Below are 44542 nucleotides of genomic sequence, written 5' to 3'. Positions count from 1 at the left end.
GCTCAGCAATCGTTGGTTACATCTTTGATTTCTCGCGGAGTAACTTGTGATGCTGATAATCTTGTTGACTATCAGTCTGACTCCACAAGCACCCACACGAATTGCTTGATTCAGTTGTTAAAGAGCGATTGGTTAAGATTTTTCGTCTCAACCGAGGCGCGCATTCTACAGCAGCCTCATTTACTGTCAAGTGATTATTTTCAGAAGTTTTCGAAGATTTCTTCAACAACTTCAACCACTTGCGCTTCCGATCTCTCGTCAGCGGGAGGCGAATTCTACAGCGTTACACGCTGCTGTCAACACCTCTTTTTCAACTTCCTTTCGGCCTCGATGAACTGAAGCAACCTGCTGCCGAAACCTACATAACTCATTGAATCTCAAGGAGTTTTCCGTTTCGACTGCGCCGGAAGTGGGGCGAATTATAGACATCCTGAATCTGCCGTCAACCGTTAATTTCACTTTTCTATCAAAGCAGGCGAAAAAGCTCCCTCTATATAGACACAACTCCCATGCCTGATTCGAACTCAACCAGAAAGCCCTCCAAGAGAAAGCGCATATAAATTACGACTAGGCCTTGCCACGCCTGCTGATTGAGCGCTTCAAGACCATCGAGTATTAAAGGAGGGGAGTTTCAACAATAGATGGTGTCCCAGGGCAGGTTCGAACTGCCAACCTTCCCCTTAGGAGGGGGATGCTCTATCCAATTGAGCTACTGAGACACACGCTTTGTCGCAGCAGACGCTGCATGACGGACGGCGTGCATGTTAACCACCGAACCCCGATTTGTCATGTCGTCCGTTGGGCTTTTTAAGTGTAGGCAAGCGCCCCGCAATGCTGCGGGAAGAATTACCGTGCATTTTGCATGCTCACTGAAAAGCCACTATTGCAGATTGCAACCTGCAAAACTCGAAAAACCCGCTCAAATGCTTGTTTTTAAAGGACTTAACAGAGGTTAAACTGTTGGCACGACGGCTGCTTTGTCTGTTCTATCGAAGAACATTCGGAGCTACACCCATGAACACCACCCTTTTGCTTGCAAATGCAATTGCTCTTGCGGTTTTGGTGAGCTTCCAGTTTGTGCCCGAGTATGCAACACAGAAGCCGTTGGCCCAGCGCATGCCGCATTACTTGCAGGTACAAAAAGCACCCCAACTGGCGGTGCTGAACGATCAGGACACCTCTACCCCACAGGCCGTCAGTAACTCTGAGCAGGTGCGACCAGCACTGACCTCCGAACATCTGGTTTTTTGAAACATCTTCAGGAGTAAAACATGTCCAAGTCAGCTGCGGGATTTCTGATCCTCGCTCTATTGAGTGGCGTTGTGCATTTATCGCTGTTCGAGGGCGCTGAAATCACCCTACCCCTGATTGGCTGCGCCATTTTTGCCACACTATTTGTGCTGGCGCTGGCTGCGGGAAGAAAGATCAAATTTGATCCGGTTTTACGCTGAGCCTGATCAGACGCAAAAGATCACTGACGGCCTCCGCCAGCTCCCCGGAATTATCAATGACTACCGGCTCATCACTTGACCGCCTATCCTTGAACAACACATTGCGATCCAGTCTTGCGTCAATTTGCTCAAGCGTTTCTCGACCACGCTTGAGCAGACGCTCTCGCAACACCTCATCCCGAACTGTCAGCAAGACTGGCAGCAGCGCTGGATAGCGCTGCATTGCTTGACGCAGATTGGCCCGCGAACCATTGACCAATACATGCCGTCCAGCATTCAGCCATTGATCCATTTCCACTGGAATCCCGTAAGCGAGACCATTGGCACGCCAGGCCAATGAAAATTCGCCAGCGCGCTCACGCCGCTCAAACTCATCCGGTGTCACCCCAACAGCATCCTCCCCCACCGATTCGGCAGATCGCGTGATCACCCGACGCATCACCTCACAGTTCAATGCACGTAAGGGGGCTCGCGCAGCCTCGATCAAACTGTCCTTGCCTGACCCGGACGGCCCCATCAAGTAAATTAGCTTGCCATCCATCCTGAAAACGCCCTCCAGCAGGTGTATGCCACTAGTAAATCGGCAATTTGCCACTATCCTGTACAGGTAAGGAACAAGGATGCAGAACCCGCATAGCATGCACGTTCTGATGCCCTCGGACATCAATTGATGTGCAGCAGGAAGCGGACAAGGATGCGGACAGAGGTGAAGATTTCTAACCAGTCCGCATTTCTGATAATTGGTGCTGGCATTACGCCTTTACCCAGCTCAATATTTGTCACAGAATTGACGCCAATGATCTGGCAATTTTGAGGCATGATGCGGGCCTCTTAACAATTCAGGTTGAACCATTTGGCGCGGATGCTTGTCCTACCACACATCCTGCGGCCAATCCCGAGAACCGCTCCCCTGAACTAACCGGTTAAATATATGCGCCCATTGAAACAGGCAATTTATTCCAGCCGTACGGCTGACAAGTTCGTCGTACGTCTGCCAGACGGAATGCGTGAACGCATTGCCGAGGTGGCTCGCAATCATCATCGCAGCATGAACTCCGAGATCATTGCGCGCCTTGAGCAGAGTCTTATTCAGGAAGGTGCACTGGGCGAAGAGCTGAGCATGCGCTTGGACAGCCCGGAGCTGTCGTTGCACGAGCGCGAGCTGTTGCAACGTTTCCGCCAGCTGTCTCACCGTCAGCAGAACGCCTTGGTGTCCTTGATTGCCCATGACGCCGAAATGGCAGCAGACGCGTCCTGAGCCATAACGAACATCTCAAGCCAGCATAATTGCTGGCTTTTTTTTGCGCGGATTTTGAGTTTTCCCAGGCAAAAAAAAGCCCGCCAGATAGGCGGGCTGTTTCGCTGTAGCTGATCAGAGCAGGAATATTGTCGCCAGCCCGAGGAAGATGAAGAAACCACCGCTGTCGGTCATCGCAGTAATCATCACGCTAGCCCCCATTGCAGGGTCTCGCCCCATCTTCGCCAAGGTCATAGGGATCAATACCCCCATCAATGCGGCCAGCAACAGGTTGAGTGTCATTGCCGCGGTCATCACCACACCCAACGACCAACTTCCGTAAAGAAGATAAGCAACGACACCAATCACACCGCCCCAGACAAGGCCATTGATCAAGCCTACGGCCAATTCCTTGCGCATCAGGCGCGAAGTATTGCCGGTGCTTACCTGATCGAGCGCCATGGCGCGAACGATCATGGTGATCGTCTGGTTACCGGAATTGCCGCCAATGCCCGCCACGATCGGCATCAGTGCAGCGAGCGCCACCAGTTTCTCGATCGAGCCCTCGAACAGACCGATCACCCGCGATGCAACAAACGCAGTGATCAAGTTGATCGCCAGCCATGCCCAACGGTTACGAAGCGACTTCCAGACCGACGCGAAGATGTCTTCCTCCTCACGCAGACCCGCCATGTTGAGGACTTCGTTCTCGCTTTCTTCACGAATCAGGTCGACCATTTCGTCGATGGTCAGACGACCGATCAGCTTGCCGTTCTTGTCGACCACAGGAGCCGAGATCAAGTCGTAACGCTCGAACGCCTGCGCAGCGTCGTAGGCATCTTCGTCCGGGTGAAAACTCACCGGGTCGCTGGCCATCACCTCGGCTACTTGTTTGTCCGGATCATTAACCAAAAGGCGCTTGATCGGCAGCACACCTTTGAGCACACCGTCGTAATCGACCACGAACAGTTTATCGGTATGGCCCGGAAGCTCTTTAAGGCGACGCAGATAGCGCAGAACGACTTCGAGACTGACATCCTCACGGATAGTCACCATCTCGAAGTCCATCAGCGCACCAACCTGCTCCTCGTCGTAGGACAAGGCCGAACGCACGCGCTCACGCTGCTGGTTATCCAGGCTCTCCATCAGCTCATGGACGACGTCTCGCGGCAGCTCGGAAGCCAGGTCAGCAAGTTCGTCTGCATCCATGTCCTTGGCGGCGGCCAGGAGCTCGTGATCGTCCATGTCGGCGATCAGCGTTTCACGAACGGAGTCGGATACTTCGAGAAGAATGTCGCCGTCGCGATCAGCCTTGACCAATTGCCAAAGCGTCAGACGGTCGTCCAGCGGCAAGGCTTCAAGGATATAGGCGACGTCGGCAGAGTGCAGATCATCGAGCTTGCGTTGCAGCTCGACGAGATTTTGCCGGTGAACCAGATTTTCGACGCGATCGTGATGCGCGCCTTCCTGGCGATGAGTCAGGTCTTCAACGACCCGTTGACGCTGCAGCAGCTCGACGACCTGAGCCAAGCGATCCTGCAGGCTTTCTTGCGTTTTCTTTACTTCGATTTCAGACATAGGCGAACTCCACTCCCAGCAGCGGGGCACGCCGGAAGAATCAATCAGTCAATTCATGATTGGTGAAACGGGGTACTGAGTAACTACTGGGTAAGTCCATGGAATTTTTCCATAAGCCCCGGCGGGGCTGACGGGCGCAATGATACACCGCCTGACGGTTTAAAACGTTAAAAAATCGCGGGCGAAACAAGCGCTTGCGAAACAAACCTGAGCACTGTCCTGATCCTTGCTATGCGACGACTCATTCTGAAAAGAAAACACACCGACACTGAAAAATGTAGCGACTACCCTTGAGCATAGATCGTCATGGAGGACGTCGAATGCCCTTGAAAACATCTCACCTTGTACTCGCCAGCCTGCTCTGCGTGCCGCCTGGCGGAGCCGCCCTCACACTGCATCGTTGCGAAGCCGATGATGGCAGCATCACCTTCACCTCGATGAGTTGTGCGCACGGCGAGCGGCGCTCAGCACAGGAAGTTCACCCCTATTCCCCCGGATCAGTCGTGGCGGTGATGCCGGAACACAACCATGAGGAAATATCCGGGATGACAACAAAAACTCGAGCACTGGGGATTGTTGGTCACGCTGAAGACAGATGCGGAAACCTGATCGACGCCAGGCAACGTCGCGAAGCGATCATCAATCGCCGTGTCATTGCCGGCATGAGCCAACAAGATGTCGAGAGCGCGCTAGGTAAACCGGACAAGGTAAATATCCGAACATCGACGACGAGCTATCGATACGACCTCAAGCGAGGAGGTTCGGCTCAAATTGATTTTGACGAGCGAGGATGCGTGAAAGCAAAAGCCAAATCCCGGACAGCAAAAAGCCCGCGTTAAACGCGGGCTTTTTGGTATATGGTGCACTCGACAGGATTCGAACCTGTGACCGCTCGGTTCGTAGCCGAGTACTCTATCCAGCTGAGCTACGAGTGCATTTGTGTTTTTAGACCAGACCACAACTGGCTGAAACCAAGTTATTCACATTGCTGCAACTAACTCTTAAATGGTGCACTCGACAGGATTCGAACCTGTGACCGCTCGGTTCGTAGCCGAGTACTCTATCCAGCTGAGCTACGAGTGCATTTGTGTTTGTTAGACCAGATCACACCTGGTTGAAGCCGAGTCATTTACATTGCTGTAACTGACTCTTAAATGGTGCACTCGACAGGATTCGAACCTGTGACCGCTCGGTTCGTAGCCGAGTACTCTATCCAGCTGAGCTACGAGTGCATTTGTTGCGCCGCATTATAGCCCGTCTAATCTCTATTCCAACCACTTTTTCTATTAATTTCAACAACTTACAGAAAAAGCCAGATTACAACGTACTAAGCAAATAATGGCGGAGAACGGGGGATTCGAACCCCCGACACCCTTTTGAGGTGTACTCCCTTAGCAGGGGAGCGCCTTCGGCCACTCGGCCAGCTCTCCGCAACACGGGGCGTATCTTAACCAACCTTTTCCCCGTTTGCAAACATAAAAATCGATAAAAATTAATGGCTTGGTTCTTCGTCCTTCTCTTTCTTTATACGCAGGTAAATTTCCTCACGGTGCACGGCAACCTCTTTCGGGGCGTTGACGCCGATACGCACTTGGTTTCCTTTAACGCCGAGCACGGTCACGGTGATTTCGCCATCACCGATAATCAGGCTTTCTGCGCACCGACGAGTCAGAATCAGCATACCTTTCTCCTCACGCAATTCAGTTCAGGGACAACAGTCTGCAAAAAAAAGGCACCCGACCTACAACCGGAGCGATCGTAGCCCTACATGCCTGAGTATTGACCAGCGCGAGCAAAAGAACAGTTCAGGGCTCGCGCCATTCAAAAAATAAAGGGCGCGGTCAGACCGCGCCCTTCAAGAAACGGAATTACTCGCCCTGACGGGCCGGAGCATCCAGTTCGAAAGCCGTGTGCAGGGCGCGCACGGCCAGTTCCAGGTACTTCTCTTCAATCACCACGGAAACCTTGATTTCCGAGGTCGAGATCATCTGGATGTTGATGCTTTCTTTCGCCAGGGATTCGAACATGCGGCTGGCCACACCTGCGTGAGAACGCATGCCGACGCCGACGATCGATACCTTGGCAATCTTGGTGTCGCCAACCACTTCACGGGCACCGATCTCGCGAGCGGTGTTTTCCAGCACGGTCTGTGCGGCCTGGTAGTCATTGCGGTGCACGGTGAAGGTGAAGTCGGTGGTGTTATCGTGCGCGACGTTCTGCACGATCATGTCGACTTCGATGTTCGCGGCACTGATCGGGCCGAGAATCTTGAACGCCACGCCCGGGGTGTCTGGCACGCCACGGATGGTCAGCTTGGCTTCATCGCGGTTGAAAGCGATGCCGGAAATGATCGGCTGTTCCATGGTTTCCTCTTCATCAATAGTAATGAGGGTGCCCGGACCCTCCTTGAAGCTGTGCAGTACGCGCAGCGGAACGTTGTACTTGCCGGCGAATTCCACCGCACGGATCTGCAACACCTTGGAACCGAGGCTGGCCATTTCCAGCATCTCTTCAAAGGTAATCTTGTCCAGACGCTGAGCGACCGGCACAACGCGCGGGTCGGTGGTGTAAACACCATCAACGTCGGTGTAGATCTGGCACTCGTCAGCCTTCAACGCGGCAGCCAGTGCCACACCGGTGGTGTCGGAACCGCCACGACCGAGAGTGGTGATGTTGCCGTGCTCGTCGACGCCCTGGAAACCGGCGACAACGACAACGCGACCGGCTTTCAGATCACCACGAATCTTCTGGTCATCAATCTGCAAGATACGCGCTTTATTGTGCGCACTGTCCGTCAGGATCCGCACCTGATTGCCGGTGTACGACACCGCCGGCACGCCGCGCTTGATCAGCGCCATGGCCAACAGGGCAATCGTCACCTGCTCACCAGTGGAAACGATCACATCCAGTTCACGCGGAACCGGTTGAGTGTCGCCACTGATTTGTTTGGCCAGATCGATCAGACGGTTGGTTTCGCCGCTCATTGCAGACAGCACAACCACCAGGTCATCGCCGGCATCGCGGAATTTCTTAACCTTGTCGGCGACCTGCTCGATTCTCTCGACAGTACCGACCGAGGTGCCTCCAAATTTCTGTACGATCAAAGCCATTTCAAAGCCGCCTCTGCCCATGAAGGGCGCCCAATAATCACTCGAACAGCCGCCGGGCCCGCCACTAGACTGCGGGCCGGGCGGACTGCCTTATAAACCCTGCTCGACGAATGGAACGGTCAGCGCCAGTGCGCCATCCAGTGCGCCGGCGTCGATACCGCCGCCCTGCGCCATGTCCGGACGACCACCGCCCTTCCCGCCCACTGCCGCAGCAGCCTGCTTCATCAAATCACCGGCTTTGAGTTGGCCAGTCAGGTCCTTGGTTACGCCTGCAACCAGTACGACCTTTTCCTCATGGACACTGCCGAGCAGGATCACTGCGCGGCCGAGTTTGTTTTTCAGCTGATCAACCAGCGCCAGCAGCGCCTTGCCGTCCTGACCATCCAGACGTGCGGCCAGAACCTTCACACCCTTGACGTCCACTGCCGAGTTCGACAGATCGTCGCCCGCGGCGCTGGCAGCCTTGGCCTGCAACTGCTCCAGCTGCTTCTCCAGTTGGCGGTTGCGCTCCAGCACGGCCGACAGCTTGTCGATCAGGTTGTCGCGGCTGCCCTTGACCAGGCTGGCCGCTTCCTTGAGTTGTTCTTCTGCCGCGTTCAAGTAGGCCAGTGCCGCAGCACCAGTGACTGCCTCGATACGACGCACACCCGAAGCCACACCGCCCTCGCTGATGATTTTCAGCAGGCCGATGTCGCCGGTACGGTTGGCGTGGATACCGCCACACAGCTCGACGGAGAAATCGCCGCCCATGCTCAGCACGCGCACGTTGTCGCCATACTTCTCGCCGAACAGCGCCATGGCGCCTTTGTTCTTCGCGGTTTCGATGTCGGTTTCTTCGGTTTCAACCGCGGAGTTCTTACGGATCTCCGCGTTGACGATATCTTCCAGCGCTTTGATCTGTTCCGGCTTGATCGCTTCAAAGTGACTGAAGTCGAAACGCAGACGCTGGCTATCCACCAACGAACCTTTCTGCTGAACGTGCTCGCCCAAGACCTGACGCAATGCAGCGTGCAGCAAGTGCGTGGCCGAGTGGTTCAGCGAAGTGGCGTGACGCACTTCGGCGTCGACGTGAGTTTCCACCGGAGCGCCAATGGTCAGGCTGCCCGAATCCAGCACGCCGTGGTGCAGGAAGGCGCCGCCGGTCTTGGTGGTGTCACGTACGTCGAAACGCGCGTTACCTGCCTGCAGGAAACCGCAGTCGCCGATCTGGCCGCCGGATTCAGCGTAGAACGGCGTCTGATTCAGAACGATCACCGCCTCTTCGCCTTCATTCAAGACGTCGACCGACTGGCCATCTTTATAGATAGCGACAATTTTTGCCGAACCGCTGGTGTCTTTGTAGCCGGTAAACTCGGTGGCGACATCAACCTTGACCAGGGTGTTGTAATCCAGACCGAACGAGCTGGCCGAACGCGCACGAACACGCTGGGCTTCCATCTCACGCTCGAAACCGGCTTCGTCGACCGTCAGGCTGCGCTCACGGGCGATGTCGGCGGTCAGGTCCATCGGGAAACCGTAGGTGTCGTAGAGTTTGAACACCACGTCGCCCGGCACCACGGTGCCTTTGAGTTCCAGCAAATCCTGCTCGAGGATCTTCAGGCCGTGCTCCAGCGTTTTGGAGAACTGCTCTTCTTCAGCCTTGAGCACACGTTCGATGTTGCTCTGCTGCTTCTTCAGTTCCGGAAACGCTTCGCCCATCTCGGCGACCAGCGCCGCGACGATCTTGTAGAAGAAGCTGCCGGTGGCGCCCAGTTTGTTACCGTGACGGCAGGCGCGACGGATGATCCGGCGCAGCACATAACCGCGACCTTCGTTGGACGGCAGCACGCCGTCAGCAATCAGGAAGCCGCACGAACGGATATGGTCGGAAACAACCTTGAGCGACGACTGATCGCCATTTTCGCAACCGATGGCTTCAGCCGAGGCCTTCAGCAGGTTCTTGAACAGGTCAATGTCGTAGTTGGAATTGACGTGCTGCATCACCGCACTGATCCGCTCCAGGCCCATGCCGGTGTCGACCGACGGCGCTGGCAACGGATGCAACACGCCATCGGCGGTGCGGTTGAACTGCATGAACACGTTGTTCCAGATCTCGATGTAACGGTCGCCGTCTTCTTCCGGCGAGCCCGGTGGGCCGCCCCAGATGTGGTCGCCGTGATCGTAGAAAATCTCGGTGCATGGGCCGCACGGGCCGGTATCGCCCATGGTCCAGAAGTTGTCGGAGGCGTAAGGCGCGCCTTTGTTGTCGCCGATGCGGATCATGCGCTCGACCGGCACACCGATTTCTTTGGTCCAGATGTCATACGCTTCGTCGTCGGAGGCATAGACAGTGACCCAGAGTTTTTCCTTCGGCAGTTTCAGAACGCCGGTCAGGAAGGTCCAGGCGAAGGTAATCGCGTCGTGCTTGAAATAGTCGCCGAAGCTGAAATTACCGAGCATTTCGAAAAATGTGTGGTGACGAGCGGTATAACCGACGTTTTCCAGGTCGCTGTTCTTGCCACCGGCACGCACGCATTTCTGGCTGCTGGTCGCGCGGGTGTACGCACGTTTTTCCTGGCCCAGGAAGCAGTCCTTGAACTGGTTCATCCCCGCGTTAGTGAACAGCAGGGTTGGGTCGTTGCCCGGAATCAAAGAGCTGGAGGCTACACGGGTGTGGCCTTGCTCTTCGAAGAAGCGAAGGAAGGCTTCACGGATTTCTGCGCTTTTCATTAGGTTCTTCCACGGAGGCTGCGGCCAAAGGCCTGTTCGAAACGTCAACAGACGAAGCGACGGCAAAGGGCCGCATTATATCGGCCCTGCGCGCGGGGTACAGCGTGTTTATACGATAGAAACGGTCAATTGGACGGCTAACGCTGTCACTTGCGCGAAAACTCGACGAATGTCGCGATCACTTGCTCGATTTGCGAGCGATTGACGTCCATGTGCGTGACCATGCGCAGACGCGCGGCAGCGCTCAACTTGACCCCGCGCTCGGCGGCAAAGGCCTTGATCGCTTCAGCTTTTTCACCCATCTGCACATAAACCATGTTGGTTTGCACCGGTTCGACGATGAAACCTGCTTCACGCAAGCCCTCGGCCAGTAACTGTGCGTTGGCATGGTCGTCTGCCAGACGATCAACATTGTGGTCCAGCGCATACAGCCCCGCCGCTGCCAGCAGCCCGGCCTGACGCATGCCGCCGCCAACCATTTTGCGCAAGCGACGAGCCTTGCCGATCAACTGCTCAGAGCCACACAGCACTGAGCCCACCGGCGCGCCAAGGCCTTTGGACAGGCACACCGACACCGAATCAAAGTACTGAGTGATTTCCCGGGCATCGACGCCCAGCTTGACTGCCGCGTTGTAAAGACGCGCGCCGTCGAGGTGCAGTTGCAAGCCTTTGTCCTGAGTGAAGCGGCGGGCGCGGGCCAGATACTCCAGCGGCAGCACTTTGCCCTGCATGGTGTTTTCCAGCGCCAGCAAACGAGTCCGGGCGAAATGGAAGTCGTCAGGCTTGATCGCCGCCGCGACCTGATCCAGATCCAGCGAACCGTCGGCCTGCACTTCCAGCGGCTGCGGCTGGATCGAGCCCAGCACCGCCGCGCCACCGCCCTCATATTTGTAGGTGTGCGCCTGCTGGCCAACGATGTATTCGTCGCCGCGCTCACAGTGCGCCATCAACCCCAACAGATTGCTCATGGTGCCCGTCGGTACGAACAACGCGGCAGCAAAACCCAATCGCTTGCCCAGTTCGGCCTCGAGGCGATTGACCGTCGGATCTTCGCCGTAAACGTCATCACCGGTGTCCGCTGCGGTCATCGCATCGAGCATGGCGGGAGTCGGTTGGGTGACGGTGTCGCTGCGAAGATCGATAACGCTCATGAACCTGGCCTCTAATCAGCAGGGGAAATCCCTTTACGAAGTTGAATTACTGCGGTCATCGCTCGGATTAATCAACCCTTGCGCAAGGAAAAGTCGTTTCGAACCGCCAGAAAATTCGATGGCAATCATCAGAAAGGCGCAATGCACACAGCCACAATCTGTGTTAAAAACGCTGCGCCGCCCGAGAAAGGGCGGCAAAAACGTTCTCAGGGCGGGGTGCAATTCCCCACCGGCGGTAATTGCGCGCAATGCGCATAGCCCGCGAGCGCTTGACGACGAACACAGCTTGGGTTGTGCGCGATGGCAAGGTCAGCAGACCCGGTGTGATTCCGGGGCCGACGGTCATAGTCCGGATGAAGAGAGAACGGGATTAACGCCAAAGGGCCGTCCGCGCGATGTTGTGCGTGTGCGCACCCTTGAATCCCTTTCGATTCATAACGCCCTGTTTTTCACACAAACAGGAGTCAGAACATGCAACCCACCGCTATCGACAGCAAAAGCAAACACCCTAACGGCGAGCGCGTCGCGTTCATTCAGGCCTGCTGGCACAAGGAAATCGTCGACCAGAGCCGTAAAGGCTTCGTCGCCGAAATGCTTGCCTTGGGTTATCAGGAATCGGACATCGACATCTTCGAAGTCGGCGGCGCTTTTGAAATGCCTCTGCACGCCAAGTTGCTGGCCAAGACCGGTCGTTATGCCGGCATCGTCGCCGCAGCCCTGGTCGTGGACGGCGGCATCTACCGTCACGAGTTCGTCGCTCAGTCGGTGGTCAGCGGCCTGATGCAAGTGCAGCTGGAAACTGAAGTGCCGGTGTTCTCGGTATCCCTGACGCCGCATCACTTCCATGCGGGCGACGAACACCAGAAATTCTTCTTCGAACACTTTGTGCACAAGGGTCAGGAAGCAGCACGCACTTGCGCCGATACGCTGCGCAAGGTTCGCGCACTGCGCCGCACCGAGCCGCATGCTGTAGCGGTCTAAACACGATGAGTGAGATCTCTGGTCTCACTCATTCCCCTGTGGGAGCGAGCTTGCTCGCGAAAGCGGATTGACAGCCAACTTAAATGTTGAATGCCCGATTGCATTCGCGAGCAAGCTCGCTCCCACAGTGGTTCTGTGTAGACCTTGCGATTGAGGTCAGGCGAGGTTTTCGTCGGTGGCCGGCACGATCAGGATGCCCGCGCGCAAGCCGTTCTTGACCTTAGGATTGGGAAAGATGATGCGTGCTCCCTCTTCCTCAATGACCCAACGGGTATTGGCCAAATCCTCGGCCAGCACGTAACCCACTTCCAACTCTGAAAAGTTTTCGATGTCCTGCGGCAGGTTCAGACGGAATGCATCGCTGTGCTTGATGATTTCCCGGGCGACGCTGAACAGCTGCAAACCGTCCAGCCCCTGCTCCGCCATCTGCGGCTCGTTGCCTTCAATGATCTGTTGCAGACGGGTTTCCAGCAGCGAGACATTGACCCCGTCGTTCTGCCCGAACGGCCGCGCCTTGCCCAGTTCCAGCGTAAAAGCCTCGGCACCGAGCTTGTCGTAGGTGTACGAGCTGAAGACGATCGACGGTTTGTTCTGCAACAGCACCGCTTCCATTCCGGCAGCGCGCAGACGTGCCAGCTCCAGACGCGAATGCTGACGACCTTCCTTCCACGGATACAGCGCGAACTGCTCGATCTTCGAACCGCGAATCGCCGTGTGCAGGTCATAGTGCAGACGCTGGCGATCCGGCAGGCTGAAGAAACTCGCCGCCAGACGCTCCAGCTCACAGGCACGCAGCGCTTCGCTGCCACTGCTTTGTTCATGACGGCCGTTGAACAGCCGATTGACGTCCTGCTCGACGAAACGCTCGCCCTTGCGAATCGCTTCCGGGTTGCCGAACAGGAACAGAATGCGTGCGCGCGGCTTCAGATCGCCGCGGGCGATGTCGTGCAGCAGCCGGTCAAGCAACTCGATCGGCGCTGTTTCGTTGCCGTGAATACCTGCCGACAGCAGCAGGTCCAGGCCATTGTCGCGTGCTTCGGGTGGCCGCACTTCCAGCGCACCTTCGCTCAACCAGCGCATACGCACGCCTTCGACAGTCAGTTGAGTCTTCTCCGCCGGTTCACGGCCGGCGAGGGTCAGTTCAAGCAGTTTGCCGAGGGCGAGCATAGAGCGGTTTCCTTAGTGATCGTGGTTGCAATCCGGGCCGTGCACGTGGTCTTCGTCGTCGCCGACGTCAGCCGGTTCCATTTCCAGTTGCAGACTTACCAGATTAGTCGCCAATGGGCGCAGCAGCAGGTTGGCGTACTCGGCGTCACCTTCTTCAACGTCCACGCCGATCAGCAGTTGGCCACGGCCGTCCTGCTGGATCCACAGCTCTTTGCCTTGCCACATGACCGCGACGCGGGTGCACGAGGTTTGCAGTTGCGTGCCGTCGGTGTCTTCAAGGATCAGCTGCAGGGAATCGCTCATGTTTTTACTCTCTTGGTGAGACAAGCCGCGCGCCGCGTTCAGGCGACGCGCCGGCCATCAATTGATCTGGAATGGATAAACCGCGCCCAGTTTAAGGATTTGCGTCAGTTCATCCAGTGCCGTCCGGCATTCAAGCAGCAATTGCGGATCCGCCAGATCGGTTTCGCTCAGGCGGTCGCGGTAGTGCTTTTCAACCCATGCGGTCAACGAACCGTACAACGGTGGCGTCATGATAACCCCTGGGTTGACCGCCGCCAGTTCGGTTTCGTTAAGCGCGACGCGCAGTCGCAGGCACGCCGGGCCACCACCGTTCTGCATGCTTTGCTTGAGATCGAAGACTTTCACTTCGCGGATCAGGCCGCCGGAGCTGGTCAGACTTTGCAGATACGCCCAGACGCGCTCGTTGGCCTGGCACTCTTGCGGCACGATCAGCAACATCGAGCCATCAGGACGCGAGAGCAACTGGCTGTTGAACAGGTAGGAACGCACCGCATCATCCACGGTGACTGCCGAACGCGGCACACACACGGACTGGAAGTTGCCCCCGACTTTGGCGAGCTTGCTTTGCAGTTCGGCGAGCATCTGATCGGTCTCGAGGAACGCGTCCTCGTGATAGAACAGCACTTCACCGTTACCGACGGCGATCACGTCGTTGTGGAACACGCCCTGATCGATCACGTTCGGGTTCTGCTGCGCGTAAACCACGCCTTCGTCACGCAGACCGTGCAGACGCGCAACGGCTTGCGAGGCTTCGAGGGTCTGGCGCGCCGGATATTTCTGCGGCGCCGGGTAGCGATTGTCGAAGGCACTGCGACCGAATACGAAAAACTCGACGCCCGCTTCGCCATATTCGCGGCAGAAACGTGTGTGGTTGGCCGCACCTTCGTCGCCGAACTGCGCCACTGCCGGCAAAGCGGCGTGATGGGCGAAGTGCTGCTGATTGGCGAACATCGCGCCGAGCACGCGGCTGGTGGTCGGGTGCTCGATGCTGCGGTGGTATTTGCAGTTGAGGTTGGCTGCAGTGAAATGCACGCGACCGTCTGCGGTGTCGGCACTCGGGCTGACAGTCGCGGCGTTAGCCACCCACATGCTCGACGCGGAACAACTGGCGACCAGCAGCGGCATCGCCTCTTTGGCGGCGCGCTCGATCACTTGCGCGTCGGTGCCGCTGAAGCCCAGACGGCGCAGAGCGGCCACGTCCGGACGTTCCTGCGGTGCGAGCACGCCTTGCTGAAAGCCCATTTCCATCAGCGCTTTCATCTTCGCCAGACCTTGCAGCGCCGCTTCCTTCGGGTTCGAGGATTGCTGGCTGTTGCTCTGGGAGGCAACGTTGCCGTAGGACAGACCACCGTAGTTATGGGTCGGCCCCACTAGACCGTCAAAATTGACTTCATAGGATTTCATCAGCGAGGCTCCACGAGAATCTGTTGTTATAGGCTTCAGTAACTATTCTTTTAGACCGAGGCGCGGCCTTCGCGAGCAAGCTCGCTCCCACAGGATTTATGTTGAACACAAAATGTGTGAACACCACTGAATCTGTGGGAGCGAGCCTGCTCGCGAATGGGCATCACGCCATTTTCACGCCAGGCGTCAGGGCAGCAGGCAACACCAGGCTTGGGGTTTCCAGCGAGGCCACCGGGTACGCGCAGTAATCCGCCGCGTAATAGGCGCTGGCGCGGTGGTTGCCCGAAGCGCCGACACCACCAAACGGCGCGCTGCTCGCAGCGCCAGTCAGCTGCTTGTTCCAGTTGACGATACCGGCGCGGCTTTCCAGCCAGAACTGCTGATAACGCGCTTCAGAATCCGACAACAGACCTGCGGCCAGGCCGTAAGCAGTGTCGTTGGCTTCAGCGATCGCCGCTTCGAAATCGGTGTAGCGGATTACTTGCAGCAACGGGCCGAACAGTTCTTCGTCCGGGCGATCGGCAACTGCGGTGACATCGAGGATGCCCGGGGTCAGCAGCGCGGCCTGGGCCTGCGGCTGAGTCATTTCCAGCAGTGACACGGCGCCGTTGGCCAACAGATGTTCTTGAGCATCCATCAGCGCTTTCGCCGCGCCGAGGGAAATCACCGAGCCCATGAATGGCGCTGGTTGCTGATCGAATGCACCGACCTCAATGCTCGCACTGACTTCCACCAGACGCTTGAGCAGACTGTCGCCCCACGCGCCTTGCGGCACCAGCAGACGGCGTGCACAGGTGCAACGCTGACCGGCAGAGATGAACGCCGACTGAATGATCGTGTAAACCGCCGCATCCAGATCCGCGACCTGATCCACCACCAGCGGGTTATTGCCACCCATTTCCAGCGCCAGAATCTTGTCCGGACGCCCGGCAAACTGCTGGTGCAGATGGTTGCCTGTGCGGCTCGAACCGGTGAAGAACAGGCCGTCGATGCCTGGGTTCGCCGCCAGCGCGATGCCGGTTTCGCGCGCACCTTGCAACAGGTTCAACACACCCGCCGGCAGACCGGCTTCGATCCAGCACTTGACCGTCAGCTCGGCGACTTTCGGGGTCAATTCGCTAGGCTTGAACAGCACGCTGTTACCGGCCAACAACGCCGGCACGATATGGCCGTTCGGCAAATGGCCGGGGAAGTTGTAAGGGCCAAACACCGCAACCACGCCGTGCGGCTTGTGGCGCAGTACGGCGGTGGCGTCGCCCAACGGGCCGCTCTTCTCGCCGGTACGTTCGCGGTAGCTCTGCACCGAGATCGCGATCTTGTTGACCATGCTGGTGACTTCGGTCGCGGCTTCCCACAACGGCTTACCGGTCTCTTCACCAATGGTGCGAGCCAGTTCGTCAGCGTGGTTTTTCAACGACGCGGCAAAAGCCTCAAGCACAGTGATGCGCTCTTCCAGCGTACGACGTGCCCAGCCTGGAAACGCCTGACGCGCAGCTTGCACAGCCGACTCAACCTGCGCAGCCGTGGCACCCTCCCCCGACCACAGCACTTGCTGGGTCACCGGGTTCAGCGATTGAAAGGCTTCGCCCTGGCCGGCCAGCCACTCACCTGCGATGTATAGCGAATTCATTATTTCGACTCCCGTGCAGCGGACAACGCCACGGCGCGCACTTGATCGCCAGCGTTGAGTTGAAGACGTTTGGCGGTCTGCGGATCGACCACCAGGGTGCCGGCAGCCAGACGCGCCGGCGCAGCAGTGATGCGGCAATCTTCGCGCTTGCGGTTATGGATGATGAACGGCGTGGCGTCTTCGCCCGGCGTGCCAACGGCGAGCACCAGCGCTTCACTGTCACGCACTGCGCGGATCTTGCCGGTTTCGCATTCGATGGCCGGACCTGCGTCGAAGATGTCGACGTAACCCTGGTAGCTGAAACCTTCGCTCTTGAGCATCGCCAAGGCTGGCTCGGTGTCCGGGTGCACCTGACCGATGACGTTACGTGCGCCTTCGGAGAGGAAGCAGGTGTACAGCGGGAATTTCGGCATCAGCTCAGCAATGAACGCCTTGTTGCCGACACCGGTCAGGTAATCGGCCTGGCTGAATTCCATCTTGAAGAAGTGACGACCGAGACTTTCCCAGAACGGTGAACGGCCGGCGTCATCGGACACACCGCGCATTTCGGCGATGATCTTGTTGCCGAACAGCTCAGGGAATTCCGCGATGAACAGCATCCGCGCCTTCGACAACATGCGACCGTTCAGACCGTTGCGGTAATCGGCGTGCAGGAACAGCGAGCACAGCTCGGAATTACCGGTCAGGTCGTTGGCGAGGAACAGCGTCGGAATCTCGCGGTAGATGTTCAGCTCTTGCGAAGCGCTGACGGTCAGGCCGACACGGAAGTTGTACCAAGGCTCACGCATACCGACCGCGCCAGCAATGGCGGAAATCCCCACCACGCGACCGTCGTCGTCTTCGAGCACGAACAGGTAGTCCGCGTCGCCACGGCCAGCTTCGCCGCGAAAGGTCTTCTCGGCCCAGCCGACCCGGTGGGCCAGACGTTCTTCGTTGGCCGGCAACGTGGTCAGGCCGGTGCCGGTGCTGCGGGCCAGGTCGATCAGAGCGGATAAATCGCTGCTGCGTACGGGACGAACAATCATGCTATCTCCTCAAACGGGCCGCCTTCGCCACCCGTGAAACTCGCTAAGGCGTTAAACCGCCACCAGGCGCACGCTGGCACCTTCACCGACGCCCAGGGCTTCGGCCGCTTCCAGATCCAGAGTCACCGGTTTGCCCGGTGCGTAATCCAGCTCCAGCAACACCGCGCGGTAATCCTGCAACTGCGCGTTAGCCACTAGATACTGGCGCCCGGCACCTTTCACCGGCTCGCCGATCTTCACCGGCACCACGCGGCTCTGAGCGATCGAACGGATCCCCGACACACGTGCATGCAGGGTCGGGCCACCGTCGAAAATGTCGATGTAGTGATCGGTCTCGAAGCCTTCGCGCATCAGGATGTCGAAGGTGATCTGCGCACGCGGGTGCACCTGGCCCATCGCCTCTTGGGCGGAATCCGGCAGCAGCGGTACGTAGATCGGGTAATGCGGCATCAGCTCGGCAAGGAACGTACGGCTTTTCAGCCCGCACAGGCGTTCGGCTTCGGCGTAATTGAGGTCGAAGAAGTTGCGACCAATGGCATCCCAGAATGGCGAGTCGCCGTTCTCGTCGCTGTAACCGACGATCTCGGTCACCACCGAATCAGCGAAACGCTCCGGATGGCTGGCAACGAACAGCAGACGGCCACGGGAGTTGAGTTCCGACCACGGCGAACCGACCAGCTCGCGCTGCACGTAGAAACTGGTCAGCAAGCTGTTGCCAGTCAGGTCGTGGCACTGCGAAAGCACGTGGATCTTGTTGTGGATCTTCAGCTCACGGGAGGCATGCACGAACGTCTCGTTGCGGAAGCTGTAGAACGGCTCCGAGTAACCGGCCGAAGCAACAATCGCCGAGCAGCCGACCAGCTTGCCGGTGGCGGTGTCTTCGAGGACGAAGAAATAGCTTTCCTCACCGTTGAAGCTCACTTCGGCAGCAAACGAGGCTTCGCTCGCGGCGATCTTGTCGCTCAGACGTTCCACGTCATCCGGCAAGGAAGTGACACCAATCGGGCTGTCCGCAGCCAGACGCTGTACCTCGCCCAGATCAGCCATTTGCGCGGGGCGCATCACCAGCATGGTGTCACTCCTTTCTCTTATAAATTCACAGAAAAAAACACCGGACACTGTGGGAGCGAGCTTGCTCGCGAAAGCGGTGTACCAGTCAGCATAGATGGCGACTGAAACTCCCTCTTCGCGAGCAAGCTCGCTCCCACAATGAATCTCACCGGCATCAAAAATTGGGTTCGACGCCTGAAAAACTCCAGGCGCCGAAGGGTCTATCAGGCTTGCGTCAGTGCAGCAGCAGCGCGTTCGAAGCGGTCCAGACCAGCATCGATATCGGCGTCTTCCACCACCAGGCTCGGGGCGAAACGGATCACGTCCGGGCCGGCTTGCAGAATCATCAGGCCTTCTTTTTCAGCGGCGTTGAAGATGTCTTTGGCCTTGCCTTTCCAGGCATCGCTCAGCACGCAACCGATCAGCAGACCGAGACCACGCACCTGAGTGAACAGGCCGTATTTCTCGCCGATCTGCTCAAGGCGCGCCTTGAACTTGTCGTGCTTGGCGTTCACGCCGTTCAGCACTTCAGGGGTGTTGATCACGTCGATTACCGCTTCAGCGACCGCACACGCCAGCGGGTTGCCGCCGTAGGTGGTGCCGTGAGTGCCGACGACCAGATGTTTGGCCAGCGCTTCGGTGGTCAGCATCGCCGCGATCGGGAAACCGCCGCCCAAGCTCTTGGCGCTGGTCAGGATGTCCGGGGTCACGCCGTAATGCTGGTAAGCGAACAGCTTGCCGCTGCGGCCCATGCCGGTCTGCACTTCGTCGAACACCAGCAGCGCGTTGTTCGCGTCGCACAGTTCGCGGGCACCTTGCAGGTAAGCCAGTTCGGCCGGCAGTACGCCGCCCTCGCCCTGGATCGGTTCCAGCACGACCGCGCAGGTCTTGTCGGAAACGGCGGCTTTCAGCGCGGCCAGGTCGTTGTAAGGCACGTGGGTGATGCCGGTGATTTTCGGGCCGAAACCGTCGGAGTACTTCGACTGGCCACCGACGTTGACGGTGAACAGGGTACGACCGTGGAAGCTGTTCAGCGCCGCAATGATTTCGTACTTCTCAGTGCCGAAACGGTCGAACGCAACGCGACGGGCCAGCTTGAACGCGGCCTCGTTGGCTTCAGCGCCCGAGTTGCAGAAGAACACGCGCTCGGCGAACGTGGCATCGATCAGCTTGTGCGCCAGGCGCAGGGCTGGTTCGTTGGTGAACACGTTGGACACGTGCCACAGCTTGTTCGCCTGTTCGGTCAGTGCACCGACCAGCGCCGGGTGCGCATGGCCCAATACGTTAACGGCAATCCCGCCGGCGAAGTCGATCAGCTCGCGGCCGGCCTGATCCCAGACGCGGGAACCGGCGCCACGCACCGGAATGAAAGCGGCAGGCGCGTAGTTGGGAACCATTACCTGGTCGAAATCGGCGCGTTGTACCGCAGCGTGCTCAACGGACATCGGAGTCTCCTGAAGAGGAACACTCGCCTGAAACTGGCGAGCTTGGTGAGGATTGTAAGGACAGTTTTCAGCCCGGCCTTGTCGCCAAGCGACAACTTCTTATAGCGCAAACCCCGGATTTTCCCGGGTTTACGGCAATGCGACATATAGCGTCGCAAAGGCGCAGTTTAACTGGCACCGTCGATTTGCGGCAGGCTGCAGAGAATACCAACTCAACCCTGCGACAAAGATATAAATATGTACCGCACAAGGGTGGCCGGTTCCTGATTTGCTGCGCGTTCTTTTCAACGCCAAGGAATGGCCCATGCACCTGACTCAGCGACACCCTCCGACAGCCTCGACCGCCACGAACAACGCGCTGCATCCAGACGATCATTACCTGCCGCTGAAAAATGCCTTGCCCGATTGGCTCGGCGCCGCGACACCGACTCGCCGCCTGGCACTCACGAACAGCCTGCCGCGCCTGTCCCTCACTCTCCAGTCGGCACCTGCCGAGCAACATCAGCAGATGAATAGCCTCAACGCCACGCAATGGGCCGCGCAAAGCAAGGTCGATCAAAGCCTGGAACACTTGCAGGACGCCAGCACCTTTGCCGAGCCCTTGCTCCAGCAAGAACTGAAAAACCGTTTCGGTCTGGACCTGGATGTGCGCAACACCTTCGTGCGCCTGTACATCCCCGCAACCACTCCGTGGTTTCCGATCCGCACCGGTACGCGCGCCTGGACCGTGTCGTTACTGGAGGCCGCGCTGCACAACTTCGAGGAATCGGAAACCCATAACGACGCCTTCGAAGCTGACTCGACCTTCGTCACTCGTCCCACCGTCAGCGGCCAGTTCAGTCCCCTGCCGGCGATCAAGGCGAAAATGAGCATCGCCGCTTTCACCCGGTTGTGCCGAAGGCTGGACATCGGCGCGCGATACAAGGCCCATCTCGAAGACAACCTCGGCTATACCGATCCAATGGTGGCCACCGTACTGCGCAACAAAATCGATGACAGCCAGAAAGCCGCGATGAAAGCCGCCCTGCAGTGGGCGCGGATGAACCGCGATGTGTCGGAAAGCTATTTTCGCTTGATCGATGCCGTGCTCGACGGCATGAAGGGCCTGTACATCAGCGGGGCAGCGGTGTTGTGCCATGACATGGGGATGCTGTGCGCACCGCTGACCGGTATCGTCGTGTTTGCCCCCGACCTGTACGCCTCGCGAGACCCGGCACGGGTGGTGGCTTATGTCCCCGATGATCCCGAGCACCCCTTCAAGGAATACGCCTCGACCTACGACCTGGTCGCCGAACTGACCCGCCAGTTGCGCTCGAAAGACTACCAGCAGTTTTTCAGCCGATTCGTGAACCACGAACATCGAGGTGTTTTCTTCAGTACCCTCAATAGCCGCTTGAGCCAGATCATGTGGCACCCGCCCGAGTCCGGCAGCTCGCTGCCCGCATGGCGCGACACCGCTGTCGAGCGCCCGGATCTGCAAACCACGCTGACCGCGTTCCATGACAATCTCTGGCAACACATCCATCACGCGAAACTGAACAAGATCTTCAATGACGCCCGGGTGATCGCCGTACCCACCGCGGTGGTCGACCAGAAAGCGCGCTGGGCCTTCTGGGACTCGGTGAGCAACATCATCTCCACCATCGTGCAGACCGCCGCGCTGATCGTTGCACCGTTCGTGCCGGTGCTGGGTGAAGCCATGATGGCGTACATGGCCTATCAAATGCTCGATGAAGCGTTCGAAGGCGTCATCGAGTGGGCGCAGGGGCGAACGACTGAAGCCTTGGAACACTTGATGGGCACCGTGGAATCGATGATCCAGTTGGGCCTGTTCGCCGTGGGCGGCAAGATTGGCGCGGCCGAGTTCCGCAAGATTTTGCCCAAGGAAGTCGTGGCGTTCATCGACCGCTTCAAACCGGTAAAACTGGCCAGTGGCAAGACCCGCTATTGGGAGCCGGATCTCGAACGCTACAAGCATCCGCAGGTTCCAACGGCAGATTCGCAACCCGATGCGCTGGGTTTGCACACGCATCAGGGCAAGCGCCTGCTGCCCTTGGAGGATGCCCACTTTGCAGTAAAAGAAAGCCAGGTGCCGGGGCAGTACCGCATCGAACACCCGAGCCGCCCCGACGCTTACCAACCGGTGGTGCGCCACAATGGCGAAGGCGCCTGGCACACTGAACTCGAGCAACCGCTGGAATGGGATGGCGAAACGGTTCTGCGCCGTATCGGTTCTTCCGTCGAGAGCCTGTCGCCGAACGAGCGCGAAACCGTCTTGCGGATCAGCGGAACCAGCGAAGACGCGTTGCGCAAAATGCATGTCAATCTGGAAAAAGTCCCGCCTTTGCTTGCCGACAGTATCCAGCGCTTCAAGATTGATCAGCAGTTGCAACGCTTCATCGATCAGCTCGACAGCAATGTCGCCGAAGAGTTTTTGCGCGCTGATCCGGTCACACAGCTGCAGGTGCTCAGTGAATACGGGCGTTGGCCAGGCGATAAGTGCCTGCGTCTGCTCGATCGACAAGGGCAGCAGCTGTGGCAATCGTCTGCGGACGCAAGCCTGCCCGTGACCGAACTGCGCCAGGACAGACTGCTCGGTGACGACGTGCTCAAAACCCTGCTCTATAGCCTCGACGAGACGCAGATCAAAGCCTTGTTGAACGAACCCTTTGCGGGACCGACGCAGTCCGTCGAGGTACGCAGCCAGAACCTGCGCAAGCAAGTGGCCGATCTCGCCAAACGCAACAGAAGCGCGCTGTTCGAGGCGCGTTATCAGGCCCTTCAGCACCTCGATGATCCGCTGGCGGCACGACTCAAGGCCCACCCTCCCGAACTGCCGGCCAGCATCACCCGCGAACTGCTCGATACCGCGACCGGCAGCGAACTGTTGCAGATCAGCGAAGGACAATTGCCCGCGCGCCAGCAGGCACTCATGCAGATGGCCAGTCAGGAGGTGCGCGTTACCCGCGCCTATGAAGGCCTGGAGCTGGACTCGGTGAGCAATTCCGACTCCGACTCTCTGGCGCTGCACAGCCTCAAATTGTTGCCGGGCTGGAGCGGCGATGTACGCATCGAGATCCGGGACAGGCGCTACGAGGGCCCGCTACTGGACACCATCGGCCGTGAAGATGCAGCCGCACACAAGGTTCTGGTTCGCCGCGACGATGGCCAATATCAACCTTACGACGATCGTGGGCAGCAGCTGCATTCGTTCAGCGATTTTTATTCCAGCCTGTTGTACGCATTACCCGACAGCGAGCGCCAGAACCTCGACATCCGGATTGGCCAGGGCCAGGCGCTGAAGGCGACCATTCGCGAACGTACGCTTGAGCGCAACGAGTTGCGTCAGGTGATCGGCGATACGCCGACCCAACCGTCGGCCGTCGACACGCTGCGGCTGCTGGGGACCGATGGTTATCCCCCTGCTCCACCACGTCCGCCGCGCCCCAGTACCCAACCGCGCACACTCGAAGAAGACATCCGGGTGCTCTATCCGCGAATGTCGAACCGTGAGGTGGGTTATCTCGTCGAAAGCATGCTGCGCAGTCCCGCTGGCCCGCGCGCAGAGATACTTCGCTTGCAAAATGACTACCTGCAATTGCAGAACGAACTGCATGTCTGGGCCAACAATCCGCCCGCCATTCACCCCGAAACCGGTACGGCGCTAACGCCGCTGGAGAGGCGCGCCGAAATCCAGAACCGCAGGTTGCTCAGGGACGAATTACTCAAAAGCTGGCGACGGGAGAACGTCACGCACTACGATCAACAAGGCTTCGCCGCCGAATACGTCGTGCACCTGACGCCCGCCATCATCGGCGACTTGCCCGTCCTGTCGAGCGACTTCACTCATATCACTTCACTCGTCATTGATGGCAGCCCCATGACCACCTCGGTCGACCGCTTTTTGCAGTCTTTCAGTCAGTTGCAGATTCTGGATGCGCGCAACCTCAACCTGCCAAGCCTGCCACAAGCGCTGACCTCGATGCGCTCGCTGCGCGAATTGAGATTACGCGATTGCCGAGTCAGCCTGACAACGGTCACCGAGTCGGTGCTCGCCTCAATGCCGCAACTCACCCTGCTCGATCTGGAAGGCAACGCGCTGGGCTTGCCGCCGGACCTGCACTCAATGCCTGCATTGCGTTACGTCAATCTGTCGAATACCGGTATTTACACGGTGCCCGACGACTTGCTGGATCATCCACGCCTGATCTCGGCGCAATTCGATCGCAACCGCATCACCCGAATACCGGAAAGGTTTTTCAACCTCTCCAGCTCCCGCAGCGGCGGTTACACCTTTGCTGACAACCCATTGAGTGCGGCCTCTCGCGAACGGGTGAAAGTGTTCTTCGAGCACACCAGAAAGTACTTCGGTGTCCGGCCTCCGGAGGAAGATCTGCAGCGCACGATCGCCTTGTTCCCAGCCCTTGACGCTGACGAAGCTACACAGGTGTTGTACCGACTGCCCGGGCCGCTGGCCGAATTCGGTGCACAGTTGTCGCGCTGGGAAGATGAGCTCGGCGCCCTGAACCTCGAACTCAATCAATGGACCAACCAGGCCGCCGTCCTTGACCCTGAGACGGGCGAACGTCTACCCCTTGAAGCACAAACCCGCGAACTGGACGCCAGGCGATCCTTTGCGCAACAGATCGAGCAGCTCTGGCGCAGCCCGCCCGACTACTACCGCCTCAAAGTACTCAGGGCAACGGCAACGTTCACGGGGGATATGCCGACGCTCAACGCCGGTTTCGAGCACGTTACCCGGCTGGACCTCACCGGCAACGCCAATATCACCAACGCCCTGCGCTTCGTCGAGTGCTTCCCGAACCTGGCCGAGCTGAAAATGAACGGCTTCGAACTGGAGCCGCTTGCGCTTGGCGAAGTAAAACTGCCTCGACTGACCGACCTGGAGCTGAAAAATTGTGGCGTGGTCATGACCCCGGAAAATCAGGCTGTGCTGCTTTCACTCGACAGCCTCGACTCGCTGAACTTGAGTAACAATCCGCTGGGGACGTTCCCCGACCTGAACCTGCTGCCCCAACTGGACGATCTCGACCTGTCCAACTGCGGGCTGACCGTCGTGCCTGAAGGATTGACCAGCCATCCGGGGTTTCGAACCGTGGTGCTTGCGGGGAACCGCATCACGCAACTGCCGGACGCGCTGTTCGACCTTCCCGCCGATCGCAGTTACGGCATTGACCTTGCCGACAACCCGCTATCGGCAGCCTCCCGCGACCAGATCAAGAACTACTTCCGCAGCCATCGAAACGACTTTGACGTACTGGCTGACGAGCAAGACGTTGCCCTCGCCCGGCAGTTGTTTCCCGATCTGAACGCCCAAGAGGCCAGCGAGATGATCTACGACTTGCCTGGCGACCTGGCCGGCGGCCGAAAACAACTCGTGCGCTGGAGAGCGGAGCTGCAACAAATGCGCGAGGATCTGGCGCGCTGGGCCCTGGAAACTCCATCAGCGCACCCGGTTACAGGTCAGGTGCTTAGCGAAGGTGAGCGTCTGGTGCAACAAGCCGCGCGTTCCGCCTTCAAGGAGTTCATGGAGGGTTTCTGGCGCGAAAGGTCAATTGCCACCGGTACACGCACCGCATCTTTTACGACAGACTTGGAGTTCTTCGGCGAACTACCCCGCCTCACTGTGAGTTTCGATCATGTGACAAGCCTCAAGCTTGCAGGCAATGCAACGACCACAGGCATCGAGTCGTTTGCTGCCTTGTTCCCGAATCTTCAGGCGCTGGAACTGAAAGCCTTCGCGCTCGATGACATCCCCTCATTCGTCGGGCGCCTCAAGGATCTCAAAGCGCTCAAACTGACTGACTGCGCGCTGACACTCACGCCTGAAGGGCAGCAACTGCTCGGTGCCATGTCCAAACTGCAGTTGCTCGATCTGAGCCACAACCCGCTGACAATCGCACCTGATTTGAACGCCTTGCCAGACCTGACGAGCGTTTCACTTGCCCATACCGATATCAGCAACGTGCCCAAGGGTATCGCCGAACATCCGGCACTTGAAATTCTCCATCTCAATAACAACAACATCACCGAGCTGCCGGACGCGATTTTCAGCTTGAGTTCCGATCAGGCCGACGGCGTATATCTGAACGATAATCCGCTGTCCTTGAATGCTCGCGAGCGCATCAAGCGCTACTACGCCACACATGGGCGCAACTTCCGGGTCAAACCGGCATCGGCTGACATTGCCATGGCGCAAAGACTGTTCCCGCGACTGGGTGACAACGCGGCCATCAACATGATTTATCGCCTTCCCGGGACATTGCTGGCCGGCACGACTCAACTGCTCAGTTGGGAGGCAGAAATCGCCCGAATGATGGGAGATCTCAACGCGTGGCGTGAGCGTCTGCCGATCAACAATCCGTTGACTGAACTGCCATGGACTGCGCAGGAAAGAGCCACAGAACTCGCCGCCAGACAAGAGTTCAGCGACGAGCTTGAGCAACTCTGGCGCGGCCGGCGTAACGACAATTCAGCACTACGGCTCAACACCGTCGATGCCAAGCCGGCGTTTACCGGTGAGTTACCGGAGCTGAGCACCGATTTCACTCACATCAGGCATCTCAAACTTCAGGGCAATCCAGGGCTGAAGGTTTCCGGGGGGTTTCTCAGAAGCTTCAGCGGATTGCAGGGGCTGGAACTGCAGGGCTTCGCCCTCGGCCGCATACCTCAAGCGCTGCAAAGCCTGCCGTCGCTCGAAAAACTGATGTTGAGCAAGTGCCAGATCACTCTGGATCCTGAAGGACAAGCGATCCTGTCCACGCTGACCCGATTGAAATCGCTGGACTTGTACAGCAACACATTGCAGGCCACGCCCGATGTATCGACACTGCAAAACCTGACGTTCATCGATCTGATCAACACCGGGATCGATAGTGTGCCTGCCGGGCTGGAACAACTGCCGCATCTGGAAACGGCGTTGCTGAACGACAACAACATCATCGAACTACCGGCGGAACTGACGCGTTATTCTGGCCGCGGCATGGAACTGGGTATCAACCCGTTGTCAGAGGCTTCCAGAGAACGAGTCAAAGCCGCTTTCCAGGCCAAGGCCGACAACTTTGGTATCCCCGCTCGACAGGACGACATCGAACTGGCTCAAAGTCTTTACCCATCGCTGTCCGGCTTCGACGCCAACGATCTTATCTACAGCCTTCCGGGTACGCTGGCCGATGGACGTCTTGAGCTGATGCGCCGCAAAACCGACCTGGCCGGCCTGCTCGACCGCCTGGACACCTGGGCAAATGAGCCTCCCAGCGATCCTGTAACGCAGATGCCACTTGGGAACGACGCTGCAGCCACGGAAAAACTTAATCGCCAAACCTTCAGGCTCAACCTGGAAAAGCAACTGCGCCTAACGCCCACGTTCCTGACAGATCCAGCGGTTTACTGCGAGTTGTCGTTTACCGGTGAGCTGCCGCCGCTGACTGCGCGCTTTGAACACATTGAAAAGTTGAATCTGACCACCAAAGCGTCCGCCCCGCGTCGGGTTGATCGTCTGCTGGAGCTTTTCCCGAAGCTCAAAGATGTCTACATCCGCAAATTTCCGCTGGGCGAGATTCCCGCCCCGATCTTCGCTATGGACAGGCTGCGCAGCCTGCATCTGCCCGACTGTGGAATCACCCTGACTGAACCGGCTGCAGAGGCCTTCGCAGGCTGGAAAAACCTGAGTTCCGTGGACCTGAGCAACAATCCGCTCAACATTGTTCCAGACCTGAGGCGTCTCCCGCAGTTGGACAATCTGCGTCTCGGCAATTGCGCCTTGAGCAAGGTGCCCGACGGTCTGTTCGAGCTGCCTGGATTGACGAGCGCGGACTTGTCCGGGAACGCGATTACCGAGTTGCCAGGCGAGTTTCCTTTACAGCCCGGCGACGCGGTGACCGAATACAACTTCGACGACAACCCCCTTAACCCGGAAAGTCAGCAACGCCTGGACAGATACACCACGGCGTTTAACGAGCAAATGAACGAAAGATGGATGACGGGGGTCCGGAGCGAACTTGACGACTTCGTGGATTCGGATTTTTCCGATGGCGAGGAGCGACCATTACCATCGACAAGGCATAGCTGACCCGCCGTCAGCCACGCTCTGGCGGCACTGACGACAACTCGAACGGGCTGCTGCTGCGCCGCTGGTTGCGATCTTCCCGCGGCGTGGCACCGAAGAAATTGCGATAGGCGCTGGAGAAATGCGGCCCCGAGGAGAAGCCACAGGACAGGCCGATCTGGATGATCGACTTGCTGGTCTGCATCAACATCTGCCGGGCTTTGTTCAGGCGCAGCTCCAGGTAGTACTGGCTCGGCACACGGTTGAGGTATTGCTTGAAGATCCGCTCCAACTGGCGACGGGACACGCACACATGCTGGGCGATTTCGTCGGTGGTCAGCGGTTCTTCGATGTTGGCTTCCATCAGCAACACCGCTTGGGTGAGCTTCGGATGGCTGGAGCCGAGACGGTTCTGCAACGGGATGCGCTGACGCTCGCCGCCCTCGCGAATGCGTTCAACGACCAGTTCTTCCGAAACCGCTCCGGCCAACTCTGCACCGTGATCGCGAGCCAATACCGCCAGCAACAGATCGAGCACGGACATGCCGCCACACGCGGTCAGGCGATCACGATCCCAGTCGAACAGGTGACTGGTGGCAATGACTTTAGGGAAACGCTCGGCGAAATCGTCCTGCCAGCGCCAGTGCACGGCAGCACGATAACCGTCGAGCAACCCCAGTTGTGCCAACGGATAGACACCGGCAGACAGACCGCCGATGACCGTACCCGCACGTACCAATTGCTTGAGCGCACTGCTCAGTGCCGGCGCCAATGTGGTCGGCGGCTCGTCAGCGAGCAGGAACAGTTTCTGGAAGTTTTCGAGTTTGCCGGTCCAGGCTTCACCGGGCAATTGCCAGGCGCCTTCGGCCGCCGCTGCGGTCACGGCTTCCGCCTGCAGGAACGACAGCTCGTAAACCACCTCCGGGTGCACACGCTGAGCAACACGCAAGGCTTCCTCCGCCAGCGCCAGCGTCAACGCTTTAGTGCTGGGCCAAATCAGGAAACCAATTCGATGGGCAGTCATGGGCGGGCGATCCGAAACGAAGAACAGTGATGAAGGCATGGGCCAATGCTAGCCCGTAAATGAACACAAATCTTGAAACCAACCGAGATCCAGGCAGAGATCTAAATGTGGGAGCGAGCCTGCTCGCGAAAGCGGTAGATCAGTCGACACCCGTGTTGGATGTCACACCGCATTCGCGAGCAGGCTCGCTCCCACAGAGATCGCAGGCCGGCCTTCTGGCTGCGAAGCATGCACTATCACGGTGCACAACGGCAGCCCTGATTTATTTCAAACTACCCGAGAGGAATTGCTGCAAACGTTCAGACTGCGGATTCACCAGCACTTCACGAGGGTTGCCGCTTTCTTCAACAACACCTTTGTGCAGGAACACCAACTGGTTCGACACTTCACGGGCAAAGCCCATTTCGTGCGTAACCACGACCATGGTGCGACCTTCCTGAGCCAGTGCTTGCATGACTTTCAGCACGTCGCCCACCAGCTCCGGGTCGAGGGCTGAAGTCGGTTCGTCGAACAGCATCACCTCAGGCTCCATCGCCAGCGCACGGGCGATCGCCACACGCTGCTGCTCGCCACCGGACATGTGCCCCGGGAACGCGTCTTTACGATGGGCCACGCCGACCTTGTTCAGGTAGTACTCGGCTTTTTCGCGGGCTTCGTACTTGGGTACGCCCAGTACGTGAACCGGCGCTTCCATGATGTTTTCAATAGCAGTCATGTGCGACCACAGGTTGAAATGCTGGAACACCATCGACAGGCGCGAGCGCATGCGTTGCAGCTGTTTCGGATCAGCGGCTTTCAGCGCGCCGTCCTTGTTCGCCACCAGTTTCAGCTCTTCGTTGTTGAGCAGAATCTTGCCCGCGTGCGGCTGCTCAAGCAGGTTGATGCAGCGCAGGAAAGTACTTTTGCCGGAGCCACTGGAGCCGATGATGCTGATCACATCGCCGGCTGCCGCTTTCAGGGACACGCCCTTGAGCACTTCGTGACTGCCATAGCGTTTATGCAGGTCTTGGACTTCAAGTTTGTACATGCGGTCGGTTCTCACAAAAACAGTCAGTCAGTCGTTGAGCAAGCGCCCGTGACGCAGCGCTTCGCGCCCCGCCACCTTGGCCAGCCAGAAACCGGGTTGGGCATAACGCAGCCGTTCAATGGCAAACAGCACCCCGGAGGTACCAGCACACACCGTGCTGACCCGATCGGACAGAGGATCAATCACTTCAAAAATCTCGTCGCCGGCCTCGACCCACTCGCCGGGCTTGCGCAGAAAACTTACGACGCCCGGATGCGGCGCGAACAGCAACTCGGTGCCTTCGAACGGCATGCCTTCACAGGCCTCGTGCGCCGGGTTCGGCCACTCGCCGGTGATCAAGCCTTGCTCGGCGAGGAACGCGAGAATGCCTTCAGCATAGGCGCAGGCTTCGGCGCGACCGGTGTCGGCCTGACCGCCCAGCTCAATCGTGGTCGCCAGACACGCCAGCGGAATCTGCGCATCAGGGAACTGCCGCGACAGACGCAGCCATGGCAGCGAACAAGCTTCATCGAACGAGCTGCCGCCGGAATCTTCCGCGAGCAATCCGACCTTCACATTCAGATGTGCGGCCAGTGAGCGCCACTGCGGCCAATGCTGCGGCAACGCGTACATGTGCAGCGCGGCTTCGGCATCGCAGTGCAAGTCCAGCACCACATCAGCGGTGCAAGCATGGCTGAGCAACACGCGCTGCATGCCTTGCAACTGGCTGCTCGCTTCCGGCAATGCGGCCAAGTGGTCGGCCATCGCCTGACGAATCAGGCGCACATTGGCGTGCGGATCATCACCGAGGCTGTCAGCCAAAGCGGCCGCAACCGGCGCGCTCAGCTCGACGAAATCACGATTGAAGTTCTTGCCGCTGCCGGCCTCGAAACGGCCCTGGTGATTGCCTTGCAGCAATTGCCCGAGACCCAAGGGGTTGGCGACCGGCACCAGTTCGATGACACCGTTGAGCAAGCCTTTGGCTTCGAGTTCGCCGAGGCGCTTTTTCAGCTCCCAGGCGGTGCGCATGCCCGGCAATTCATCAGCGTGCAGGCTGGCCTGAATGTAGGCCTTGCGCTCGCCGCGTCCGAAACGGAACACCGAAATCTTGCGCTCGCTGCCCAGGTGGCTCCACGGCAATACGTGGTCGATGCGTTCCATATCAGTGCTTCCGCGGGGCCAGGTAGCTCAGCCAGCGACGCTCGGCCAGTTTGAACAGTTTGACCAGAATGAACGTCAGGCACAGGTAGAACACGCCAGCGGTGATGTACGCCTCGAACGGCAGATAGAACTGCGCGTTGACCGTGCGCGCCGCGCCAGTGATGTCGATCAGGGTGACGATGGAGGCCAGACTGGTGGTCTGCAGCATCATGATCACTTCGTTGCTGTACTGCGGCAGTGCCCGGCGCAAGGCCGACGGCAGCAGAATGCGCTTGTACAGTTTGAAGCGCGACATGCCCATGGCCTTGGCCGCTTCGATCTCACCGTTCGGCGTGGCCTTGAGGCTGCCGGCGATGATCTCGGCGGTGTAGGCGCTGGTGTTGACGGCGAAGGCCAGGCACGCACAGAACGTTGCGCTGGACAGCCACGGCCACAAGAAGCTTTCGCGTACTGCTTCGAACTGCGCCAGACCGTAGTAGATCAGGAACAGTTGCACCAGCATCGGCGTGCCACGGATCACGTAGGTGTAAAGCCACGCGGCGCCGTTGACGACCGGGTTCTTCGAGACGCGCATCAGCCCCAGCGGCAGAGCCGCGAGCAGACCGAAAAACAGCGACAGCGCGAGCAATTTGAGGGTGGTCAGCAGGCCGCCGAGGTACAGCGGCATGGCCTCCCAAATGACGTTGTAGTCGAAGATCATAGATCAGCCGCCCTTACGCCTACCGAGTAGCGCTTCTCAAGGTGACGCAATGCCAGCAACGAGACGCTGGTGATCACCAGGTACATCGCCGCCACTGCGAGGAAGAAGGTGAAAGGCTCGCGAGTGGCATCTGCCGCCTGCTTGGCCTTGAACATCATGTCTTGCAGACCGACCACGGAAATCAGCGCGGTCGCCTTGGTGAGTACCAGCCAGTTGTTGGTGAAGCCCGGGATCGCCAGACGAATCATCTGCGGCACCATCACCCGGAAGAACACCTGAAAACTGCTCATGCCGTACGCCATGCCCGCTTCAGCCTGACCTTTCGGAATGGCCATGAACGCGCCGCGGAAGGTTTCCGACAGGTACGCACCGAAGATGAAACCGAGGGTGCCGATACCGGCGGCCAGCGGGTTCAGGTCGATGTAATCGTCATAGCCGAGCATCGGTGCGACGCGGTTGAGCAAGTCCTGACCGCCGTAAAAGATCAGCAGGATCAGCACCAGATCAGGAATCCCGCGGATGACCGTGGAATACAGATCGCCCAGCCACGCCAGCCAGCGCACCGGCGACAGGCGTAACGCGACACCGATCAGCCCGAGAACGATGGCCAGAGCCATGGACGACAAGGCGAGCTGAAGCGTCAGCCATGCGCCATCGAGGATGACAGCCCCGTAGCCTTTCAACATGATTCAGGTCCTCGAAAGTTGGGATGAAAAAATGGCGCAAACCGCAGAGATCCTGTTGCTTGCGCCATTTCGGACTTGTCGCAGAGACGTGTTACTTGCCGTAGATATCGAAGGCGAAGTACTTGTCCTGGATTGCCTTGTATTTGCCGTTTTCGCGAATGGCCGCGATGGCCGCGTTGATCTTGTCTTTCAGGGCGTCGCCCTTACGGACTGCGATGCCTACGCCGTCGCCGAAGTATTTGACGTCGGTGAACGCCGGGCCTGCGAACGCAAAGCCTTTGCCGGCGTCGGTGTTGAGGAAGCCGTCTTGCAGCAGGGTGGCGTCAGCCACGGTGCCGTCGAGGCGACCGGCGGCCACGTCGAGGTAGATTTCGTTCTGCGAACCGTACGGCTTGATCTCGGCACCCAGCGGGGCCAGGACTTCGCGGGCGAAACGCTCGTGGATCGAACCACGCTGTACGCCGATGTTCTTGCCCTTCAGCTCAGCCAGACCTTCGCTGACCTGAGTACCGGCCTTCATCACCAGACGTGCCGGGGTGTTGTAGTACTTGTTGGTGAAGTCGACCGACTTTTTGCGGTCTTCAGTGATCGACATCGACGACAGGATCGCGTCGATCTTGCGCACTTTCAGTGCCGGGATCAGACCGTCGAACTCTTGCTCGACCCACACACACTTGACCTGCATCTGCTCGCACAGAGCGTTGCCGATGTCGTAGTCGAAACCGACGATGCTGCCGTCCGGTGCTTTCGAAGCGAACGGAGGGTAAGCCGCTTCGATACCGATCTTCAGAGGTTTTTCGTCAGCGAAGGCGTTCATCGACAGCACGGACAGTGCCAGGGCGCCAAGCAGCACAAGTTTCTTCATCTTGGGACTCCATCGGTAAAGGGCAAAAACGGCAGAGTGAGCGACAGCCCAATATGCGAATGGGTGAATCGGGAAATCGGTTGCTGCATCGGTGGGAAATTTCCCATTGAAACCGTCGGAGATTTCAACGTCAGCCACGATGAGCGAGTGATCGGCATTCTAACGACAGGCCCGAAGCCGATATTTCTTCAATGCGACAACTAATTACAGATGCACAGAGAAAGCGACTTGAGCACATTGACAGCCTTGCAATTTCATGCAAGAGCGAAAGACAGTGAACCGATCTATGCTGCAAATTGCGGGCCTATTATTCGCAAACCCTTCTAATCCGGCAAGCGCAGCGTTGTGTCTTATTTTTCACCGGGGGTTTCGAGGCTCTAAAACGGGGCGATGCGTTTCCCTTTGCCCCGTCGCGGGGCGGGCGGTTACACATTCGGTTACGAGGAAGGTGTTGGGTAACAGTGGGAAATGTCTTACGGGGTAGATCGATAATTATTGGTTGAGTCGCTGATCGTTCCCACGCTCTGCGTGGGAATGCCTCCCTTGACGCTCTGCGTCGGCTTCTGGGACGCAGAGCGTCCCTTGCTGCATTCCCACGCAGAGCGTGGGAACGATCAATGAAGCCGGTTCAGCCACCACAAAACCTCCAGACACAAAAAAGCCCCGCCCGGCAAACACCGGACGGGGCTTTCTTCTTTTCAGACCTACTACTTAAGCAACATTCATCGTCTTGTGCGTATCAATCAAATGCTGCACCACACCCGGATCCGCCAACGTGGAGATATCCCCCAACCCGTCGTACTCCGCCGTGGCAATCTTGCGCAGAATGCGGCGCATGATCTTGCCCGAACGCGTCTTCGGCAACCCCGGTGCCCACTGGATCACGTCCGGCGAAGCAATCGGCCCGATCTCCTTGCGCACCCAGTTCTTCAACTCCAGACGCAACTGCTCGGTCGGCTCCTCGCCATTCTTCAACGTGACATAGACATAAATGCCTTGCCCCTTGATGTCATGCGGCACACCCACAACAGCCGCCTCGGCAACTTTCGGATGCGCAACCATCGCGCTCTCGATCTCCGCCGTGCCCATACGGTGGCCAGACACGTTGAGCACGTCATCCACGCGCCCGGTGATCCAGTAGTAACCATCGGCATCACGGCGCGCGCCGTCACCGGTGAAGTACATGCCACGGAAGGTCTTGAAGTAGGTATCAACAAAACGATCGTGATCGCCATACAGCGTGCGCGCCTGACCTGGCCACGAATCGAGAATCACCAGATTGCCTTCGGCCTCGCCCTCGATGATGTTACCGAGGTTGTCGACCAGCGCCGGCACCACACCAAAGAATGGACGTGCCGCCGAACCCGGCTTCAGCGCGTGCGCACCCGGCAACGGGCTCATCATGTTGCCGCCGGTTTCGGTCTGCCACCAGGTATCGACGATCGGGCAACGCGACTTGCCGACATTCTTGTAGTACCAATCCCAGGCTTCCGGGTTGATCGGCTCGCCGACCGAACCGAGCAGGCGCAGGCTGCTGCCATCCGCACCTTCAACGGCGGCCTGACCCGAAGCCATCATCGCGCGAATCGCGGTCGGTGCGGTGTAGAGGATATTGACCTTGTGCTTGTCGACGATCTTCGCCACCCGGGTGATGTCCGGGTAGTTCGGCACGCCTTCGAACAGCAGTGTGGTCGCGCCATTGGCCAGCGGGCCGTAGACGATGTAGCTGTGGCCGGTGACCCAGCCGACGTCGGCGGTGCACCAGTAGACTTCGCCCGGACGGTAGTCGAACACGCGCTCGTGGGTCATCGCCGCATACAACAGATACCCGCCGGTGGTGTGTTGCACGCCCTTCGGTTTGCCGGTCGAACCGGAGGTATAAAGGATGAACAGCGCTTCTTCCGCGCCCATCTCTTTCGGCGCGCAGACGGTGCCCGCCACTTTCATCAGGTCTTCGTACCAGATGTCGCGATGCTGGTTCCACTTGATGTCGCCGCCGGTGCGCTTGCAGACGATGACTTTCTGGATGCTGCTGGTCTCCGGATTGGTCAGCGCATCGTCGACGTTGGCCTTGAGGGAAATCTTCTTGCCGGCACGGATACCTTCGTCAGCGGTGATCACCACTTTCGATTTGCAGTCGATGATGCGACCGGCCAGGGCTTCCGGCGAGAATCCACCGAACACCACCGAGTGAATCGCGCCGATCCGGGTGCAGGCCAGCATGGCGACCACGGCTTCGGGAATCATCGGCATATAAATGGTTACCACGTCGCCGCGGTGCACGTCCTGACCACGCAGGGCGTTGGCCAGTTTGCACACTTGCTCGTGCAGTTCGCGGTAGGTGATGTTGCGGCTCTCAGAAGGATCGTCGCCTTCCCAGATGATCGCGACTTGATCGCCGCGCTCGGCCAGATGACGGTCGAGGCAGTTGTAGGAAACGTTCAGGGTGCCGTCGGCAAACCACTTGATGTCGACATGGTGATCGTCGAACGACGTCTGTTTCACCGTGGTGAAAGGCTTGATCCAGTCGAGACGCTTGGCTTGCTCACGCCAGAAGCCGTCAGGGTTGACGACCGACTGCTGGTACATGGCTTTGTAGGTCGCCTCGTCAGTCAGCGTGTTAGCCAGAACCTCGGGACGAACGGGATACAGAGAAGCCGCACTCATCTTTCCTACCTCGGTGTAATAGTTGTTTTTGTATGACCCTGTTGTAACGGGGCGGGCGCCATAGAACCATTCGACGATGGTAGTAACAAGCCCCTACAAAACATCCAGATACCCCAAACGCAGGCCCCACGCCATTTATTCAGACACCCCACAACCCTGTGGGAGCTTGCCTGCAAGCGATTCAGACAACTCGGTCCCACAGACAAAACACCCGATTTTCAATCCCCATCTCAAGGGATTGTTACCAAATCTGCCAAAGGTGTTTATCAAAACCCGGTCTGTTTACCCCCGCCCCATCTCCCTAAAATTCACCTCGCCGACAAGGCAAACGCGATTAACAACGTTACAGCCCCCACGAAGGCCGTTAATCCAGCTCTCAAGTAATAACTGCAAACGATGAAGTTCCACACGCAACCCTAAAAAGGTTGCGTGACCCCACTCGACCTCAAAAAGGTAAATCTGAAATGAAAGCTTTATTGGTTCTGGCCCTCAGCAGTCTGTGCGCAACCGCCATGGCAGATGAGGTCCCGACTGATGTCGCACAGCAACAACCGGTTGTTGAGGAATACACTTACTCGACTCACCTGGACATCGCCAAAGTTGTTTCCATGAGCGAAGTTCCGAATGTCTGCGAAGTGGTTCCAGCCAAAATGGAATACGACGACTCCAAAGGTCAGCGTCACATCCTGCGCTACAGCATCATGGGCAACGGCTGCACCAATTGATGATTCGAGACTGCACCGAATTGGATCTCTCAGCGCTTCATTGAGGGTCGATTCCAGCCCGACTTCGGTCGGGCTCAGTTGTGTTTGAAGTCGTCAAAAATGCTTGCAAAACACTAGATGTAGTGAAAAACCGGTTTTTTTGTTCGTTTTTTGAGCAAATTCACAATGGCGAGATTTTTACGAAAAAAAATCTATCCCCGGCAAAGCCCTGTAAACCCTCACTCTCATCGAATATCCGCCCTCCTCGACCGCTCCATGCGCGGATTCGCCTCAGCACAGCCGTGTTTTTTTCCCTATAATGCCGCCCCATACGGGTCAGCAATATTCCCTTACAGGGAGCAAAAGCCATTCTGAAGCCCCGCAGCAGCGTTCAACGCTGATTGCGCCCATCAGAGGCTCTCGGAACCCGTCAAAATTTCTGTTTATTTGCCTGCGTGCATCGCTGCAAAAAACGACATCCAACGCGGTCTGTACGACCGTGTGAAAAACCAACCAATCAGGTTTCACACGGGCACAGGCCCTCACGCAGGAGACGACACGTCATGCTGAGCTGGGACGAATTCGACAAAGAAGACAGTGAAGTAGCAGCAGTGAAAGGCGCCAACGCCGGCCACGCTAGCGAAGCCAACATGGACCGCCTGGACAACGCCGGCGGCGCCGCCGCGCTGGAAGCCCGCGCCGTGACCGCCGACGACTCGGCCGCTGTCGCCCGCGCCAAGGCTGCACTGAACTCCCTCGACGTTGCCGAAGGCCTCGCCGAACTCGAAGGCGCCTCCGCCCGTGTCGCCGTTGACGAAAAGCGCATGATCAACTGCCGCGCCGACCTCAACCAACTCGTACCTTTCAAGTACGACTGGGCCTGGCAGAAATATCTGGACGGTTGCGCAAACCACTGGATGCCGCAAGAAGTCAACATGACCGCCGACATCGCCCTCTGGAAAAACCCGGAAGGCCTGACCGACGACGAGCGCCGCATCGTCATGCGCAACCTCGGCTTCTTCTCCACCGCCGACTCCCTGGTTGCCAACAACCTGGTCCTGGCCGTGTACCGCCTGATCACCAACCCGGAATGCCGCCAGTACATCCTGCGCCAGGCGTTCGAAGAAGCGATCCACACCCACGCTTATCAGTACTGCATCGAATCGCTGGCCATGGATGAAGGCGAGATCTTCAACATGTACCACGAGATCCCATCGGTCGCGAAAAAAGCCACCTGGGGCCTGAAATACACCCGTTCGATCTCCGATCCGAAGTTCGAAACCGGCACCGTCGAAACCGACAAAGAGTTGCTGCGCAACCTGATCGCCTACTACTGCGTTCTGGAAGGCATCTTCTTCTACTGCGGCTTCACCCAGATCCTCTCCATGGGCCGCCGCAACAAAATGACCGGCGTCGCCGAGCAGTTCCAATACATCCTGCGCGACGAATCCATGCACCTGAACTTCGGCATCGACGTGATCAACCAGATCAAAATCGAAAACCCGCATTTGTGGGATGCTGAGATGAAGGAAGAAGCGACCCAGATGATTCTGCAGGGTACGCAGCTGGAGATCGAATACGCACGTGACACCATGCCTCGCGGCGTGTTGGGTATGAACGCGGCGATGATGGAGGACTACCTGAAGTTCATCGCTAACCGTCGTTTGAGCCAGATTGGTTTGAAAGAGGAATACCCAGGGACGACTAACCCGTTCCCATGGATGAGCGAGATTATGGACTTGAAGAAAGAGAAGAATTTCTTTGAGACTCGTGTGATCGAATACCAAACTGGTGGGGCGTTAAGCTGGGATTAAGTTCCAACTCTCAAAAGACTGTTATCAGTTTTGATTCGAGCCCAGCCAGAGAAGCCCCAATTTATTGGGGCTTTTTTACACCTAATCCATCCAAACTACCAAGAACTGAATACAAACTAAATAGATGGCATTCCAGCACGCAACGCACAATCAGTCATAAATTCATCCACCTCCGCTTCCGTCATAACCTCAAAGACTCTGCCCCCTCCTAGTTTGTTCAAAACTTTCATAAAGTCCCGAAATGTAGACTGTGTCGAATTGATCCAATCATATTTTTCAGACGCCCTTATAACGCCCGCTGCGATAGCAGGGCGACTAACAGTAAGTGAACGCTCTAGAAAACTGAGCCGACTGTCCGCTCGCCTTAATATCGTTTCAAGTGAGTTAAAGTCATCATGCGCTATTTGATTAGCGATATAACCGTTAAACCACAATCTGGCGAGAGCATTATCATCACGGCGCCCCCCTAAATTTGGTGCAAAAAAATGTGTTTCAACCGCATTTTTTATTTTTTCTTGACTTCCAAGCCCTTCCAACCAGCGTTGCCTTGAATAACCCAGGCACTCCACATGGGTTAATCTAGTCCAGATTCCTTCTTCATATGCAAGGCTCGGCTTAACAACTGAAAGAGCGCGCCATACTAATTTAGAGTTTTCTATTTCTGCCTGAGGAGTACCAGATGGATCAAGATCACCTAGAGGCCCTAGGTCAACATCCAAACTTAAAGAAACAGTCCAGTCCGGTTCATCAACAAACTCGTCAAATCCTTCGGACGTATAATTTTTTAAATTCGTTTGAATACTACTTTTCAGAGCCTCAATAGCCTTTGCAGAAAAATAACTTAATCTCATCACTCCCCCTCCCATAGCTGCGAGTTCATTCTGATATTACCAAAAGGAGAGTTCAACAGCCGCTGTGCGTCTCGCCACAAGTTGGGAGATTCGAGATCAACTCCTAGATAATCACACTTAGCCTTAAATATTCTGAACCAGCGCCGCCCCTCATATTCGGACGAAGCTTGCCGAAGAAGATCTAAGACCTCCATAACGGCAGGTACAAAAGCACTATTCAGAACTATGGGCTTCCCATGTGGCAGCCCCCTAAACCTATTAAAATCCTGATAAATGTTAGATGCTACAAGCAATTGAATTTTATCAGAGTCTGGATTTACCAGTAGTTCATCATCTTCTAGATCGGGAGCTTGAACGACAGAAAAAATACTTTCAATTTCTGCTAATTTTTCCCGTCCGATTGTTAATCGTTGCGCCTCCCCAACTGCAAGAACGGATCCGATCTCTAAAGACATTGCCCCACCACCAAACTCGGCATGACAATTGGTCAGATCAAATTCTCCTATATTCTTCTTGGCCCAAACCATCGGCAAAAAACTTACACTTCCAACAAGAGCCCCTGGTTCAAACGAAAACCGTCGATCCTCAAGTCCAATAGGTACAAGCCGACTATAGTAAGTATCCAAGCATGTAACAAAAAAGCCGACGCCAGCATGACCATCAACAATCAGCTCCCGTAACGACTGCTCCGCAAGCGACACTACCACATCTACGGTCACCTGATCTGTGGTCAGCTTTTCTTCAACCGTGACAACTTGAATATCAAATTCACCTATCAAGTAATCGTTATTTTCCGAGCTTAGTACAGGATATGGAAATCGTGTTTTTTCATTAATCTTCATTAGAGGACACCTCTAAAATATCCACCGCTGCGCGAATTTCAATCGGCCCCTTATATGTCTCGGAAAACTCTAGATCGATCTTAATTCGCTTCCCCGCTATGAATTCTACTAACACCGCCCCATCTTTAACATTAGCCCCAAAAGCCGACGAAACATTTAGTCGCTCATTCCTATTGATCCCTACAGCGTCAACTGAGAGTAGCGCATGAGCGGAGATGGTGGGTGTGAAAAAAACGGTTCTGCTATTCGAGGCGCCCCCAGTGGAAATTATATTTCTGACATCCATTAGAGGGATAGACTGCTTCGAGCGAGCACGTTCAACATCCCCAGGATATATTCGACGCCCCTCCCTTACTTTACCGCCTCGACCATCACCAAAGCCGCCTTCTGTTTCACCGTCGCCCTCAACATCAGTATATGCCTCAGTGGAAGGTCTTTTTTTCCGAGGCTCAATCTTATACTTGATAGTTTCAGGGTCATCATTATTGGAGTTCCGCTGCTCTAACTCGGGCGCCGAGCCAGCAGGAAAATAATCACGCATTTCGTCAGCAAGCACCTCATTCTCATACTCGGTAAATGTATGCTCCTTAATTGCCGCCCGAATCTTACCGGCCAATTTTTTCATCACTCGCTTTGCTACGTCACGATCATCCTGATTCAGCAAACCATCAGCAGACAACTCTTTATGCTTAGGATCCTCAAGCCTCTTTATAAAAGAGCTCCCCTTCACATCGAGAAATGTGACTACCGCAACGAAGTCCTTATACATCGGAAAGCGCAAAAACGGCTCATTGAAGGAACTGAGATTATCCGTAATAACCATACCATTTCGTATAATACATATTTTTTTTGGCAGTTTATCTTCAACGAGAACTTTAACTTGAACACGACCTAACTCAGGTATGGAAAAGACGTTTGACTTTGTTTTAGCTGAGCTATAACAACGATAAAAATCAAAAGAGACAGAAAACCCTTGATCCTTTTCGTTGCTCGATCCTTTTCGCACCAGTTCAGCATCAAATAACGGCCCAAGAGTATCTTTATTTATTTCGCTATTGCCGCCATCGATAGAAAACTCCATTTCCTCATCGTGAATAGCTGGGAAAAAATTTTGAATGAGAGAACGAGTAAAATGACTTTGCCATTCCGCTGGATCCCGAAACCCAACTACAAATACCGATGTGCCGGTACTTTCTCTTCTGAGCCATTCCGGAGCTAAGACAGGATCACTGACTGGCTCAAAATCTGCACCTCCCCAATAACCTATTTGACGTTTAGGAAGTCCCTCGTCAACATGGGAAACAAGGATAGATTTCCCTTGCGTAAGGAACCTCTTGGATCCCGTTGCATCATCCGAAAAAACTGTTGAGTAAAACACTGTCCGCAGATCGGAAATCGCGAATGCCGCATTTTTTCCAATGCCATAAGACCCTCCCGAATTTTCCTCTGGCTTTACGCTAACACCTGCTGCTCTAAGCAAAGAATAAAATGGGCTCCCCCGCTGAGCACCTTTCGCACCAGTCGTATTCTCGTCAGAAACACGCAGAACTTTTACATAATCTAGAGCAAGTATTTTTTTTGCTTCAGAGAAAAAAACTCTCTCCTTCTCCTTTTTCTCCACCAGAGAAGCGTCCAAGCATAACGCTACAACCTTATCCAACTTTGCTATAGCTGGAATATTCTTTTTAGGTATTTCAATCAGATCGAACTTTATTTTCACTGGAAGTGAAGAATATGCATCTCGACTATTTTGCCCCAGTTCTCTAGCCGCACTCGCATACGGTTGCTGGCGATAAGTCTCAATACCAGCATGCCCCAGCCCTTCATCTTCTTTACTATCGTTACCTGCGAACTCAAGAACGAATGTCTCATCACTCATTGCGTCTACTCCCTGTTATCAGGCTCAACAACTCTTACAACAACGATTTTTTTGCAACATCAGTCGCTTGAAACTAGGCGATTCCTGAGCCCTCTGCCTGTTTTATGAGCGCTATAAACTCTGACAATGCAATCAACCACTCTGCTTGTGACTTCGAATATGTATGATGCATAGACTTGGGAACGACCAGTCGTAATCCACTTGAGGCCATTTCACTTGTCTGACCTTCACTAATGGCTGCCTCGAGAGTCACCAAGTGTTTTTCACTTATTCTCTTGGCTTCACTAAGGACCTGACGCCAACGATCCTTACACGTCGTCTTAGCTCCCAACATAAAAAGTTTGTTCTCAGGATACTCTGGGTCTCGATACTCCGAAAACCCTGGAAATAAGAAGTCTGGCTTCTTACTATTTTCCGTGGAACAGCCCTTCGCACCTCCCCGCTCAAACCTAATTCCATGACTCTCAAATATATAAGACAGGTGTCTTTCAAATGCATGACCGACTCTTGACTTACGACGATTTTGAACACTCAAGGAGTAACTTACAAAATCGTCAACATCTTCTCCATCCTCGCCAAATCCTATGCGAAGCTTTTGCCGTACCAGATGCCGCTCATATATACGAAATAGCTTTTCCTCATGATCCATCCACTCAACAATTGCTTGGTCTGGAAAAACTATAGGATCAACAGGCGACTCTAAGGAGTTCCGAGCATATAGGGAGAAATCTGACGTTTTTGGAAAGCTTTCGCCGCCAAATGAAGTTATCAAGCGTTGCAACCAGACATCATCGCCTACTTCTACTTTTGTTACCTCGACACCCAAGCTTTCTAACATCAAGCGCAATGGCAGAAGCAACTCTACCGCATCCATTTCCCCACGAATGAATGTCTCTTTTACGTTATGCAAGCCGAATAAAATTTTTAGCTGACTTTCTATAGTGCTTCCCGCCGGAGCACACACCATTAAAAGCGTATCGTCTCGCATCTTTGCAACTAGAAAAAAATCACCAGCGGTAAACAAATCCGTTACGGAGTTAGAATTATAGTAAAGTCGAAATTCAGGCTTGCGCAACGGCTTTTTACGACGACAGTCGTACCAAGTAACCGTACTTTCACAGATATCTGGCGCTAAAGCCTCATCGGTAAAATACACTTGCTTAGCCTTATACCTAAATTCTTGATTTTTATCAGGAGCCCCCAAGTATTTCTTAAAGCCGGCCTTAACTAGCCCTCCAATCTCATGCTGATTGGAGGTATCTGGATCGGCATCAACAGGCTTCAAATATTTGGCTGCGACGCCTTCAAAATAGTCGCTGATACGATCATTGAACATTCGTTTTCATCTATTTGTGAATTTTCATTACCGTTTATCAGCCACTCCGCTATGAGGTCAATCACTAGCGCAAATTTTTCTTTACTCCGTGACCTGACCGCACACTCCCAAACGACCAAAACCCTCCATCCTCCCGCCAACAGGGAAGATTCTTGAGTTTTATCTCTCAGATGATTTTTCCGGATTTTCTCGCGCCAAAAGTCCGGCCGTGTCTGGGGTATTTTGAAATATCGGCAGGAATGTCCATGCCAGAAACAGCCGTGCACAAAAACCACCGCGCTGTATTTTGGTAACACCAGATCTGGCCTACCAGGGAGATTATTGACATGAATACGGTAACGAAAGCCACGCGCATGCAATGCTTTGCGGATCGAAACTTCTAGCTTGGTATTTTTGCCTTTAATCCCAGACATCATTCGGGAGCGTGTTGCGGCATCCACGATATCCACCAAGGCTCACCTCCCACGCAATCGATAGCTCAACCGTCTTGTATACCCTTGGCCTCCACATATTCAAGGTTCGGATGAGCTATCGGAACATTAAAAGAGGGATTCAATTCAACCTCTAGAGCATGCGCGCTTCAGCGCTTGGCGCGAAAACTCAAAAACTCACTCAGGAAGAGCAAACTCCAGTTGAGGCTGTTCCGTGTCGGCAGTTTTTTCTTTCGCGGCCAAAATCCGATCCTTCATCAAACGAGC

General features: G+C 56.4%; 34 protein-coding genes, 5 tRNA genes and 1 riboswitch (1 of these 40 running past the window's edge). Of the genes, 8 read left to right on the top strand and 31 right to left on the bottom strand.

Annotated features, from left to right (window positions below; all coding sequences use genetic code 11):
• Positions 1-642: 642 nt before the first annotated feature.
• Positions 643-719, bottom strand: a tRNA-Arg gene (locus tag AC0ZWN_RS11020).
• 295 nt (positions 720-1014) lie between these two features.
• Between AC0ZWN_RS11020 and AC0ZWN_RS11015 the strand changes: the two genes are divergently transcribed.
• The gene (locus AC0ZWN_RS11015) at positions 1015-1251 is read left to right on the top strand and encodes a hypothetical protein (protein WP_476335035.1); all 237 of its coding nucleotides are present in this window, start codon (positions 1015-1017) and stop codon (positions 1249-1251) included.
• A 20-nt stretch (positions 1252-1271) separates the two neighbouring features.
• The gene (locus AC0ZWN_RS11010; protein ID WP_095048111.1) at positions 1272-1451 is read left to right on the top strand and encodes a PA3371 family protein; all 180 of its coding nucleotides are present in this window, start codon (positions 1272-1274) and stop codon (positions 1449-1451) included.
• Here AC0ZWN_RS11010 and phnN read toward each other — a convergent pair.
• Positions 1426-1992 carry a phosphonate metabolism protein/1,5-bisphosphokinase (PRPP-forming) PhnN gene (gene phnN / locus AC0ZWN_RS11005; protein ID WP_476335034.1) on the bottom strand — a complete coding sequence of 189 codons (567 nt, stop codon included), beginning with the start codon at positions 1990-1992 and terminating at the stop codon, positions 1426-1428. The genes AC0ZWN_RS11010 and phnN overlap by 26 nt on opposite strands.
• 390 nt (positions 1993-2382) lie before the next feature.
• Here phnN and AC0ZWN_RS11000 point away from each other — a divergent pair, with 390 nt between their 5' ends.
• Positions 2383-2709 carry an Arc family DNA-binding protein gene (locus AC0ZWN_RS11000; RefSeq protein WP_003178899.1) on the top strand — a complete coding sequence of 109 codons (327 nt, stop codon included), beginning with the start codon at positions 2383-2385 and terminating at the stop codon, positions 2707-2709.
• 114 nt (positions 2710-2823) lie between these two features.
• Here AC0ZWN_RS11000 and mgtE read toward each other — a convergent pair whose 3' ends face one another.
• Positions 2824-4266, bottom strand: coding sequence for a magnesium transporter (gene mgtE / locus AC0ZWN_RS10995; protein ID WP_007919330.1), 1443 nt, complete (start codon positions 4264-4266; stop codon positions 2824-2826).
• Positions 4267-4586: 320 nt separating this feature from the next.
• On the opposite strand from mgtE, the gene AC0ZWN_RS10990 reads away from it, so the two are divergent.
• Positions 4587-5105, top strand: coding sequence for a cell envelope protein SmpA (locus AC0ZWN_RS10990; RefSeq protein ID WP_476335032.1), 519 nt, complete (start codon positions 4587-4589; stop codon positions 5103-5105).
• A gap of 19 nt (positions 5106-5124) precedes the next feature.
• On the opposite strand, the gene AC0ZWN_RS10985 is transcribed toward AC0ZWN_RS10990, so the two are convergent.
• The 8 genes from AC0ZWN_RS10985 to ltaE all read right to left on the bottom strand — a co-directional run bounded on the left by AC0ZWN_RS10985 (position 5125) and on the right by ltaE (position 11236).
• Positions 5125-5201: transfer RNA gene (locus AC0ZWN_RS10985), tRNA-Arg, on the bottom strand.
• 71 nt (positions 5202-5272) lie between these two features.
• Positions 5273-5349: transfer RNA gene (locus AC0ZWN_RS10980), tRNA-Arg, on the bottom strand.
• 72 nt (positions 5350-5421) lie between these two features.
• Positions 5422-5498: transfer RNA gene (locus tag AC0ZWN_RS10975), tRNA-Arg, on the bottom strand.
• Positions 5499-5605: 107 nt separating this feature from the next.
• Positions 5606-5696: transfer RNA gene (locus tag AC0ZWN_RS10970), tRNA-Ser, on the bottom strand.
• Positions 5697-5758: 62 nt separating this feature from the next.
• Entirely contained in the window at positions 5759-5947 is a 189-nt protein-coding gene (gene csrA, locus AC0ZWN_RS10965) for a carbon storage regulator CsrA (protein WP_002554426.1), read from the bottom strand.
• 187 nt (positions 5948-6134) lie between these two features.
• The gene (locus AC0ZWN_RS10960; protein ID WP_007919332.1) at positions 6135-7376 is read right to left on the bottom strand and encodes an aspartate kinase; all 1242 of its coding nucleotides are present in this window, start codon (positions 7374-7376) and stop codon (positions 6135-6137) included.
• A gap of 90 nt (positions 7377-7466) precedes the next feature.
• Positions 7467-10085 carry an alanine--tRNA ligase gene (gene alaS, locus AC0ZWN_RS10955; protein ID WP_186625023.1) on the bottom strand — a complete coding sequence of 873 codons (2619 nt, stop codon included), beginning with the start codon at positions 10083-10085 and terminating at the stop codon, positions 7467-7469.
• A 146-nt stretch (positions 10086-10231) separates the two neighbouring features.
• The gene (gene ltaE / locus AC0ZWN_RS10950; RefSeq protein WP_476335030.1) at positions 10232-11236 is read right to left on the bottom strand and encodes a low-specificity L-threonine aldolase; all 1005 of its coding nucleotides are present in this window, start codon (positions 11234-11236) and stop codon (positions 10232-10234) included.
• A 198-nt stretch (positions 11237-11434) separates the two neighbouring features.
• Positions 11435-11606, top strand: a riboswitch (FMN riboswitch).
• Positions 11607-11707: 101 nt separating this feature from the next.
• Here ltaE and AC0ZWN_RS10945 point away from each other — a divergent pair.
• Entirely contained in the window at positions 11708-12217 is a 510-nt protein-coding gene (locus tag AC0ZWN_RS10945; protein ID WP_476335028.1) for a 6,7-dimethyl-8-ribityllumazine synthase, read from the top strand.
• 156 nt (positions 12218-12373) lie between these two features.
• Here AC0ZWN_RS10945 and astE read toward each other — a convergent pair whose 3' ends face one another.
• The 7 genes from astE to AC0ZWN_RS10910 all read right to left on the bottom strand — a co-directional run bounded on the left by astE (position 12374) and on the right by AC0ZWN_RS10910 (position 20241).
• Positions 12374-13384, bottom strand: coding sequence for a succinylglutamate desuccinylase (gene astE / locus AC0ZWN_RS10940; RefSeq protein WP_258708690.1), 1011 nt, complete (start codon positions 13382-13384; stop codon positions 12374-12376).
• Positions 13385-13396: 12 nt separating this feature from the next.
• Complete coding sequence (locus AC0ZWN_RS10935) at positions 13397-13687, bottom strand: hypothetical protein (protein ID WP_016983958.1); 291 nt, start codon at positions 13685-13687, stop codon at positions 13397-13399.
• A 57-nt stretch (positions 13688-13744) separates the two neighbouring features.
• On the bottom strand, positions 13745-15091 hold the full coding sequence (gene astB / locus AC0ZWN_RS10930; RefSeq protein WP_093430395.1) for an N-succinylarginine dihydrolase: 1347 nt from the start codon (positions 15089-15091) through the stop codon (positions 13745-13747).
• A 163-nt stretch (positions 15092-15254) separates the two neighbouring features.
• Positions 15255-16724, bottom strand: coding sequence for a succinylglutamate-semialdehyde dehydrogenase (gene astD, locus AC0ZWN_RS10925; RefSeq protein ID WP_476335040.1), 1470 nt, complete (start codon positions 16722-16724; stop codon positions 15255-15257).
• Positions 16721-17746 (bottom strand): arginine N-succinyltransferase, encoded by a 1026-nt coding sequence (astA, locus tag AC0ZWN_RS10920; RefSeq protein ID WP_476335027.1) that lies wholly within the window; start codon positions 17744-17746, stop codon positions 16721-16723. The genes astD and astA overlap by 4 nt, the downstream gene beginning before the upstream one ends.
• A gap of 51 nt (positions 17747-17797) precedes the next feature.
• Positions 17798-18817, bottom strand: coding sequence for an arginine/ornithine succinyltransferase subunit alpha (aruF, locus tag AC0ZWN_RS10915; RefSeq protein ID WP_007951057.1), 1020 nt, complete (start codon positions 18815-18817; stop codon positions 17798-17800).
• 203 nt (positions 18818-19020) lie between these two features.
• The gene (locus AC0ZWN_RS10910) at positions 19021-20241 is read right to left on the bottom strand and encodes an aspartate aminotransferase family protein (protein ID WP_008077923.1); all 1221 of its coding nucleotides are present in this window, start codon (positions 20239-20241) and stop codon (positions 19021-19023) included.
• 304 nt (positions 20242-20545) lie between these two features.
• Between AC0ZWN_RS10910 and AC0ZWN_RS10905 the strand changes: the two genes are divergently transcribed.
• A complete protein-coding gene (locus tag AC0ZWN_RS10905; RefSeq protein ID WP_476335026.1) occupies positions 20546-28333 on the top strand; it encodes a dermonecrotic toxin domain-containing protein in 7788 nt (2595 codons plus the stop codon).
• Positions 28334-28340: 7 nt separating this feature from the next.
• Here the strand turns inward: AC0ZWN_RS10905 and argR are convergent, their stop codons facing one another.
• From argR to acs, 7 genes are all read right to left on the bottom strand, one after another.
• Positions 28341-29333, bottom strand: a complete 993-nt coding sequence (argR, locus tag AC0ZWN_RS10900) for a transcriptional regulator ArgR (protein WP_176471324.1) — start codon at positions 29331-29333, stop codon at positions 28341-28343.
• Between the two features lie 262 nt (positions 29334-29595).
• Positions 29596-30360: an ABC transporter ATP-binding protein gene (locus AC0ZWN_RS10895; protein WP_007912705.1), complete on the bottom strand. Its 765-nt coding sequence runs from the start codon at positions 30358-30360 to the stop codon at positions 29596-29598.
• 27 nt (positions 30361-30387) lie between these two features.
• The gene (locus AC0ZWN_RS10890; RefSeq protein ID WP_257355936.1) at positions 30388-31500 is read right to left on the bottom strand and encodes a M14 family metallopeptidase; all 1113 of its coding nucleotides are present in this window, start codon (positions 31498-31500) and stop codon (positions 30388-30390) included.
• Position 31501: 1 nt separating this feature from the next.
• On the bottom strand, positions 31502-32200 hold the full coding sequence (locus AC0ZWN_RS10885) for an ABC transporter permease (protein ID WP_007912703.1): 699 nt from the start codon (positions 32198-32200) through the stop codon (positions 31502-31504).
• Complete coding sequence (locus AC0ZWN_RS10880) at positions 32197-32886, bottom strand: ABC transporter permease (protein ID WP_016773583.1); 690 nt, start codon at positions 32884-32886, stop codon at positions 32197-32199. The genes AC0ZWN_RS10885 and AC0ZWN_RS10880 overlap by 4 nt, the downstream gene beginning before the upstream one ends.
• A 91-nt stretch (positions 32887-32977) precedes the next feature.
• Positions 32978-33751, bottom strand: a complete 774-nt coding sequence (locus AC0ZWN_RS10875) for an ABC transporter substrate-binding protein (RefSeq protein ID WP_038366516.1) — start codon at positions 33749-33751, stop codon at positions 32978-32980.
• 711 nt (positions 33752-34462) lie between these two features.
• A complete protein-coding gene (acs, locus tag AC0ZWN_RS10870; protein ID WP_007912698.1) occupies positions 34463-36418 on the bottom strand; it encodes an acetate--CoA ligase in 1956 nt (651 codons plus the stop codon).
• Positions 36419-36882: 464 nt separating this feature from the next.
• On the opposite strand from acs, the gene AC0ZWN_RS10865 reads away from it, so the two are divergent.
• Together AC0ZWN_RS10865 and AC0ZWN_RS10860 are read left to right on the top strand one after the other, a co-directional pair.
• A complete protein-coding gene (locus AC0ZWN_RS10865) occupies positions 36883-37143 on the top strand; it encodes a DUF2790 domain-containing protein (RefSeq protein WP_093430405.1) in 261 nt (86 codons plus the stop codon).
• Positions 37144-37685: 542 nt separating this feature from the next.
• Complete coding sequence (locus AC0ZWN_RS10860) at positions 37686-38936, top strand: ribonucleotide-diphosphate reductase subunit beta (protein WP_093430406.1); 1251 nt, start codon at positions 37686-37688, stop codon at positions 38934-38936.
• 116 nt (positions 38937-39052) lie between these two features.
• On the opposite strand, the gene AC0ZWN_RS10855 is transcribed toward AC0ZWN_RS10860, so the two are convergent.
• From AC0ZWN_RS10855 to dcm, 6 genes are all read right to left on the bottom strand, one after another.
• Positions 39053-39787 (bottom strand): DUF6339 family protein, encoded by a 735-nt coding sequence (locus tag AC0ZWN_RS10855; RefSeq protein WP_476335025.1) that lies wholly within the window; start codon positions 39785-39787, stop codon positions 39053-39055.
• Positions 39787-40629 (bottom strand): hypothetical protein, encoded by an 843-nt coding sequence (locus tag AC0ZWN_RS10850; protein WP_476335024.1) that lies wholly within the window; start codon positions 40627-40629, stop codon positions 39787-39789. The genes AC0ZWN_RS10855 and AC0ZWN_RS10850 overlap by 1 nt, the downstream gene beginning before the upstream one ends.
• The gene (locus AC0ZWN_RS10845) at positions 40619-42508 is read right to left on the bottom strand and encodes a hypothetical protein (RefSeq protein WP_476335023.1); all 1890 of its coding nucleotides are present in this window, start codon (positions 42506-42508) and stop codon (positions 40619-40621) included. The genes AC0ZWN_RS10850 and AC0ZWN_RS10845 overlap by 11 nt, the downstream gene beginning before the upstream one ends.
• Before the next feature lie 73 nt (positions 42509-42581).
• Positions 42582-43844: a type II restriction endonuclease gene (locus AC0ZWN_RS10840; RefSeq protein WP_476335022.1), complete on the bottom strand. Its 1263-nt coding sequence runs from the start codon at positions 43842-43844 to the stop codon at positions 42582-42584.
• Positions 43790-44293, bottom strand: a complete 504-nt coding sequence (locus AC0ZWN_RS10835; protein WP_476335021.1) for a very short patch repair endonuclease — start codon at positions 44291-44293, stop codon at positions 43790-43792. The genes AC0ZWN_RS10840 and AC0ZWN_RS10835 overlap by 55 nt, the downstream gene beginning before the upstream one ends.
• A gap of 159 nt (positions 44294-44452) precedes the next feature.
• A protein-coding gene (gene dcm, locus AC0ZWN_RS10830; protein ID WP_476335020.1) for a DNA (cytosine-5-)-methyltransferase crosses the window boundary here: on the bottom strand, positions 44453-44542 show its 3' end. It continues 1347 nt past the right edge of the window; the window shows 90 of its 1437 coding nt (coding positions 1348-1437); its start codon lies beyond the right edge, outside the window — the gene reads right to left on this strand; the stop codon is at positions 44453-44455.

This window comes from Pseudomonas sp. 3B-A001-10F (genome assembly GCF_056313565.1).
The sequence above is the reverse complement of the archived record's forward strand: the minus strand, read 5'-3'. Positions and strand labels throughout refer to the sequence as shown.

What these genes read in the sequence shown, in the direction of transcription:
- AC0ZWN_RS11015 (WP_476335035.1), top strand. Translation starts at nt 1,015, where the DNA reads ATGAACACCACCCTTTTGCTTGCAAATGCAATTGCTCTTGCGGTTTTG.
- AC0ZWN_RS11010 (WP_095048111.1), top strand. Translation starts at nt 1,272, where the DNA reads ATGTCCAAGTCAGCTGCGGGATTTCTGATCCTCGCTCTATTGAGTGGC.
- phnN (WP_476335034.1), bottom strand. Translation starts at nt 1,992, where the DNA reads ATGGATGGCAAGCTAATTTACTTGATGGGGCCGTCCGGGTCAGGCAAG.
- AC0ZWN_RS11000 (WP_003178899.1), top strand. Translation starts at nt 2,383, where the DNA reads ATGCGCCCATTGAAACAGGCAATTTATTCCAGCCGTACGGCTGACAAG.
- mgtE (WP_007919330.1), bottom strand. Translation starts at nt 4,266, where the DNA reads ATGTCTGAAATCGAAGTAAAGAAAACGCAAGAAAGCCTGCAGGATCGC.
- AC0ZWN_RS10990 (WP_476335032.1), top strand. Translation starts at nt 4,587, where the DNA reads ATGCCCTTGAAAACATCTCACCTTGTACTCGCCAGCCTGCTCTGCGTG.
- csrA (WP_002554426.1), bottom strand. Translation starts at nt 5,947, where the DNA reads ATGCTGATTCTGACTCGTCGGTGCGCAGAAAGCCTGATTATCGGTGAT.
- AC0ZWN_RS10960 (WP_007919332.1), bottom strand. Translation starts at nt 7,376, where the DNA reads ATGGCTTTGATCGTACAGAAATTTGGAGGCACCTCGGTCGGTACTGTC.
- alaS (WP_186625023.1), bottom strand. Translation starts at nt 10,085, where the DNA reads ATGAAAAGCGCAGAAATCCGTGAAGCCTTCCTTCGCTTCTTCGAAGAG.
- ltaE (WP_476335030.1), bottom strand. Translation starts at nt 11,236, where the DNA reads ATGAGCGTTATCGATCTTCGCAGCGACACCGTCACCCAACCGACTCCC.
- AC0ZWN_RS10945 (WP_476335028.1), top strand. Translation starts at nt 11,708, where the DNA reads ATGCAACCCACCGCTATCGACAGCAAAAGCAAACACCCTAACGGCGAG.
- astE (WP_258708690.1), bottom strand. Translation starts at nt 13,384, where the DNA reads ATGCTCGCCCTCGGCAAACTGCTTGAACTGACCCTCGCCGGCCGTGAA.
- AC0ZWN_RS10935 (WP_016983958.1), bottom strand. Translation starts at nt 13,687, where the DNA reads ATGAGCGATTCCCTGCAGCTGATCCTTGAAGACACCGACGGCACGCAA.
- astB (WP_093430395.1), bottom strand. Translation starts at nt 15,091, where the DNA reads ATGAAATCCTATGAAGTCAATTTTGACGGTCTAGTGGGGCCGACCCAT.
- astA (WP_476335027.1), bottom strand. Translation starts at nt 17,746, where the DNA reads ATGATTGTTCGTCCCGTACGCAGCAGCGATTTATCCGCTCTGATCGAC.
- aruF (WP_007951057.1), bottom strand. Translation starts at nt 18,817, where the DNA reads ATGCTGGTGATGCGCCCCGCGCAAATGGCTGATCTGGGCGAGGTACAG.
- AC0ZWN_RS10910 (WP_008077923.1), bottom strand. Translation starts at nt 20,241, where the DNA reads ATGTCCGTTGAGCACGCTGCGGTACAACGCGCCGATTTCGACCAGGTA.
- AC0ZWN_RS10905 (WP_476335026.1), top strand. Translation starts at nt 20,546, where the DNA reads ATGCACCTGACTCAGCGACACCCTCCGACAGCCTCGACCGCCACGAAC.
- argR (WP_176471324.1), bottom strand. Translation starts at nt 29,333, where the DNA reads ATGACTGCCCATCGAATTGGTTTCCTGATTTGGCCCAGCACTAAAGCG.
- AC0ZWN_RS10895 (WP_007912705.1), bottom strand. Translation starts at nt 30,360, where the DNA reads ATGTACAAACTTGAAGTCCAAGACCTGCATAAACGCTATGGCAGTCAC.
- AC0ZWN_RS10890 (WP_257355936.1), bottom strand. Translation starts at nt 31,500, where the DNA reads ATGGAACGCATCGACCACGTATTGCCGTGGAGCCACCTGGGCAGCGAG.
- AC0ZWN_RS10885 (WP_007912703.1), bottom strand. Translation starts at nt 32,200, where the DNA reads ATGATCTTCGACTACAACGTCATTTGGGAGGCCATGCCGCTGTACCTC.
- AC0ZWN_RS10880 (WP_016773583.1), bottom strand. Translation starts at nt 32,886, where the DNA reads ATGTTGAAAGGCTACGGGGCTGTCATCCTCGATGGCGCATGGCTGACG.
- AC0ZWN_RS10875 (WP_038366516.1), bottom strand. Translation starts at nt 33,751, where the DNA reads ATGAAGAAACTTGTGCTGCTTGGCGCCCTGGCACTGTCCGTGCTGTCG.
- acs (WP_007912698.1), bottom strand. Translation starts at nt 36,418, where the DNA reads ATGAGTGCGGCTTCTCTGTATCCCGTTCGTCCCGAGGTTCTGGCTAAC.
- AC0ZWN_RS10865 (WP_093430405.1), top strand. Translation starts at nt 36,883, where the DNA reads ATGAAAGCTTTATTGGTTCTGGCCCTCAGCAGTCTGTGCGCAACCGCC.
- AC0ZWN_RS10860 (WP_093430406.1), top strand. Translation starts at nt 37,686, where the DNA reads ATGCTGAGCTGGGACGAATTCGACAAAGAAGACAGTGAAGTAGCAGCA.
- AC0ZWN_RS10855 (WP_476335025.1), bottom strand. Translation starts at nt 39,787, where the DNA reads ATGAGATTAAGTTATTTTTCTGCAAAGGCTATTGAGGCTCTGAAAAGT.
- AC0ZWN_RS10850 (WP_476335024.1), bottom strand. Translation starts at nt 40,629, where the DNA reads ATGAAGATTAATGAAAAAACACGATTTCCATATCCTGTACTAAGCTCG.
- AC0ZWN_RS10845 (WP_476335023.1), bottom strand. Translation starts at nt 42,508, where the DNA reads ATGAGTGATGAGACATTCGTTCTTGAGTTCGCAGGTAACGATAGTAAA.
- AC0ZWN_RS10840 (WP_476335022.1), bottom strand. Translation starts at nt 43,844, where the DNA reads ATGTTCAATGATCGTATCAGCGACTATTTTGAAGGCGTCGCAGCCAAA.